We start from the raw sequence: 56,916 nt of genomic DNA on the forward strand, positions 1-56,916 counted from the left end.
GTTTCGCCTCCGACCAGCCGCCAATGGCTCAGCCTGAGAAGGGGCTGCTCCGATTTCGCCTTTTCTCGCGCGCGCCGTTCCGCAAAGACGATCAGGTCCGTCATGCCCAGGACGGCTGCCTGCTGCGCTCCCTCATAGTCGATGATGCCGATCTCCGGCGGTTCAGCAGTCATGGCGATATTACCTTGCATTTTGTCGATATCGCCAATTCTGTAGTCCAATCGGGTCGTGTAGCCAAGTTGCATCGACAATACGGCAACAAAGGAAGAAGACATGTCCAAGCGCGCGATCATCATCGTAGATCTRCAAAAGGAATATCTATCGACAGGAAAACTTCCCCTGGTGGGGATCGATCTGGCTGTGGCCAATGCTGCAAGGGTGATCGAAGCCGCCCGCAAGTCTGGTGACAGGATCATCCATGTCCGGCACGAAGGCCTCGCCGGCTCCCCGATCTTCGTGCCGGGCACCGAGGGCGTGGAAATCCTGCCCGCCGTCGCACCGGCCGATGGCGAGGACGTCATCACTAAGAACTATCCGAATGCTTTCCGGGAAACACGGCTGAAGGAGATTCTCGATAAGGAGGGTATCCGCGACGTAACCGTGATTGGCGCGATGAGCCACGTGTGCATCGATGCCACCAGCCGGGCATCCGCCGATTTCGGCTTTGAAACGACGGTGATGGAGGATGCCTGTGCCACGAGGGACGTGGAGTTCAACGGCACGACCGTGCCGTCCGCGCAGGTCCATGCTGCCTATATGTCGGCGCTCGCCTTCGCCTATGCCAAGGTGATCGGCACGAACGCCTGGCTGTCGCGCTGAGCGCACGTCGGAACCATCAGGAAAGGAAGGAAGAACGACCTCTCGCCGAGAGTTTTTCCCTCTCGAGGGCGCGGTTCTGATGTCTGCCAAAAACCGAAAAAAAAGCGCCGGCAATCAAGCCGGCGCCCCTTTTCTATTATGCGTGCAAAGCCGCTACCGCACTGTTAGCTCAAGAGCATCCGCTGGTGGCGCCGCACGTATCGCACTTCTCGCAGGTGCCGTTCCTCACCATGGTGAAGTTCTGGCACTCGGAGCACATGTTGCCCGTGTATCCTTGCGCGATCGAGCGCATGCGCCGCTCGTTCTCCACCTTCTTGGCTTCCGCCTTTGCCGATGCGGCGTCGGCGGCGGCCTTGTCGGAGAACAGGGCGGTGGCCGCCTGCTGTTCTTCGTTCGCGACCTCCTCCAGCACCTCCTCGGCGATTTCTTCAGCCAGTTCCTTGGCGCGCTCTTCGTAGTCTCGCTTGAAGGAGACGACCTCGGAAGTGGCGATGGCCACGGTCGGCTCTAGCTTGCGGGCAGCCGAGCCGGCGAAGGAGGTAACCGTGGCGGATGCGCGGGCAGGGGCCGCGGTAGAGGCACCCTTGGCTTCCGAACCGCCGGCTGTCGCGCCGCCCTGACCTCCCTGGATCAGGGTCGGCTTGTAGCCGCGGGTCCAGCCGGTGGAGACGAGATTGGTCTTGCCTTCCTGGATGCCCTTGCCGAGCGCGGTGTTGGAGAAGTCCGACGTATCGACATGGGCGAGATCGTGACGGCCGAGATAGGAAACGGCGAGTTCGCGGAACACGTAGTCGAGAATTGATGTGGCATTCTTGATCGCGTCGTTGCCGACGACGATGCCGGCCGGCTCGAACTTGGTGAAGGTAAAGGCCTCCACATATTCCTCCAGCGGCACGCCGTACTGCAGGCCGAGCGACACGGCGATCGCGAAATTGTTCATCATGGCGCGGAAGGCAGCGCCTTCCTTATGCATGTCGATGAAGATCTCTCCGAGACGGCCGTCGCCGAATTCGCCGGTGCGCAGATAGACCTTGTGGCCGCCGACATTCGCCTTCTGGGTATAGCCCTGACGGCGGTTCGGGAGCTTCTCGCGCTCGCGGGTCACGCGCTCGATCACCCGCTCGACGATCTTTTCCGTGACGCTCACGGCCTGTGCGGCGGTCGGCTGAGCCAGCAGCTCCTCGATCGCGTCGTCGGCGTCGTCCTCATCGATAAGCGAGGCATTGAGCGGCTGCGAAAGCTTCGAGCCGTCACGGTAAAGAGCGTTCGCCTTGAGCGCCAGCTTCCAGGAGAGCATGTAGGCTGCGCCGCAATCCTCGACGGTCGCCTCGTTCGGCATGTTGATCGTCTTGGAGATCGCGCCCGAGATGAACGGCTGGGCGGCCGCCATCATGCGGATATGGCTTTCGACCGAAAGATAGCGCTTGCCGATCTTGCCGCAGGGATTGGCGCAATCGAAGACCGGCAGATGCTCGTTCTTCAGGAAGGGCGCGCCTTCCAGTGTCATCGCACCGCAGACGTGAATGTTGGCGGCGTCGATATCCTTCTTCGAAAAGCCGATATGCTCGAGCAGGTTGAAGCTCATGTCGCCGAGCTGTTCGTCGGTGACCTTCAGCACGTCCTTCAGGAAGTCGGCGCCGAGCGTCCACTGGTTGAAGACGAACTTGATGTCGAAGGCGCTCTTCAGCGCGCCGTTGACGGCCTCGATCTTCTCGTCGGTGAAGCCTTTGGCCTTCAGCGTGCCGGGGTTGATGCCGGGCGCCTGGTTGAGATTGCCGTGGCCGACGGCATAAGCTTCGATCTCGGCGATCTGGCTTTCCGAATAACCGAGCGAACGCAGCGCATCCGGAACGGCGCGGTTGATGATCTTGAAGTAGCCGCCGCCGGCGAGCTTCTTGAACTTTACGAGCGCGAAGTCGGGCTCGATGCCGGTCGTGTCGCAATCCATCACGAGGCCGATCGTGCCGGTCGGCGCGATAACGGTCGTCTGGGCGTTGCGGTAACCGTGCTTCTCACCGAGTTCCAGCGCCTTGTCCCAGGCAGCCTTGGCATGGGCTGCAAGATCCTGGTCCGGGTTTTCGGCGTGGAAGAGCGGAACCGGATTGACCGAGAGCTGCTCGTAGCCGGAGGTCTCGCCGTAGGCAGCGCGGCGATGGTTGCGCATGACGCGCAGCATGCTCTCGCGGTTCGGCGCGAAATTCGGGAAGGGACCGAGCTCGCCGGCAATTTCGGCGGACGTCGCATAGGCGATACCGGTCATGATCGCGGTGAGAGAGCCGGCGATCGCGCGGCCTTCCTTGGAGTCGTAGGCGATACCGGAGGACATCAGCAGGCCGCCGATGTTCGCGTAGCCGAGGCCGAGCGTGCGGTACTGGTAGGAGAGCTCGGCGATTTCCTTCGACGGGAACTGCGCCATCATGACCGAGATTTCGAGCACGACGGTCCACAGGCGGACGGCATGTTCGTAATCGGCGATATCGATGCGCTTCGTCGCCTTGTCCTTGAACTGCAGGAGGTTCAGGGAGGCGAGATTGCAGGCCGTGTCGTCGAGGAACATGTATTCCGAGCACGGGTTGGAGCCGCGGATCGGCCCGCCGGCCGGCGAGGTGTGCCAGTCGTTCATCGTCGTGTTGAAGTGGATGCCCGGATCGGCGGACGCCCATGCGGCATAGGAGATCTGCTCCCAGAGTTCGCGGGCCTTCAGCGTCTTCATCACCTTGCCGTCCYTGCGGGCGGTGAGGTTCCACTCTCCGTCGTTCTCGACGGCCTTGAGAAAGTCGTCCTTCAGCGAGACGGAGTTGTTGGAGTTCTGGCCGGAAACGGTCAGATAGGCTTCCGAATCCCAGTCCGTGTCATAGGTCTTGAACTCGATGTCCTTGTAACCCTGCTTGGCGAACTGAATGACGCGCTTGACGTAGTTTTCCGGAACCTGGTCCTTCTTAGCGGCGCGGATTTCGCGCTTGAGCGCCGGGTTCTTGGTCGGATCGTAGCAATCGTCGGCTTCGCCTTCGCAGTTGACGCAGGCCTTCATGATCGCCTTCAGATGCTTGGCGACGATCTTCGAGCCGGTGACGAGAGCCGCGACCTTCTGCTCTTCCTTGACCTTCCAGTTGATGTATTCCTCGATATCCGGATGGTCGATATCGACCACCACCATCTTGGCGGCGCGCCGCGTGGTGCCGCCGGACTTGATGGCGCCCGCTGCGCGGTCGCCGATCTTCAGGAAGCTCATCAGGCCGGACGAACGGCCACCGCCGGAAAGCTTTTCGCCTTCGCCGCGCAAATGCGAGAAGTTCGAGCCGGTGCCGGAACCATACTTGAAGAGGCGCGCTTCGCGGACCCAAAGATCCATGATGCCGCCTTCGTTGACGAGGTCGTCGCCGACGGACTGAATGAAGCAGGCATGCGGCTGCGGATGCTCATAGGCCGACTTGGACTTGGTGAGCTTGCCGGTGAACGGGTCGACGTAGAAATGGCCCTGGCCGGGACCGTCGATGCCATAGGCCCAATGCAGGCCGGTGTTGAACCACTGCGGGGAGTTGGGGGCAACGCGCTGGGTGGCGAGCATGTAGRCAAGCTCGTCCATGAACGCGGCGGCGTCTTCTTCGGACGTGAAGTAGCCACCCTTCCAGCCCCAGTAGGTCCAGGTGCCGGCGAGACGGGTAAAGACCTGGCGGGCGTCGGTTTCGGAACCGTAGCGCTCACCCTCGGGGAGCGCCTTCAGGGCTTCGGTGTCGGCAACGGAACGCCACAGGAAGGAGGGGACGTCGTTTTCCTCGACTTTCTTCAGGATCTTCGGCACGCCCGCCTTGCGGAAATACTTCTGGGCAAGCACGTCGGTCGCGACCTGGCTGAACTGCGCCGGCACGTCGATATCGGCCAGCCGGAAGACGATGGAGCCGTCCGGGTTGCGGATCTCGCTCACCGCCTTGCGGAATTCGATCTCCGCATAGGCGCCCTGGCCCGGCTTGGTGAAACGACGTTCTATACGCATTGCCCTATCCTCGCGTTGGCGCCCGTTTTCAGGCGCAAAGATTCTGATCCCGGCGACCGTCGATCAACGACCCGCAGCCAGTGTCCGTTCCGTTCCTTCGGTCAGGTTATCCGGAGATGGTCAACCTGTATCTTGTGGCGATGCTGGCTGCAAACACTAAATATAGTATTAACAACTTCTTTTCGCCAGTGTTTTCGTGCTTTGACAGCCCACGAAAATCAAGACAACAAAGCCCACGGCGGCGCGCGCTGGATCAAGGCGAGCCCCCGATTACGGGTACAGGATTTCGTAGATGGGAACCGGCCTCGTTAGATCCGGTCCAGTCGCCGCCGCAACATGGGAACACTGTTGTCCGAGCCAACAGATTCGTCAAGGCGTAGATTGCGACGCTTTTATAACCACAAGATATTGTGCTCGTAGACTGTGGAAAACGGGGATAGAAAAATAATCGAAGAAAGTCAGGCATTTGGACTGAGCGCTTCAAGCGGGCTCGGATGCAATCACAAAATCTTTCAACCCGCGGTCGTTCCTTTGAGGGGATATTGGCAGAGGTTCTGAGCCCCGCGCCGTAGCGCTTTGAAACAGCCCATGAATCTCGCGATCACATGAGTTCCGACAGCACCATGACGAACAGGAAGCCGCAGCCGGTGGCAATTGCGGAGGACTGCTGGAAGTGGTGCGATTCCGCTTCCGGAACGAGGTCGGTGATCGTCAGATAGAACATGCCGCCTGCTCCCATGGCGAAGAGAAAGCCTTGCGCCGGTTCCGGCACGCCTTGGAGGAAGAACCAGCCGGCCATGGCGGAGATGAAGAGCGATGCCCCGATCAGCGACGTCCATAGGGTGATTCGCCGTCTTGCATGCTCCTGTCTCTCGCTCAGCACCAGTTCTCCGATGCTCATCGCCTCGCTGATATTGTCGATGAAGATGGCAAGCCCGACGATGATAGCAATGCTCGGATCGAGCGCAGCGCCTATCCCGATCGATACACCCTCGATGAGTTCCTCCGCGCTGGTGCCGCCGGCAAGCACGGCCGTGTTGCTGCCGCGCGGTTTCAGGCGGCGGTGCATGCTCTGAACCGCCTCGTTCTGCGCCGCTTCCCGGCCGGCCATTCTCCAGCGGTTGACATAGAGGTCGAGCAGGTAAACGAGCGCAAAACCGAGAGCGAAGCCGCAGGCGGCAAGCGGGACGGAGGAGAGTTCCAGCGCCTTCGGCATCATTTCGAAGGCGAAGGTGCCTAAAAGTACGCCCGCCGCCAGGCCGACGATAAGCGACAGCAGAAGGCTGGAAGGTGCGAACCAGATGGAAAGTGCCCCGCCGAGCGGCGAGGCGAGGGCGGCGGCGAGCGACACGCCGAAAACCAACGCGAACTGACTGTCCATCCCAAACCTCGGGCCCAAACCTCGAGCGGCGGTCGACCGCAAGCGGTCAACGGTGCAGGGACGGGATTGTTTCCCCGAGGTTTTCTCGGGGACGAAGGCCCCGAATCAGCCCTTGGTGCCCTTGGCGATCGGCTCCTGATAGGTGAAGCCCATGTCCCAGGGGAAATAGATCCAAGTATCCTGGCTGACCTCGGTCACGAAAGTGTCGACCGTCGGCACGCCCTTGGGCTTGGCGTAGACGCAGGCAAAATGGGCATCCGGCAGCATGGCGCGCACTTCCGATGCGGTCTTGCCGGTGTCGGTGAGATCGTCGACGACCAGCACGCCCTTGCCCCCCTCCTTGGTGAGATCCGGGCTGATGCCCTTGAGCAGGTTCATTTCGCCCTGGTTGACGTAGTCGTGGTACGAAGCGATGCAGACCGTCTCGATCAAGCGGATGTTGAGTTCGCGCGAGATGATGGCGGCGGGCACGAGGCCGCCACGGGTGATGCAGACGATGGCGTGAAATTCCTGGTCGAGGCCGGCAAGCCGCCAGGCAAGCGCCCGGGCGTCGCGGTGGAACTGATCCCAGGAAACGGGAAAGGCTTTATCGGGAAGGGACATGTCTTTTTGCCAATTAGCGGGAGCTGCGTTGGCTCTCGCTAATAGCGGCATTCCCGCCCTGATGGCAAGACGGTGATTCGCGGCTGATGGGCATACGTTAAAGCGCTGATATCTGCTAACCTGAGCCGGAAATCATCCTGGATGCCTGGGGGATCGCATGACAAAGCATCGCATCTATTCGGTCGGCATCGCGAGCGTCTATCCCCATTATATCGCCAAGGCGGAGAAGAGGGGGCGCACGAAGGCGGAGGTCGATGAAATCATCCGTTGGCTGACGGGCCACAGCCAGGAAACTCTGGACGATCAGCTTGCGAGGAACACCAGCCTCGAGGACTTCTTCGCGCAGGCGCCTGAAATGAATCCCTCGCGATCGTTGATTACGGGCGTGGTGTGCGGCATCCGGGTGGAGGAAATTGAAGAGCCCACCATGCGGGAAATCCGCTATCTGGACAAACTGATCGACGAGCTCGCGAAGGGAAAGGCGATGGAAAAGATCCTTCGAAAATAGCCGGGCACGCTTCGGAGCCCGCCCAAAGCTCGGTGCGCGGGCTGCGTGAAGGCGTCAGCGCGAAAGGAGCGAGAGCGCCGTCATCGAATCGAGCAGGCTGCGCGTGACGCCGCCGAACAGCATCTCCCACCAGCGCGAATGGCCGTAGGCGCCCATCACGAGAAGGTCGACGCATCCCTCCGAAAGCCGGTTCTCGATCGCCGCGGAGGCCGAAAGTCCGCCGGTGTCCTGCGTGGTCAGCGTCACGTTGACGCCGTGACGGGATAGCGCGGCGGCGAGTTCCACGCCCATCATGTCGCGCATCTGGTCGCCTCTTTCGGGCGGGTCCACGCAGAAGACCTCGACGCTTTCCGCCTCCTTGAGGAGCGGCAGGGCATCGAAGGCGGCGCGCGCGGCCTCGCGCGAACCGTTCCAGGCGACTAGAACCCGGCGGATCGGCGCCGGCTGTTTCATGGTATAGGGCACCAGCAGCATGGGCCGGCCGCTTTCGAACAGGAAGGTTTCGAGATCGGCGCGATTGTCGGAGGAATGGGCGGGATCGCTCTGGCTGGCGACGATCAGGTCGACCGCACGCGCCGTTTCCATCACGGTATGAGCGCCGTAGCCGGCCGAGGAGAGGAAGCTGCGCCATTCCATGGAGACGCCGTCGTGACCGGCACGTTCCTTGAAGATGCGCTCGACTTCGGCGGTTTCTCGGTGGGCCGCCTCCTGCAGCGCCTGGACCGCCGCCGGATCGGGGATTTCCATGGGTGCGATCAGCGGCACGGCGGCCAGCGTCTCGGCGTGGACGCCGATCAGATGCCCGGAAAACTGGTCGGCGAGCGCGACAGCGAAATCGGTGATCTGGCGCGCATTGCGGGGGGTGTCGAGAACAGCGAGAATGGTCTTGTAAGCCATGGCGGTATCTCCTCAGCGACAGGTTTTTCCGGAAGGACGAAACCGGTGTCTGAGAGATAACGTGGGGCCGCCCGCGGCCCCGGTCAAGCATCAGCCACGATGAAGAAGATGCTGATGTTGTCGCAGGGTGCTGCTCAGGCGTCCGCGGTTGGATTGGTGCGCGCCTTGCTGGCCTTTATGCCTGCAATCATGTCCGCCACGGCATTGGCGGCGGCATCCAGCGCCTCCTGGTCGCGGGCGCGCACGACGATCTCCGTCGAGAAGCGCTGTCCGTCATATTTGGGGTAGGAGCCGATATTCGTCAGTGGATGAGCCTTCTGTACGGCTGTAAGCGGCGTGCCGATATCGCCTTCGCCATAGGGGCAGGGAAGGGCGCGGCTCAGCATCTTGGCGCCCGATTTCAGCGTTGGCAGCACGTTGTCGATCATCGCCTGGAAGACCTGCGGCACACCGGCCATCACATGGACATTGCCGATCGCGAAACCGGGAGCGGTCGAAACTGGGTTCGGAATGTGCCGGGCGCCTTCCGGCATGCGCGCCATGCGCTGGCGTGCCTCGGTGAATTCCATTTCGCGGCGCCTGTACATCTCGGCGAGCAGGCGCATGGCCTCTGGGTCGTGAATGCAGGGAACGCCGAAAGCCTTGGAAACCGCATCCGCCGTGATGTCGTCATGGGTCGGGCCGATGCCGCCGGACGTGAAGACGTAATCGTACCGGCCGCGCAGCGCGTTCAATGCTTCGACGATCGCCTCTTCCTCGTCCGGAACGATCCGCACTTCCTTCAGGTCGATGCCGGAAAGCGTCAGCACATCGGCGAGGTGGCCGATATTCTTGTCCTTGGTGCGGCCGGAAAGAAGTTCGTCGCCGATGGCAAGCATCGCGGCGGTGACGATAGTCGTATCGGGCATGGCGTCCTCCGTGGTCGGATGATGCTCTACGCCGAAATCGCCGGGCGCAGAAGTGGTTTCCTTCACCAGACGGCAAGATTGCCCGGCTGTCATGATTTTGTGACCGCCGCTTGGGAAGCGTTGTCAAAAATCGAACGGTGCGTTGAGCGAGCCAAGGCTGTCCGCATTCAGCGAACTTGCTACATCTTTTATCGAGATACCGAATACGCATTCCACACAAAACGGAGACATGTGATGGCAAAGGTTCTGGTTCTTTATTATTCCGCCTACGGTCATATCGAGAAGATGGCCTATGCCATGGCGGAAGGCGCCAGGTCGGCGGGCGCAGAGGTGGACGTCAAGCGCGTTCCCGAACTCGTTCCGGAAGATGTCGCCAAGGCTTCCCATTACAAGCTCGACCAGCAGGCGCCGATCGCCACCGTCGACGAGCTGGCGAATTACGACGCGATCATCGTCGGCGCCGGCACCCGTTTCGGTACCGTCGCCTCGCAGATGCGCAATTTCTGGGATCAGACCGGCGGCCTCTGGGCCAAGGGCGCGCTGGTGGGCAAGGTCGGCTCCGTCTTCACCTCGTCCGCGACCCAGCATGGCGGCCAGGAATCGACCATCCTGACCTTCATCCCGACGCTGCTCCATCAGGGGCTGGTCGTTGTCGGCCTGCCTTACTCCTTTGCCGGCCAGTCGGGCCTGGATGAGATCAAGGGCGGCTCGCCTTATGGTGCGAGCACGATCACCGGCAGCGACGGTTCCCGCCAGCCCTCCGATGTGGAACTGGAAGCGGCGCGGTATCAGGGCGCGCATGTGGCGAAGATCGCCGGCAAGCTCGCCGCCTGAATCTTTCATCCCACTCGAATCAAAAAGGGCGCGGCACATGAGTTGCCGCGCCCTCTTGTCGTGATGGACTCAGCTGAAATGGGAGGCTCAGGAGAGAAATGTCCAGGCCGGAACGGTGGCGAGCGCCGTCAGCGACACGCAGAAGGCTGCGATCTTCAGCCGTTTGATCCTCGTCGTTCTGACGCCTGTCCAATCATACTGCATTCGGGATCCTCATGATGCTCGGCAAACCATCGCCCGCCTAATTTAGAGGGCGCTTATTGTTGGCGAGGCTTGCGCGAAGCTTGCGGGTGCCCGGCGGGAATTGAAGCGGGCCGGCGTCTCGGGATCAAAAATATCCCCGCGCCAGCCCATGCCGCGGCCACGCCGGAGGGGAGCAGCAGCCCGCAGCAAGAGAAGGTTGTAGCGGCGGCCCATTTGGTTCCAGAGGCGTCAACGGACGTGGTGAACGAACGGTAAATTTCCACAGCTATGTGCCATTGTGGGACAGATATGCTCTTTGCCAAAGCCGCGTGGGCGGAAGCCGATGCCAAAACGAGAGTGCGAGACGCTTGCCGAATCGCGGAAGCCTCGGGCTGCTCACAAATGGGACTGCGGTAGAAGGGGGTGTCCTGCTCGCACGGCAAGGCTGGTGCGGACGGCGGGGATCGAACCCGCATGACCGAAGTCGAGAGATTTTAAGTCTCTTGCGTCTACCAGTTTCGCCACGTCCGCGAGGCGAAATTTCAATATCTTGGCGGAATGCGAAAGGGAAGGGCTGCGGGTCAGGAAAGGTGTTCGGCAAGCCGGTCCGGCAGGAAGCGAATCTGAGAAATCGCGACCTGCCTCAATGCCGCCAGAAGATCGGGGTGAGCAGTACGAGCACGGTGAGGATTTCGAGGCGCCCGAGCAGCATCATCAACGAAAGCAGGTAGAGCGCCGGATCGCTGATGGTCGAGAAATTGCCGACCGGACCGATGATCGGACCGATGCCGGGGCCGACATTCGAAAGCGCGGTGATGACGCCCGACATCGACGTGAGGATATCGTAGCCGAGTGCCGCCATGGCGACGCTGCCCGCCACCCACAGGAAGAGATAGAGGCTGACGAAAAGGAAGACGCCGCGTTGGGTTTCCGCGTCCACCGTCAGGTTGCCGTAGCGCACGATATGAACCGCATTGGGGTAAATCAGCTTGGCAAGCCCGGCCCGCACCACGTTGAAGATGATGACGAATCGGTACGCCTTGATGCCGCCGGCAGTCGAGCCCGAGCAGCCTCCCATGAACGTTGCGAAGAAGGCGGCGAGCACCGCGAACGGTCCCCAAAGCGTATAATCGTCGCTGGAGAAGCCGCCGGTAGAGAGAATGGAAGTGATGTTGAAGAACGCATGAATGAGGGCGTCATCCAACTCCACGCCATTCTTGAGGTGGTGATAGACACCGACGGCCACCGAAATGGCGACGAGGTATCCGAGGAAGACAACGATCTGCGGATCGCGCAGCGTGTCCAGCCTGCCGCGCACCGCGAGAAGGATGATGACCGAGAACGGCAGGCTGCAGATCGCCAGGAAGATCGTGCCGATGACCAGGATCGCGCTGTTGTCCTTGAAATAGCCGAACGAAGCGTCATGCGTCGAAAATCCTGCCGTCGCCACTGTCGACATGGCATGGTTCAGCGCGTCGAAGCGGCTCATCCCGGCAAAGTCGTAGGCGACCGCGCAGGAGATCGTCAGGAGCACATAGACCGCGAGGAAGGCGCGGGTGAAGCTCGCAAGCCGCGCGAAAGGCTTCTCGTTCGAAGTTTCGGATGATTCGAGCTTGAAGATCGACATGCCGCCGACCCGCAGAAACGGCAGGATGAAAAGACCGAGGCCGACGATGCCGATGCCGCCGAGCCAGGTGAGCAGCGAACGCCACAAAAGGATGCCTGGCGGCAGGTTGTCGAGCCCCACGATCACGGTGGAGCCGGTCGTGGTGATGCCGGAGACCGATTCGAACAGCGCCTGCGCGAAGGTCGTCTTGTATTCCGCGAGATAGAGGGGAATGGCCCCGACGATGGAGAAGACCAGCCACAGCACGTTGACCAGCAGGAAGCCGAAGCGTTTGTTGAAGACCGGAGGCGGTCCGCGCGTCGCGAGCGCCGCGGCCGCCGAAAACCCGCCGACCATCAGGCCGGAAAGCGCGAAGACCTGCCAATCGTCGTGGCCGTAATAGAGATCGAACATCGCCGGCAGGAACATGGCGATGGAAAGATAGAGACCGCAAAGGGCCGCGATATAGACGGTGGGCCGGAGAAGACTGCCGTTCAAGAAGAGATTCCGCGTTTCGTGCCGATGCCGTCGCCGTGGAAAGAAACTTTGTCTCTCCCGGTTGCCTATGGCATAGCGGGAGCATCTCAGGATTTCAATGGACCGATGACCGTGAACAGATCGGATGTGGATGAAGCGAGGACGGCGCTGCGGGAGATATTCCCGGAAACGCCTCTGCAGTTGAACGAACACCTCAGCCGCCGCTACGGCGCGGAAATATGGCTGAAGCGCGAAGACCTTTCGCCGGTGCGCTCCTACAAGATACGCGGCGCCTTCAACTTCTTCCGCAAGGTGATCGCCGCCGGAGCCTCGGGCAAGACCTTCGTTTGCGCCTCGGCGGGCAACCACGCCCAGGGTTTCGCCTTCGTCTGCCGGCATTTCCAGGTGCCGGGCGTCGTCTTCATGCCGGTGACCACGCCGCAGCAGAAGATCGACAAGACGCGCATCTTCGGCGGCGAGTTCATCACCATCCGTCTCGTCGGCGATATTTTCGACCAGTGCTATGCGGCGGCGCGCGCGCATGTGGAAGAAGTTGCCGGCCTCATGGTGCCGCCCTTCGACGATCTCGACATCATCGAGGGCCAGGCGACCGTCGCCGCCGAAGTTCTCGATCAGCTCTCGGAAGGCACGGTGCCCGATCTCGTCGTCATGCCGGTCGGGGGAGGAGGGCTTTCCTCAGGCATGACTGGCTATCTGAAGGACGTCGTCGCTCCGGAAGGTTTCGTCTTCACCGAGCCGGCGGGAGCACCGAGCCTGAAGAAGAGCCTGGAGGCGAAGGAGCCGGTGACGCTTGCCAAGGTCGACAATTTCGTCGACGGCGCGGCGGTGGCGCGGATCGGTGATCTCAATTTCGAAGCGCTCAAGGAATTTTCACCGAATCAGGTTCTGCTTCTTCCGGAAAACGCCATCTGCGTGACGATCGGCGAGATGCTGAACGTGGAAGGCGTAGTGTTGGAACCGGCGGGTGCGCTCTCCATCACGGCGCTGGAGGCGCTCGGGGCGGAACGGCTCAAGGGCAAGACGGTTATCTGTGTCGTTTCGGGCGGCAATTTCGATTTCGAACGCCTGCCGGACGTCAAGGAACGCGCCATGCGTTATGCGGGCGTGAAGAAATACTTTATCCTCCGCATGCCGCAGCGCCCCGGCGCGCTGCGCGATTTCCTCAATCTGCTTGGTCCGGAGGATGATATCTCCCGCTTCGAATACCTGAAAAAGTCGGCGCGGAACTTCGGGTCCATCCTGATCGGCATCGAAACGTCGCGACCGGAGAATTTCTCCGCCCTGATTGAGCGTCTCGAGGCCGCTGGCATGGGCTATGAGGACATCACCGAGAACGACCTCCTCGCAAGCTTCATCATCTGAAGTATCAGCGCCGGCAGATCGCCGGCGCTGCGGCACGCGAGCAGAAGCCTCGGCGTTCGACCTCGGGACGCGCGGCCTCGATCCGGTTCGTCCAGACGAGGCCGGGAAAGCCGGCCGGCACCAGGTTCCAGCTTTCCGCATCGTCTATGCCGGAAGTGCCCGCATCGCCCGCCTCGTACGGCCCCATCAGTATGACGTCGGAACCGGCCGCCTGCATGCGCGCATAGAACCGCTCCGGCCATCCCCAGAGAAGGAAGGCGTAATTGGCGGGCACGGCCACAAGCGTGTTGCGGCAGTCTTCCGGCACATGGCCGCTCCAGCCGAGCGCGAGATAGTTGACGAGGCAGGATTTGGCGCTGCGGTTGGAAAAGCCCGGCATGTTTTCGACGAGCGCAACCGTCCTTTCGGTCGGCTCGCCGCCGCCATAGACGCCGAAGACCGCCTGCCGGAATGCGGGCTCGGCGGAAAGCATGGCGGCGAGCGCTTCACCCTCTTCCGTGCGGCGGCTCTTGAAGTTGACGAGGAAGCGCCCTTCGGGAAGCGCCCGGAAAACCTCCGGCAGCGTCGGCATCAGGCCGACGCCCTGGCCGCGGAAGGGGAAGGTCGCGCCACCGTCGGCCGTATAGCCGTAGCCGATGTCCAGCGCCTTCAGATCGGTCATCGGCGTTTCCTCGGTCACGCCGGTGCCGTTGGTCCGGCAGTCGAGCGTCCAGTCGTGGAAGACGGCGAATTGCTTGTCCGGCGTCAGATGCACATCCAGCTCCACCACGTCCGCCCCGGCGTCGAAAGCGGCGCGCATGGAGGGAATGGTGTTTTCAAGGAAACCGTGCGTCGGCGGCAGCATGCGATTTGCCGTGCAAGTGTCGCTCGCGAGATCGGTGCGGTCGAAGAGCTGGTGCTGGCCGCGATGGGCGATCAGTCTGAGCGGCTCGTCTTCCGGAAACCGCGAGAAGAGTGAGGTATTGCCAGCCCAGAGCGCAAGCGCGGCGACGGCAGGCACTGCAAGGATGACTTTCCACTTCATGAAAGCTCCGAATCGATTCTCAAAAAGATGAGACTTCGTCGGATACGATTGCGACTTTTCCGGGAACTGTACACTTCCGGCATGGCCCGGAATGTGGTAGGCAGCCGCCATGGCTTCATTCCTGTCCAATATCCTGTCGATGTTCTCGGGTGGCTCCAAGGATGCCGCTTCCGCAACCTCCTCCGCCGAGCCGCAGGCTTATGGCGATTGCACTATCCATGCGACGCCGATCCGCGAAGGCAACCAGTTCCGCCTGGCGGGCCGCATCGAGAAGGAAGTAAACGGCGAGGTGCTCGTCAGGAACTTCGTTCGTGCCGACGTTTTCACCTCCATGGACGACGCGGTCGAGTTCACGGTTCGCAAGGCCCAGCAGATCATCGACCAGAACGGCGTTTCGCTGTTTGCCGACGGCGAAAAATCCCGCTCCGCTTAAACAAGCTTACAGTTCTCAAATGCAATAACGGCCGGGACGAGGTCCAGGGCCGTCATTGGCTTGGGCGGGGCAGGGAAGTGGTTAGGCGGCCAGTGCGAGCTCTTCCGAGCGGGCCTGTGCGGCGGCGATCGCCTTCTCGGCCGCTTCCGGACCGAAGGCCACGCCTTCGACATAGATGACTTCGATATCGGTCATGCCCATGAAACCGAGCACCGTCTTGAGATAGGGCACGGCGTGGTTCATGCCGGCTGCAGGGCCTTCCGAATAGACGCCGCCTGCGGAGAGAACGACATAGACCTTCTTGCCGGAGGCGAGGCCGATCGGGCCGTTTTCGGTGTAGCGGAAGGTGAGGCCGGCGCGGGCCACGTTGTCGATCCAGCTTTTCAGCGTGGAGTAGATGTTGAAGTTGATGAGGCCGGTGGCGATGACGACCGTATCGGCCGCCATGAGTTCGTCCACAAGCTTGTCGGAATATTCGGCGGCTGCGGCTTCCTCCGCGTTGCGAGCTTCCGCCGGCTTGCGGATGGCCGATGTGGTCACCGTATCGAGATGCGGTATCGGGTTGGCGCCGAGGTCGCGATGGACAACGGAGGTACCATTGCCTTTGGCGCTGAGCGTGTTGGCGAGATCGATCGCCACCTTGCTGGAAAGCGATTCGTCGCCGCGCGGACTGGAGGTGACGAGCAGAATGGAGGACATGTTCTTCTTCCTTGCCTGAAGTCTTGGGAGTGGTGAACGAGGCGATGCACCGTTGCTTCGATCAGGAAGATAGGTGTGGACTGCTATCGATAAAACTGGGATAATATCGAAGTCTTTTATCGATAATTTGGATGAAGCCGATGGATGCCAATCCAACCCTCGACCAGCTGCAGGTATTCCTGGCCGTTGCCGAAACCGGCAGCTTCTCCGCCGCCTCGCGCCAGCTCAACCGCGCGCAATCGGTGGTGAGCTATACCATTTCCAATCTCGAGGCGCAGCTGGAAGTGCCGCTGTTCGAGCGCGGCGGCGCGCGCCAGCCGAAGCTGACGGAAGCCGGCAAGGCCATGTTGACGGATGCGCGCCGCATCGTCGCCGACCTTCAGGTCATGCGCGCCCGCGCCAAGAGCATCAAGCAGGGTCTGGAGGCGCAGGTCTCTCTGGCCATCAGCATCATGGTGCCGTCGGAAGCGGTGGTTGCGACGCTCCGCGGCTTCCGCGAAAAATTTCCCGCCGTTTCGCTCAATCTCAATGTCGGCGAGCTCGGCATGGTGATGGGGATGGTGATCGACGGCAAGGCCGATGTGGGTATCGGCGGCGCGCTGTTGAAGCAGGACGATTCCGTTACTGCGGAAAAGATCGGCCATTCCTTCATGTTGCCGGTGGCCGCGGCCGATCACCCTCTCGGGCGGATCGAGCGGCCATTGACGCTTGCCGACGTGCGCGAGGAAGTGCAGCTCGTCGTGACGGATGCATCCGGCTTGACGACCGGGCGCGATTTCAACGTGCTTTCCTATAAAACCTGGCGCGTTAGCGACATCGCCACCAAGCACCAGCTCATAAGGGGCGGTCTCGGTTGGGGCGGGCTGCCGGCTTCGCTTGTTCGGAAGGATATCCTGAAAGGCAAGCTTGTTGCCTTGAAGCTCGACGCCTACGAACAGGGCGAATATCCGCTCTATGCGCTTCGCAGAGCCTCCAATCCGCCCGGGCCGGCGGCAAGCTGGCTGGTTGATGCCTTCCGCAAAAAGCTTTCGGCATGTCCCAACCATGCCGATTTCACGGCGATGCTGGAGAGCAACGCCGCGAAAGATATGCCGGTTGCGGCCGAATAGGCATCGGCCGCTTGGTCTCGATTTGACCGGCCTGCTTCCCCTTGCTATAAGCGCGCCACGGTCTGCAGTTCACCGAGGCGTCGCCGTCCCGAAAGGGAAGCTAAACCTGCCATGCTCCATTGAAGATGATCAGCACTTATCCCGTGCCGAAGTCGGAAGCCGGCGACCACAGACACCTTTTCCAAGGAACGGCACGTTCGAGGATAAGACATGCCGAGATCCATCTTTTCCATGGAGATCGCCGACCTTTCGGCCTTCGCCAAATCCATTCGCAATGAGATCGACAAGCTCGAGCGCAAGCCGAGCCATGTGGAAACGCTCAATCTGCTGACACGCGCCGCGGGTTTCCGCAATTTCCAGCATTTTCGCGCGACCAGAAAGACAGCCGAAGTTCTGCAGGAGTGGAACGTGACGTCGGAGGCCCCGCCGGCGCCCGACGAGGCGCGCGTGCTGAAAACGCTTCGCGTCTTCGATCGGGAAGGCCGCATAACCCGCTGGCCGACCAAACGATCGCAGCAGGAGCTCTGCCTCTGGTTCCTCTGGTCCAAGATTCCGTCGGGGCGCATTTTCAGCGAGCGTGAAATCAGCGAATTCCTGAACACGCTGCACCTGTTCGGCGATGCCGCGCTGCTGCGCCGCGATCTCTTCGATCTCGGCCTTGTCACGCGCAAGCGCGACGGCAGCGACTATCGGCGCATCGATAAAAAGAAGCAGCCGCCGGAACTCGGATTGCTGCTTCGGCGGGTCGCGGCGAAGGCGGCGGAAGTCGTCTAGCAGGCGACGGTCAGAGATCGACCGTGCCCCGGATGCAGGTGGTGACCTCTCCGCCCACCCAAATGTCGTCGCCGATTTTGTCGACATGTACCCGGCCGGCGCGGCCAAGCACAGTGCCTTGCGCTGCGATGTAGCGGTCCGGCGCAACACCGGAGCCGATGAGCCACTGGGCAAGCCCGGCATTGAGGCTCCCCGTTACCGGGTCCTCGTAGCCGTTGCGGGTGAAGGCGCGCACCTCGAACTGTGCGCCCTCGCCATCCAGTCGCGGGTCAAACGGGCCGACGAGGCCTACACGCGTCCCCGCAAGCACCGAATAATCCGGCTTGACGGAAAGCACATCCGCCCGCGTTGGCAGGAGAACGCCGATCCAGTCCGGTCCGTTCTCGACCCAGTTGGATGCCTGGATCATCGATGTGGGCAGATTGATCCCCTTGGCGATCCGCTCGATCAGGACAGGATCGACCGGACCGCTGCGCTTGAGCGGCGGAGCCGCGAAGGCAAGCCGGCTGCCATCGCGGCGGATGCGAACAAGACCGGCGCCGCATTCCTGTACGATCTCGCCTTGAGGTGCGTTTGCTGCCTGGCTCAGCCAGACATGCGCGCTGCCCAGCGTGGGGTGGCCCGCAAAGGGCAGTTCCTGGGTCGGCGTGAAGATGCGGAGGCGGTAGTGCGCCTCTGGGCTTGTTGGCTGCAGCAGGAACGTCGTCTCGCTGAGATTGGTCCAGTTGGCGAAGGCCTGCATCTGGGCATCATCAAGCGAATCCGCACCCACGACGACCGCGAGCGGATTGCCCCGCATGGGCTCGCTGGAGAATACGTCGACTTGCTGGAAAGGGAAAATTGTCATCCGTGCATTCCGTCATCCTCGCCCTCGGGTTAAACCCGAGGGTGTGCCGAGGATCTACTACGGCTTCTTATGACTGATCCTCGGGACGAGCCCGAGGATGACGTCAGTGGAGGTCACAGCACCAGGCGGAACTTGGCGAAACCGTTTTCGCCGTCGCCGGCATCCTCGATCTTCGCGCCCTTCACCTCAGCCGCATATTGACGGCCCTTCGGTCCGGTCTCGAACACCGCAGTCGTGCCGGGCAGGGGCTTGAACGACCAGTTGGCGTCCGCCGACGGATTGATCTCGCCCTGTTCGACAATGTAGCGCACGATCACGTCGCGATTGGTGTCCGGCGCCACGAAGATCAGCTTGTCGGCCGCGATCTCAGGGAACTTGCCGCCGCCGCCGGCGCGGTAGTTGTTGGTCGCCACCACGAACTTCTGCGCCGGATCGATCGGCTTGCCATCGAATTTGAGATCGACGATGCGGTGGGCGTCAGCGTTGACGAGCTTGCCGTCCTTGTCGAAACGCACCGGCTGCGAAAGATCGATCTGGTAGGTGACACCGTCGATGACGTCGTAATTGTAGGAAGGGAAATCGCCGTTCAAGAGCGGTGCATCCTTCGATCCTGCCTTCACCTGGTTGAACATGCCTGCCGACATTTCCAGCCAGTTCTTCACCTGCTCGCCGGTGACGAGCACCGCCTGCACCGTGTTCGGGTAGAGATAGAGGTCTGCGACGTTCTTGATCGCGATGTCGCCCGTCGGAACATCCGTATAATATTCGGCGCCGCCGCGCCCGCCGGCCTTGAAGGGGGCTGCGGCCGAAAGGACCGGGTAGTCCTTGTATTGGCCGTCCTTCAACATGTCCTTGATGTACCAGGTCTGCGCGTTGGAGACGATCTGCACCGAAGGATCGTCGGCCACCAGCGCGAAATAGGAATAGAGCGGCGCGGATGTCTTGCCGACCGGCCGGCGTACATAGGCAAGCGTCGCCTCATGCTCTGCCTTTGCCGCCGCCGTGACCTCCGGCTTGTCGGCAACGTCCGCAACGATCTTGCGGTTTTCGTCGCGGTGGTAGATCGGCCGCGCCTCGGAGGTAGAATCGATGATCTTCCAGCTATTGCCGTCCTTTTCGAGCAGCAGGTCGATGAGCCCCATATGCGAGCCCCAGAAGCCCGCCATGACGGCGGGCTTGCCCATCAGCGTGCCCTTCTTGGCATCCGCCCCGGTAATGCCGTCGAAATCCTTCGGGCCGGGGAAGACGAGATGCTGGTGCCCGGTGAAGACCGCGTCGATACCTTCGACGCCGGCGAGATAGAGCGAGGCGTTTTCCATGCGCTCGCTCAGCCCGGTGCCGTCGATGCCGGAATGGGAGAGCGCGATAACGATATCGGCACCTTCTTCCTTCATCACCGGCACCCAGGCCTTGGCGGCATCCACGATATCGCGGGTCTGCGCCTTGCCTTCGAGGTTCTTGGCATCCCATGTCATGATCTGCGGCGGCACGAAGCCGATGAAGCCCACCTTGATCGGGCTTGTCGCGCCGGAGCCGTCACGGATCTGCTTCTCGATGATGACATAAGGTTTGAAGAAAAGTTCATCCTGTTTGGGATCGGAAGCCAGCATGCCTTTGGTAAGATTCGCACAAACATAGGGGAAGCCGGCGCCGGCTAGCACCTTGAACATGAAGTCCAGGCCGTAGTTGAACTCGTGGTTTCCGAGCGTTCCGACATCGTAGCCGAGCACGTTCATGGCGGTGATGACGGGGTGCTTGTCGCCCTCCTTCATGCCGCGCTCATAGGCGATGTAATCGCCCATCGGATTGCCCTGCAGGAAGTCGCCATTGTCGATCAGCATTGCGTTGCCGGCCTCGGCCCGGATCGAATCGATAATGGAAGCCGTGCGGGCAAGCCCCATCGTGTCGTTCGGCTTGTCGCCGTAATAGTCGTAGGGGAAGACGTGGACGTGGATGTCGGTCGTTTCCATGATGCGCAGATGCGCCTGGTTGCCTTGCGCGCGTGCGGCGAACGGATGCAACATCACGAGTGCCGAGGTGGCCGCGACCCCGCCGAGCAGAGAGCGGCGGGTGATCGGGTGAAGGGCGGTGAACGACGACATTGTGATCTCCCTCTGGATCGTTTTCGCCGGCAGATTAGGCGCAATCGCACACGCTTGCATCACCAAAATGACAGGGGATGATTGTCGGTCGGGGAGGGGCCGGAGATTGCCTCCGTCCGCTCGGATTTACCGCGTCAGAACAGGCTTCACTTCCTGGTGGAAGAAGCGGAAATAGGAGGAGACCTGGGCCAGCGCATTGCTATTGAGGTTGAACTGCACGCCCACCCGGCTGCCGCGGCACCATTTGACGGTGCCTTCGAGAATGCCGAGTTCCTCGCTCTCGATGCGCACGCGGCTGCCGCCTGCGGCATGGAAGGGGCCGTGGAGTTCGAGAGCCATCCCCGTCTCGGAAAGATCGATGACGCGCCCCTGCGTGGCCTGGTTGAAATAACGGATGGTGCCGAAGATGCGGGTTCTGCTGCGCTCAGCACGTCGGGTCTTCATGTCGAAATTGGCGTTTTCCATGACGAGCATCCGGGGTTGTGTTGCCTTGCAGCGATAAGTAGCAGGCATTTCTTGAACTCCCCTTTTGGGAAAGATTAAAAATCGAGCGGTCGCGCTAGCTAAATCTTCGCGTTGCCTTCTCGCTCGTTTGACAAACTTCCCGCAGCGTCCGACGCATGGAAGATGCGTTCAACTGATTCCCCTCCAGCGCGATCCTCATCGGCATCTCATAGGCCGATATTCGGTCGGTCGATCACCTCGCGTAGGGCAAAGCTAGAATTGATCTTGACCACGTGCGGCAGCGCCGAAAGCCAGTCGCGGTGAATGCGCTCGTAGTCTTCCAGGTCCTTCGCCGCCACGCGCAGAATATAGTCATACTCCCCGGACATCAGGTAGCAGACGAGCACATTGGGGCAGAGCTTCACCGCCGCCTCGAATTCGGCAAGCGTCTTTGCGAACTGTCCCGATAGCGAGATGTGCACGATCACCATCATCTTGTATTCGAGCGCCTTGTTGGAAAGGCGCGCGTGGTAGCCGCTGATCGTGCCGTTCTTCTCCAGGATATCCAGGCGCCTGGAGCAGGCGGAAGGAGACAGGCCGACGCGCTGCGCGAGCTCCGCATTGGAAATGCGGCCTTCCTGCTGAAGAATGCGCATGATCGCAAGATCGATGGCATCTATCCCGCTCATTCGATGATCCTTCGAAAAAATATTCTCTTATGCAATAGTCTGCGAAAATCCGCTTTGTGGCAATTCCTCTTCGCAAGGACATTCTTCCGATTCTCTGTTTTGCTTGATCCGTTGAAAACGAAACGGCTGAAAGCCAAGAGATAGAGAGGAACGCTGAATGCGTGTCGGGTGCCCGAAGGAAATCAAAAACCATGAATATCGTGTCGGCCTCACGCCGGGCGCGGTGCGTGAATACGTGGCGCACGGCCACGAAGTGCTGATCGAAACCAAGGCGGGCGCCGGCATCGGCGCGGATGATGCCGCCTATATCGCCGCAGGTGCCCGGATCGTCGGCACCGCGAAGGAAATCTTCGAAAAATCCGACATGGTCGTGAAGGTCAAGGAGCCCCAGCCCAACGAATGGGTGCAGCTCCGCGAAGGCCAGCTTCTCTATACCTATCTTCATCTCGCGCCGGACCCGGAACAGACCAGGGGCCTGCTCGCGTCCGGCGTTACCGCGGTCGCCTATGAAACCGTGACCGACGAGCGCGGCGGTCTTCCCTTGCTTGCTCCCATGTCGGAAGTTGCCGGGCGGCTGGCGATCCAGGCCGGTGCGACGGCGCTGCAAAAGGCGAATGGCGGCCGGGGCATCCTGCTGGGCGGCGTTCCGGGCGTCCTGCCGGCGAAGGTCGCCGTCATCGGCGGGGGTGTCGTCGGCCTGCATGCCGCCAGAATGGCCGCCGGTCTCGGTGCGGATGTCACCATCATCGATCGATCGCTGCCGCGGCTCCGCCAGCTCGACGATATCTTCAACGGCCGCGTCCATACCCGTTATTCGACCATCGACGCCGTGGAGGAGGAGGTCTTCTCCGCCGATCTGGTCGTCGGTGCCGTCCTCATTCCGGGTGCCGCCGCGCCGAAGCTCGTCAGCCGCGAAATGCTCTCCGGCATGAAACAGGGGGCCGTGCTGGTGGATGTCGCGATCGATCAGGGCGGCTGCTTCGAGACCTCGCATGCAACCACGCATTCCGAGCCGACCTACGAAGTGGATGGCATCGTCCATTATTGCGTCGCCAACATGCCGGGCGCGGTGCCGGTCACCTCGGCTCATGCGCTCAACAATGCGACCCTCCATCATGGTCTGGCGCTTGCCGWTCGCGRCCTCCGGGCAATTGCCGAAGACAAGCATCTCCGCAATGGCCTCAACGTCCACAAGGGCAGGGTGACCAACAAGCCGGTCGCCGAGGCGTTGGGCTACGAGGCCTATGCGCCCGAGAGCCTGCTGAGCGTGGCGTAATCATTTCGATATATCGGAACATCTCGATGTCCGACCACTCGAAACATTCCTTGGAAACGCCGGCGCCTCCGCGTCGGCGTTTCCGATTTTGCCGGAATGTCATCCTCGAACAAGCGAGGATAGCGGCGGACGGGTCTGGACTTGTCAGTAGCCCGACAAGATTTTTTTCCCGCGCAAATTCAATACGATATGATTTAGATATATCTAACATCTGGACATGATCCACCCGTGAACTATCTTTAGATATATCGAACGATAGTCGAAGGAGACATGCGATGTTCGGACACAGATTTGAAGGCCGTAACGGCTGCCATGGCCGCGAGCGCAGGAATTTCGAGGAAATGTTCGCGATGAATGGCGGGCCGTTCCGCCGTGGTTTCGGCGGTCGCGGCGGCACCGGAGGCGGACGTGGTTTCGGTGACGATGGCGACGGCCGTATCGGTCGTTTCCTCATGCAGGGCGATCTCCGCCTGGTCGTATTGGCCCTGATCGAAAAGGAGCCGCGCCACGGCTACGAGATCATCAAGCATATCGAGGATCTGACCTACGGCTTCTATGCGCCGAGCCCCGGCGTCATCTACCCGACGCTCACCTATCTCGAAGAAGCCGGCTATGTCGTCGCCGAGGCGGAGGGTAACAAGAAGCGCTACGCCATCACTGACGAAGGCCGCAAATATCTCGACGAGAACCGGAATTTTGCAGCGGTCATCCTCGATCGGCTGTCGCAGATCGCCGAGCGGATCAAGCAGCGGCAGGAGCGCCGTGAGCGAGGCCGCGATGGCGGACCGAACCTTCCGCGCAGCGTCGATTCCGCCCTTCTGAATCTTCGCGAGGTGATTGCCCGCCAGCTGGAGACCGACGAGAAGAAGGCCGGCGAAATCGTCAGGCTCCTCCTGCAGATCGCGGAAGATCTGGACCGTAACGGCAACCAGGGCAATGCCTGATTTGCTTGCTGGGAGGCGCCGAATAGGCGCCTCCTTCGCGCATCAAGCGGCTGCATTCTGCGTGATGATTTCGAGCAGTTCCTGCGTGTCGTAATAGAAGGGTATGCCCTCGATAAGCCGCCCGTCCCGGAACCGAAGGCGCTCGCAGAATGGCTGGGTGACGGTCCTGCCCGTCGCTCGTGACATCATCGTCAGATTGCAGGAAAGGTGGATCTCCTCCGATGATCCGGTAACCAGGAGCCCGTTCACCTTCATATCGCTCCAGACCTCGCCCATCTTGGCGAAAAGGGCGGCGATCCCGTCCAGGCCCTCCCAGTTCCCGCGATAGGGCAGGGAGGCCGGTTCACGAACGATCACGTCCTCCGCGAAGGCTTCCGCCAGCTGTCGGATGTCTTTCTTCTCGGACGCCAGGAAGGCCATTTCAACGGAAAACATCCGCTCGACGATTGCTTGCGGGCTGCGACCCGCCGCGCCGCTCTCCGCTGCCCCGGATGGCATGGCGGCATTCTCCAGGTCCGGCGTCTCGGCGCCGTCGATCCGGCACTGGTAGCAATTGTTGCGGGCCGAGCGCACATGCACATAGGCGATATCCTCTCGTGCCAGCAGCTCTTCCGCCCGCGCGGCGATTTCGCCGGTGGGCGTGACCGCCCCGCTGCCGTAGACGATCCGGTCGTCATGGCCGTAGCCTCGCACGATATAGTCCGGGCTCGACAGCATGGGAGGCAGGATCTCTTGCGCCGCGTAGCGCTCGCATGGCTGCTTGTGCAGGAAGATCGGCCCGGTCTCCGCATAGGGCTGCAGGTCCGGAAACGGGCGGTAGGCGAAGACGAGGAATTCCTCGCCGGCGTCGATATTCCGCAGGCAGTGACGGCAGGGATGGCCGGGACCGTCAGAAACCTTTGTTTCCGGGGGAAGGCCATAGGCATCGGGGCTGCCGCTCCACAGATATGCGGCATGTTCGGTCGGCATGGCGTTGAAGGTGATGGTCATGGCGGTCTCCTTGTCTGAGAACGCCTGTGATGCGCCGGGAAAAACTTCGAAACCACCCGTTTCTTGCCGGCCGTCAGCCGTCCAGTGCTTTCAGAAGCTCCGCGTCCGTCATCGGTTGGATCAGCGCCTCGCTGGTGCCGACGGGGGAAAAACCCATCATCTGGTAGAGCTGCAATGCGCGGGGATGGTCGAGCGTATTGGTTGTCACCGTCACCTTTTGCGGGTTGCTCTGCCAGGCGGCATAAAGCGCCTGCAGCAGGAACCATTTTCCGATGCCGAGCCCGATCGCCCGCTCGAACAGGCCGAAATAGGAAAGCTCGACCACATCCTCGTTCAACTGAAGGAGTTCGAAGAAGCCTGCCGGCGCACCGTCGACGTAAAGAACGGTTACGGAGACGCGCGGGTCGTGGATCGTCGCGGCAAGCTCCTCGTCGCTCATCTTCAGCCGCTTGTACCAATGCCAGCGCTTGCCGACCTGACGGTAGATATAGCGGTAGTAATGCAGCGGAATATCCGGCGCGCGGATGATCGCCGTCTGGATATTCGCCGGCACCGGCAGGCTCGCCTTGGGTGGAGCCGTCATTTCGAGGCTCGTCACATGCGCCTTCAGGGGAGCGGGCTTTCTCGCCATGTCGATCAGGCCGTTTTTGGCGTCGGCGGACCGGAAACGATCGGCGTATCCTCCCGGCTTCCCCATTCCGACCAGGAGCCGTCGTAAAGCGCGTTGTCCTGATGGCCGAGGGATTCCAGCGCAAGCGTGATGATCGCGGCGGTAATGCCGGAGCCGCAGCTCGTGACCACCGGGCGGCCGAAATCTATGCCCGCATCCTCGATTGCCTGTCTCAGTTCGGAAAGCGGCCTCAGCTTGCCGTTCTTCGAAAACGTGCCGGAAGGCAGGCTGCGGGCGCCGGGCATATGCCCGGAGCGCATGCCGGCGCGCGGCTCCGGCTCGGTGCCGGCAAAGCGGCCGGCGCTGCGGGCATCGGCGATCTGCCGCGACCCTTCTCCGACGACCGAAAGCATCGTCTGGAAGTCAATCACCTTGTCCACGCGGAAATTGGTGTTGAAAGCGGCGGGCACGGGCGAGGGGATCGCGGTCTCCAGCGGCCTGCCTTCAGCCTTCCAGCCATCGAGCCCGCCGTCGAGAACGTAGACGTTCTCCGCGCCCATAATGCGGAACAGCCACCAGGCGCGCGGGGCGGAGAAGATGCCCGGCCCGTCATAGACGACGATCCGATCCTTCTCGCTGATCCCCATCCTGCCGACCGTCTCGGCGAAGAACTCCGGGGAGGGGACCATGTGCGGCAGGCCGGTCGAGTGGTCGGCCACCTTGTCATGGTCGAAGCGAAGCGCGCCGGGAATGTGCCCGGCCGCATATTCGGCATCCGCGTCGCGGTTCTGGGCGGGGAGATAGAAGGAGGCGTCGAGAACCTTGAGATCGGGACTGCCGAGCTCCTTCTGCAGCCAATCGGCCGAAACCACGAAACGGCTTGTCTCGCTCATCATGTTCTCCTGGAATTCTCAGGCTTCCGCCGCCGCATCGGGCTCGCCGAACCGGATTCTGAACCGGCGGTTCTCCTTGCCCTTCTTCTCGATCTTGGCGATGTGGATCGCGCCTACTTCCTGCGTTTCGGAGACATGTGTGCCTCCGCAGGGCTGGCTGTCAATGCTGGAATTCTCGCCGATGCACACCAGGCTCACCCGGCCGAGACCCATCGGCGGACGCACGTTCTTCGACTTCACGATACCCGGATTGGCCGCCAGCTCCTCGTCGGTGATCCACTGGACGTAGACGGGGTGGTTCTCCTTGACGAGCGCCATCAGCTTCGCCGTCACCTCATGCCTGTCGATCGTCTCGCTCATGTCGAAATCGACTCGCGCTTCTTCCTCGCCCACGGCTGCGCCGGTGATCGGATACTGGCAGACGACCGAGAGCAGATGGCAGGCGGTGTGCATGCGCATCATGCGGTAGCGGCGCGGCCAATCCACATGCAGCGTCAGCTTTTCGCCGACCAGCGGCTGCGGCTCGCCTTCAAGCGGAACATGGATGACGATGTCCTTGGTCGCTCCGTGCCTCGTCGGCGCTAGCTGGATTTTCGCGCCGTCGCTGCGCTCCAGGAAGCCCGTATCCCCCGGCTGGCCGCCGGACGTGGCGTAGAAGCAGGTGCGGTCGAGTTCTATACCGCCATCCTCGTGAATGGCGGTCACCACCGCTTCGGCAGTCGAAAGATAGAAGTCGTCGCGGTAGAGGGCTTCCACTGGCATGTCGGTTCCTGGGATTGCGTCAGACGGTTTCGAAAGGAACGGGGATGTGCCGTTTCTCGGTCAACCAGCGCGGGATGGGCAAGCCCTTCGACTTGAGGAAATCCGGGTTGAAGAGCTTGGATTGGTAGCGGTTGCCGTAGTCGCACAGAATGGTGACGATGGTGTGCCCCGGACCAAGATCCTTGGCCAGCCTGATGGCGCCGGCAATGTTGATGCCGGTCGAGCCGCCGAGGCAGAGGCCTTCCTTCTCGACGAGGTCGAAGATGAACGGCAGGGCTTCCGCATCGGGAATCCGATAGGCGAAATCCGGCGTAAAACCTTCGAGATTGGCGGTGATACGGCCCTGGCCGATGCCTTCCGTGATCGAGGAGCCCTCCGACTTCAGCTCGCCATGGGCGTAATATTCGAAAAGTGCTGCCCCCTCCGGATCGGCTATACCGATCTTGACGTTCGGGTTCTTCGCCTTCAGGCCTTCCGCGACGCCGGCAAGCGTCCCGCCCGATCCGACCGCGCAGATGAAGCCGTCTACCTTGCCGCCGGTCTGCTCCCAGATCTCCGGTGCTGTGGTTTCCACATGCGCCTGACGGTTGGCGACATTGTCGAACTGGTTGGCCCAGATCGCCCCATTGGGATCGGTCTTGGCAAGCTCCTCGGCCAGCCGGCCCGAAACCTTCACGTAGTTGTTGGGGTTTTTGTAGGGAACCGCCGGAACCTCAACCAGCTCCGCGCCCATCAGTTTCAGAGCATCCTTCTTTTCCTGACTCTGGGTCTCGGGAATGACGATTACGGTGCGATAGCCGAGCGCCTTGGCCACCAGCGTGAGACCGAYTCCCGTATTGCCCGCCGTGCCTTCCACGATCACGCCGCCGGGTTTCAGCAGCCCCTTCCTCTCCGCGTCGCGAATGATGTAGAGCGCCGCGCGATCCTTGACCGACTGGCCCGGATTGAGGAACTCCGCCTTGCCGAGGATTTCGCAGCCGGTCGCTTCGGAAGCGCCCTTGAGCCGGATAAGCGGCGTATTGCCGATCACGCTGAGAACGGAGGGATGGATGGTCATCGGAGCCTTCTTTCGATTGCTTCATGTAAGCAGGGTCTTTTCGGCGGGCAAGTTCCAAAAGGCAAGAAATTCTGTTCCTTAGGATACCGATGCAGGCAAATTCCGTTTCGTCTTATTCCTCCGCGATCTTTGCCGCGCCCGGAGATGAAGCCGGGCATGAAAAAGGCCGGCGCGCGCTGCGCTGCCGGCGATCATGTCCGGAATAGGGGCCGTGCGGACGGTCGATATCCTATCAGTGCGTATAAAGCCGAGCCTCGCTCACGGCCTGTTCGAACTGTTGCCGCGCCTCCTCGGGGGATTTGCGTCCGTCGAGTGCTGCCCGGCAGGCGCTGCGGGCTCTCACGAATTCCGGACCTCGCATGTCCGGCCAGCGATCGGTCAAGAGTGCCAGTGCCTCGAAGGGGCTTTTCACGTATTCCGTACCGAGATGGCCGAAGGTCACGTGAACGGGCTTCTCCCAACTTGTATTGCGCATTGCTAGCTCCTCCCAAGATACCAACAGAATGAAACGTTGAACTTGCCAGATGGTTCCTCCAGATGCGGATACTTTGTAATCCGCCTGAGGACCGAAGCGCGACATGCTTCCTCGTTCCTGCTCCGGGCGCGAATGTAGCATAAAAAATCCGCCCGCGAGCCGCGATGTTAAGAAATCTCTAACAAAGATGGTTAAGATTTTAACGATTGTAAGAGCATGCGTAACCGATGCGGCGAATGTTCGTTGATGCGCGGAAATAGGAGGTGCTGGATGACCCTGAAATTCCTGAACTCGCTTCTGAACAACACCGACAATGCCGAGGCCACCGGCACCTATCCCGATGGCGTGTTTCACCTGACATTGACGGAACCGGCGTCCGCCGAAAAGCGCAACAGCCTGCGCGCCTCCTATGAGCGGGACCACAGGGCCGCTCTCAAGATGGAGAACAGCCCGGTTCATTTCGTCTGATCCGGTTCTGACCTAACCGTGCACGATCTCGCGGTGGCGCTGCAGGCGCTGGCCGTAGGCTTGGCTGATGCGGTCGAAGATGATCGCGATGCCGACGATCGCCAGTCCGTTGAAGATACCCAGCGTGAAATACTGATTGGAGATTGCCCTCAGCACCGGCTGACCGAGGCCCTGGACGCCGATCATCGAGGCAATCACGACCATGGCGAGCGCCATCATGATCGTCTGGTTGATGCCGGCCATGATGGTCGGCAGCGCAAGCGGCATCTGCACGTCCTTCAACCGCTGCCAGCTTGACGAGCCGAAGGCGTCCGACGCCTCCAGCACGTCGCGGTCCACCAGCCTGATGCCCAGATTGGTGAGCCGGATCATCGGCGGGATGGCGTAGATCACCACCGCGATGAGGCCGGGCACCTTGCCGATGCCGAGCAGCATGACGACGGGGATCAGGTAGACGAAGCTCGGCATGGTCTGCATCACGTCCAGCACCGGATTGATGATGTTTTGCAGTCGGTCGGAGCGCGACATGGCGATGCCGATCGGAATGCCGATAGCGATCGAAAGGACGGTGCAGACGAAGATCATCGAGACGGTCTTCATCGTGTCGTCCCACATGTCGAAATAGCCGATCGCCAGAAGGGTCACGATGCAGCCCGTCACGATTTTCCAGTTGCGGCTCGCGAGCCAGGCGATCAGCGCGATCGCGATCAGCACGATCGGCCAGGGCGTGCGCGTGAGCAGTCGCTCGGAATGAACGAGAAAGAGCTGCAGCGGATCGAAGAAGGATTCGATGCTGTCGCCATAGGCGCGGGTGAAGGACCGGAAGCCATCGTCGATCATCTTCTTCAGGTCGCGCAACCTGTTGTCGTCCATATGCGGGAAGCGGGTCAGCCATTCCATCTCGGGCCTCCTTCGGGTGCGGACATGCGGCTTTGAAAAGCCGGACAGCAAAGGAGGGCGGCGCGATCGATATCACGCCGCCCGCTCCAGGTGTCGTTCAGGTCAGAGGGCGGCCTTGATCTTTTCCGCAGCCTCCGGCGAAACCCACGAGGTCCACATGGCCTCGTTCTCCCGGAGGAACTGCTTGGCGCCGTCCTCGCCGGTCGCCTGGTTGTCGGTCATCCAGGCCATCAGCTTGTTGACCGTGTTGTTGGTCCAGGCGCGCTTGTTGAGATAGTCCATGATCTCCGGCCCGGCGCGATCGGCGAAGCTCTTCGTAAGCAGCGTCTGCACCTTGTCTTTCGGCCAGTCGTTCGGCTTCGGATCGGCGCAGTCGGCCACAGTGTTGCAGCGCTTCCACTCGGCGGCGTCATAGGGCACGCCGTGCTCGAGCTTCACCATCTCGTAGCGGCCGAGAAGGGCGGTGGGTGCCCAGTAATAGCCGACCCAGCCCTGCTTGGCCTCGTAGGCCTTGGCGATCGATCCGTCGAGGCCGGCCGCAGAACCGGTATCGACCAGCGTGAAATTCGCCTTCTCCGCTTCATAGGCCTTGTAGAGCTGTGCGGTCGCCACCGTGCCGCCCCAGCCGGCCGGGCCGTTGAAGATGGCCCCCTTGCTGGAATCTTCCGGATCGGGGAAGAGTTCCGGATGCTTCAGCATGTCCTGGATGGTCTTGATGTCCGGATGGGCGTCGGCCAGGTATTTCGGTATCCACCAGCCCTGCACGGCGCCGTCCGAGAGCGCGACGGCCGCGCCTACGAGCTTGCCTTCGGTAATGCCGCGGCCGACGACCTCCGGCAGCAGGTCCACCCAGCCTTCCGGCGCGAGGTCCGGCTGGCCTTTTTCCACCATGGACGTGATGGTCGGCACGGTATCGCCCACGATGATCTCGGCATTGCAGCCGTAGCCTTCGTTGAGGATGAGCTTGTCGAGCGCTGCAAGAACCTCGGCGCTCTGCCAGTTCATGCTTGCGATCGTGACGTCTCCGCATTCGGCCGCGGAAGCCGGACTGCCGATGGCGAAAAGGCCCGCGGCAAGACAGGTGGCTGCAAGGAGATGCTTCATTTTCGTTCCCTTCTGATTGTTGCAGGCCGTTTGACCGTTTGGCAGGTTTAATTCCTGCTCTTTTCCTCGGGTCGAGTTTTGCATGAAGGAGGAAGGACGCTGTTTCGTTTGCGCCCATGTTCTGCCTGTTTCCGCCAACGGAAAACTCATTCTTTTCAGGAGCATTACTCCGATGCGGCGGATGCGGGTGCTGGAAATGCCGACGCAATAGTTCGGGAAACTTGCAGATTCGATTCGACAAGCGGGCCTTGCCGCGTTAGGCAGATTAAACGATTAATCACCTTCAAGTGCGGGCGCCAGCGTGAACCGGCCGAAACCGAAATTGTCGAGGATTGCGGAAACGCTCGGCGTTTCCGTCGCGACCGTTTCGAATGCGCTTTCCGGCAAGGGCCGGGTCTCGCCGGAACTCGTCGAGCGCATCCGCGCCACCGCCGCCGAGCTCGGCTACGTGCCGAGCGTGGCGGGCCGGGCGCTTCGCACCGGGCGCAGCGGCGTCCTCGGCCTCGTCCTGCCCAATATCGCCAACCCGCTCTTCCCGCAGATCGCGCAGGCGATCGAACATGCTGCCGCCGGAGCCGGATACGGCGTCCTGATCGCCAACTCCCGCGGCGAGATCTCAACGCAGACGGAAGCGATCGGCCGGCTCATCGAGCGCGGCGTGGACGGCATCGTCATCGTGCCCCGTCGCGGCACCCGCATCGTCGAGGCCGGCTGTCCCATCGCCGTCATTGATAGTCCTTCCACTCCCGGAAACACGGTGTCCGCCGATCATTGGGAGGGGGGCAGGCGAATGGGTGCGCACCTGCGCGAACTCGGCCACCGCAATGTGCTTCTCATCGGAAACAACACGACCTCCAACGTGCAGAGCGACCGCATTGGCGGTCTGAAGGCGGGGTTGGGCCCCAATGCGGCCACGGAAACGCTCTGGATCGAAAGGCTGGAGGCGGCGGGCGGTGCCGGTTGTCCCCTCGGTCTCGTGGAAAAGGTGCGCGGCGGCGTGACCGCGATCGCCACGCTTTCCGATCTCACCGCGCTTCGCGCGCTCACCGAATTGCAGGGCGCGGGTATTTCGGTTCCAGACACGGTCAGCGTCACCGGCTTCGACGACCTCATCTGGTCCTCCGTGGTGACGCCGAGGCTCACCACCATGCGCATGGACATGGGATCGATCGCGGAGATCGCCGTGACGGCGCTGGTGGACGCGATTGAGGGCGATCGGCGGGGGAATGGCGGAGAGGAGACCTCGGGGCCTGTCTCTGCGCCGATTTCGAAGGTTCCGATGGAATTGGTGATCCGCCAATCGACGGGTGTCGCGGGCGTGGGGTCGTTGAAAGCAAAAAACCGGACAGAAGGAGAACTCGCATCATGAAGAAGGTCATTCTCGCATCGGGCGTTGCCCTGATGCTCGGCATGGGCGCGGCGCACGCGCAGGAAAAGACGCTCACCATCTCGGTCTATGCCTTCGCGCAGGACGAGTTCAAGCAGATCGTCTACGATCCCTTCGAGAAACTGTGCGGCTGCAAGCTGGTCGTGGAGACCGGCAACAGCGTCGAGCGCCTCGCCAAGATGGAGGCCAACAAGGCCAATCCGGTGGTCGACATGGCCGTCGTTTCCATGGCCGATGCGCTTGCCGCCACCCGCTCGGATCTCATCGAGAAGATCGACACCTCCAAACTTTCCAACTTCGACAAGCTCTATGACCTCGCCAAGGACCCGAATGGCGACGGCATGAGCGTCGGCTACACCTTCTATGCGACCTCGATCGCCTACCGCACCGACAAGATGAAGATCGAATCCTGGGCCGATCTCCTGAAGCCGGAATATGTCGAGCACGTCGCCTTCCCGAACGTCACAACCAACCAGGGCCCTCCGGCGCTCTACATGCTTGGCCAGGCCCTCGGCAAAGACAGCCCGGACCTCAAGGGCGCCATCGAAGCGCTCGGCGAGAAGAAGGACGAGATCGTCACCTTCTACGTGAAGTCCTCGCAGCTCGTTCAGCTCATGCAGCAGGAGGAGATCTGGGCCGCTCCGATCGGCCGCTTCTCCTGGGCGCCCTTCACCAAGCTCGACCTGCCGATCGGCTGGGCCACCCCGAAGGAAGGCCAGACGGGTGGCATGAACGTCATGGTGCTGGCCAAGGGCTCCAAAAACCAGGAGCTTGCCCTGCAGTTCATGGATTTCTGGCTCTCCACCGAGGTCCAGGCGAAGCTCGCCGAAGCCCTCGTCGATAGCCCGGCCAACAAGGAGGTGAAGGTTTCCGACCAGGTCGCCAACAACATCACCTACGGCCAGGAAACCGCCGAGAGCCTGAAGCTGATCCCTTCAGATGTGGCGCTCGACAACCGCGATGCCTGGCTTTCCGAGTGGAACGCCAAGGTAGGGCAGTAAGAGGCTACTCATCGCGCTCTAACGTCATCCTCGGGCTTGTCCCGAGGATCTACCGCGCTCCTTTCAGGGGCGGGGTCGCTCAGGAGACAACTACCTATGTTTCACAATAGAGCCGAAGCCATGGCACTTGCCCTGCCGGCGGCAGTCTTCGCGGCGGCGGTGTTTCTGCTGCCGGTGATCCTGCTGCTGGCGGAAGGTTTCAAGTCTGCGGAAGGCTGGACCGCCGCCGCCTATACCGGCTTCTTTTCCGAGTCGATCAACCAGACGGTCTTTTGGCGGACGCTGAGGCTCGGCGCCATCGTCACCGTCGTCTCGGCGGTGATCGGCTATGCGGCGGCGTTCGCGATCGTCAATCTGAAGCCCGGCACCAAGGGCCGCATGATCGGCCTTGTCATCCTGCCGCTGATGATCTCGCCAGTGGCGCGCACCTATGCCTGGATCGTCATCCTCGGGCGTACCGGCATCGTCAATCAGGCGCTGCAGGGATTGGGGCTGACGGACGGACCGCTGCGCATCCTGTTCACCGAGACGGCGGTCTTCATCGGTCTCCTCCAGCTCTTCCTGCCGCTGATGATCATCTCGCTGATCTCGGCGCTCGAAAACATGCCGCGCGATGCCGTTCCGGCCGCCCGCGTGCTCGGCGCCAACTGGTTCCAGGTCTTCTGGAAGGTCATTCTGCCGCTCACAAAGGAGGGCGTGGTGATCGGTGGAACGCTGGTCTTCACCGGCTCGCTCACCGCCTATATCACGCCCGCCATCCTCGGCGGCTCCAAGGTGCTGATGCTGGAAACGCTGCTCTACCAGCAGGTCAGCGTCGCCAATGATTTTGTCTCGGCAAGTGTCATCGCGCTGATCCTGATCGTCATGAGCTTTGCYGCCAACCTGCTCCTGAAGCGCGTCGCAACCGCGAGGAACAAGCGATGATCCAGCGCCTTTTCGCTCCCCTCGCGCTCTTCCTGGTGATCGGCTTCCTGATCGGGCCCTTCCTCATCATCGTCGCGGCGTCTTTTTCCGCCGGAGATACGCTGGCCTTCCCGCCGCAAGGCTTTTCGCTCCGCTGGATCGCTAAGGTCTTCACGGTAGAAAGCTTCCGCGACAGCTTCGCGACCTCGATGATGCTGGCGATCGGCGGCACATTCTGCGCGCTGGTGCTCGGCATTCCCGCCGCCTATGCCATGTCGCGCTACAAGCTGCCGCTCTCCGAGACGGTCCGCACGATTGTCTCGGCGCCGGTCATCGTGCCGGGCATCATCGTCGGYCTTGCGCTCCTGCGCTATTTCGTCGTGCCCTTCGGCATCGGCATCACGCCGGCACTGTTCCTCGCTCACACCGCGCTCGTGCTGCCCTATGCGGTTCGCGTGGTTTCCGCCAGCCTCGCGAACCTGCGCTCCGATATCGAGGAAGCCGCCGTCCTGCTCGGCTCGTCGCGGCTCGGCGCCTTCTTCCGCGTGGTGCTGCCGAACATTCGTGGCGGCATTCTTTCCGCCTTCATCCTGGGCTTCGTCACCAGCTTCAACCAGGTGCCGGTCTCGCTCTTCCTCTCGGGGCCCGGTGTGCGCACCCTGCCGATCGACATGATCGCCTATATGGAGATTGTCTTCGATCCGTCGGTCGCCGCGCTTTCCTCGCTGCTCGCCTTCATGTCCATCGGCATCGTCTTCCTTGCCGAACGTTTCCTTGGATTCTCCCGCTATGTCTGATCTCGATTTCCTGAGCCTCGAAAAGCTGACGCTCGCCTATGGCGACAGCGTTGCGGTGAAAGAGCTCGATCTTTCCATCCGCAAGGGCGAACTCGTTGCCTTCCTCGGCCCGTCGGGCTGCGGCAAGACGACCACCATGCGGGCGATCGCCGGGCTGCTGGCGCCGGCCTCGGGCCGCATTCGGCTCGATGGCGCGGATATCACCCGCGTCTCCGCCAATAAGCGGTCAGTAGGCCTCGTTTTTCAGTCCTACGCGCTCTTCCCACACCTGAGCGTCTTCGAGAACGTTGCTTTCGGCCTCCGCCTCAAGAAGCTGCCTGCCGCCGAAATCGAAAAGCGCGTGAATGCCGGCCTGAAGTCCGTGGGCCTGACGAGCTTTGCCTCGCGCAAGCCGGCCGAGCTATCTGGAGGGCAGCAACAGCGTGTGGCGCTCGCCCGTTCGATGGTCATGGAGCCGAAGGTTCTGCTTCTCGACGAGCCGCTCTCGAACCTCGATGCCCGCCTGCGCCTCGAAATGCGCACCGAGCTGCAGCGGGTGCAGAAGGAGACCGGCGTGACGATGATCTTCGTCACCCACGATCAGGGCGAAGCGCTGTCGCTCGCAGACCGGATCGTGGTCATGAAGGGCGGCGCGATCGAGCAGATCGGCACGCCGGAGGAAATCTATAACCGTCCGGTTTCCTCCTTCGTGGCGGATTTCGTCGGTTTCGAAAACATCTTCGAGCTTTCCGGCGGAAAGCTGAAGGCGGCGAATGGCCTCTCCGAGCTTTCCGGACCGGTCCCCTCAGCGGCGGGACTGGCCTGGCGGCCGCGCATGGTGACCCTTGGATCAGGTCCTTTCCGGGGCACCGTGCGCGGCGCATCCTTCTCCGGCGACAGCCGAGAATATCTGCTCGATACGCCGCTCGGACCGATCAAGGCCGAAATCGACGCGGCCTTGCCTGCCCATGCTCCGGACACTGAGCTCGCCTTCGATCTTCCGGTCGAAAAGGCGGCGGAACTCAAGCGGTTCGGCTGATCCGATGGGCGTCTGGATCGATACCGACATGGGCTTCGACGACATCGCCGCGGTGATGGTCGTCCTGGCGTCGGGCGAGACGGTGGACGGCGTTTCGCTGGTCTTCGGCAACGCCACGCTCACCCAGGTGGAAAAGAACGCCGCCGGTGCTTCGCAGGCCTTCGACTGGCGGTTTCCCGTCCATCGCGGCCGCGCGGCGCCGGTCCTCGGACGCATCGAAACCGCCGAGAACATCCTCGGTGCTCAAGGCATGCCGACCGTCGGCCTGCACCTTCCGCAAGTCCCGGTGCCGGAACTGGACGATGCCTTTTCCGCTCTCTGCCGCTGGCTGGAGGGCGAAGGGCCGCGCCGCATCCTGGCACTCGGGCCGCTCACCAATATCGCCGCGCTCGCGCTGGCCCGTCCCGATCTCGCGGCACGGATCGACGAGATCGTCTGGATGGGCGGTGGTGTCACCAGCGGCAATCACACGGCGTCTGCCGAGTACAACGCTTTCGCCGATCCCGAGGCGCTGGCCATCGTGCTGGCGCACGGCATTCCCTTCCGCATGGTCGATCTCGATCTTTGCCGCAAGGTTCTGGCCGGCCCCGATGACGTCCTTCCGGTACGCAGAGCGGGCGGCCGCAATGCTCCGCTGATCGCGGATCTCCTGGAAGGGTTCATCGGGATTGCGACCAGCCGGGGCAGGGCGGCGATGTCGCTCTACGATGCCGTCGCAGCGGTCGCCTTCGTCTGTCCCGAAACGGTGACATGGCAGGCAGCCCGGCTCGATGTCGAGCTTGCCGGCGCGCTCACCCGCGGCCGCACGGTGGTGGAAACGAGGCCCGGACGGGTCGAATTCAACGCGGCCTACGGCAGGGATATCGATACCGGTCGGGCACGCATGATGATTTTGGATGCCCTGAAAGTGGAGGCAGCCCGATGAAGGGAATGATCGCGACCGTTGGCGAGTTCAACGATCCGCAACTGCGCGAGCGCGCCGTCGAGGCGGCGAGGGGCGATGCACCCTTCGACGTGCTGATTGCCGGCGGCACGCTGGTCGATATGGTGACGGGTGAGTTGCGCCCGGCCGATATCGGTCTTGTCGGGCCGCTGATCGCCAGCGTTCATGAAGCCGGCAGCCGTACCGATGCGGTGGAAACCGTCGATGCGGGCGGGGCCTTTGTCTCGCCCGGCCTTATCGATACGCATATGCATGTCGAAAGCTCCATGGTCACGCCGGCAAATTATGCGGCGGCGGTTTTGCCGCGCGGCGTCACCACCATCGTCTGGGACGCGCACGAATTCGGCAACGTCTACGGCGTCGATGGCGTGCGCTGGGCGGTCGAAGCGAAGAAGAAGCTGCCGCTGCGCGCCGTCATGCTGGCGCCCTCCAGCGTGCCCTCCGCGCCCGGGCTCGAAATGGCGGGCGCCGATTTCGATGCCGATGTCGTCGAGGAAATGCTGATGTGGCCGGAGATCGGCGGCCTTGCGGAAATGATGAACATGCGCGGCGTCATCGAGCGCGATCCCCGCATAACCGACATCGTCCAGGCGGCGCTCGCTTCTGAAAAGCTGATCTGCGGACATGCGCGCAGTCTTGCCGGACCTGATCTTCAGGCTTTCATGACCGCCGGGGTGACCTCGGATCATGAACTGGTGTCGGCGGAGGACCTTCTTGCCAAGCTGCGCGCCGGCCTGACGATCGAGCTGCGCGGCTCGCACGATCACCTTCTGCCGGAATTCGTAGAAGCCTTGAACACGCTCGGCCATCTGCCGCAGACGGTGACGCTCTGCACCGACGACGTCTTCCCCGACGATCTCTACCATCAAGGCGGATTGGACGACGTCGTGCGCCGGCTGGTGCGCTACGGCATGAAGCCGGAATGGGCGCTGCAGGCCGCCACCTTCAATGCTTCCCGCCGCATCGGGCGCGCCGATCTCGGCCTCATCGCCCCCGGTCGCCGTGGAGATATTGTCCTCTTCGAGGATCTGAAGGATTTCCGGGCGCGCGAGGTTTTCGTCAGCGGCAGGCGTGTCGCCAAGGGCGGCGACATGACCATGGAACTGGCTGCGGCAGACCCGATGCCGCTTCGTGATTCCGTGAAGCTCAAGCATTTGAGCGAAGAAGATTTCAAGCTGCGCGCGGAAGGCGGCAAGGTCCGCCTCGCGACGATCGACCAGCCGAGATTCACTTGCTGGGGKCAGACGGATGCGGATGTCGTCGACGGTTATGTGGTACCCCCGGAGGATACGGCGCTGATCGCCGTGACCCACCGCCACGGCCGCGCCGACAGCCGCACCCGTCTTGGTTTCCTCAGGGGCTGGGGCGCCTGGCGGGGCGCCTTTGCCAGCACCGTTTCGCATGACAGCCACAACCTCACGGTCTTCGGCAGCGATCCCCGCGTCATGGCGGCAGCCGCCAATGCGGTGATCGAGGCGGGCGGCGGTCTGGCGGTTGCTTCGGAAGGCAAGATCGACGCTCTGTTGYCACTGCCGCTGGCGGGCCTGGTTTCCGAAGCCGGGTTGAAGGAGGTCTCCGAAGGCTTTTCGGCGATCCGCTCGGCGGTGGACCGCGTCGTGGACTGGCAGCCGCCCTATCTTGTCTTCAAGGCCTGCTTCGGCGCGACGCTTGCCTGCAATGCCGGGCCGCATCAGACCGATCGTGGCATTGCAGACGTCACGACCGGCCGCCTGCTCGAAAGCCCGATCCTGGAAACGCTCTGAGAGAGCCCGTCAAAAGCCCAGCAGGTGGCGGCAGACCATTGCCGCCGCCCAGCCGGCGCCGAGCATGATGAGGCCGGGATAGCGCAGCGCCACGAGAAGGGCTGCCGCCATGGCGATCTTCACGTCCCAGCCGCCGGTAAAGAAGGCCGGCGCCACGAGCGTCGCCAAAACCGCGGCGGGCACGGCATTCAGCGCCGCTTCCATGCGCGGCGGAATGGTCTTCATGCGCGTGATCAGCACATAGCCGCCGATGCGCGTGAGGAAGGTCGCGACCGCGGCGGCGGCGATCAGCAGCACCATGCCCATGCTGGAATGGTCTTCCATCTCAAGCCTCCGTCTCGCTTGCGGGCTCGCCCTCGGGTTCGCCCACGGCTTCGGAAGCCTGCAGCGGCAGAAGTGCGGCGACGATGATGCCGACGACCGCGCCTATGCTCACATGCCAGGGCGAGCCGACGAAGTGATAGCCGAGGACGGAGCCCAGAACGCTTGCAAGCACCACGGGATAGAAGCCGGGCTTGCTGCGGAAGCCGAGTACCAGCCCGAGGAAATAGATCGGCAGCAGCACGTCGATGCCGAGCGTCCTCGGATCGCCGATCATCCGGCCGAAATAGGCGCCGACGACGCTGAAGAACAGCCAGGGAAGATAGATCGAGACGCCGAAACCGAGATACCAGAGGAAATCGACCCCGCGCCCGTCCTCGCCGCGCCGCACGCTTTCGGCAAATTGCGGGTCGGTCAGCAGGAAGAAGGTCAAGAACTTCTGGACGGGTGAAAAATGCCGGATGAAGCGGGCGATCGCCGCCGAATAGAGCACATGCCGGAAGTTCACGGCGAAGACGGACAGAACCACCAGCCAGGGTGCGACGTTCTGGCCGAAGAGTTCGATGCCGACGAGCTGGCTTGCGCCGGCATAGACCACGGCGCTCATCAGCCCGGCCTCGAAGACCGAAAGCCCGTTGTCCACGGCCACGGCGCCGAACAGCACCGCGAATGGGGAGGCCGAGAGGGCGATGATGGCGCCGCCCTTCATGYCTTCGAAAAGCTCGTTGCGTTTCATGGGGTATACCTCTGCGGCAGGCTTTAAGCGCCAAGCTTGCCGGAGGCAATTCAATTGGGCTGATGGAACGATCGATTCCGCTGAACCATCGTTGCTACGGCATCAGGATCGACGTTTAGATCGGAGCGTTTGGAAGCTTGACTCGGCCCAAAGAGGGATATACTTTGGATCCATGGATCCAAAGTCGATTTTCAGTGAGTTGCAGGACGAGATTGAGTCGGGACAATTGGCGCCGGGCTCAGTTCTCAAGCAGGAAATGATCGCCGAGCGCTTCGGTGTCAGTCGGCAGCCCGTCAGGCAGGCCTTGAACCGGCTACTCGGCACTGGCCTGGTCGTGCGCCGTCCGGATCGCAGTCTGGCGGTGGCGATGCTGTCGGAACGGGAGGCGGCCGAACTTACCGGTCTTCGGGCTATTGTCGAAGTTGCCGCTCTGGAACAGTCGATGCCATCGCTCTCGCCTGCCATTTTACGGGCCGCCGAGAAGCTTAATGATGAGCTGTTTGCGGAGTATGATCCGTTGCGGATTCTGGAGCTTGATCAGCGATTTCATCTAACGCTGTACAGCGGCTGCGAAAACACACGATTGCTTGAAACCATTACGGCACTCCGGCGGGAATCCCGACGATCGATTATTCATCAAAAGCGCGGCGCTCAGGCACGTACCGATTTTTTCGAGGAGCATGCTGCGATCGTCGCTGCTTGTGCACGGCAGGATTTCCCCGCCGCGGCAGAGCATCTTCGCCGCCACCTCACGCAAACGACCGCAAGACTTCTTTCTATGCCCACAAAGGATGATGCATCATGAAGATGACCGTCGAGGTACATTGGGAGCGCGAAGGCGCGGTATTCACTGACAAGCGTTACAGTCGCGCCCATGTTTGGCGCTTTGACGGCGGTCACGTGGTGCCGGCTTCGGCTTCGCCGCATATCGTTCCGCTCCCTTATTCTGTGGAGGCCAACGTCGATCCGGAGGAGGCATACATCGCAGCGATTTCCAGTTGCCACATGTTGACTTTTCTTTCGCTCGCGGCTCCCAGGGGGATCGTCATCGAAAGCTATACCGACAAGGCGGTTGGCATCATGGAGAAGGTCGGCGGAAAACTTGTCGTCAGCCGTGTTGATCTCAATCCGGCCATCGTCTACGCCGGGGAGCAGCCTACCGCCGCAATGCAAGCCGAGTTGCACCACTCGGCGCATGAACAGTGTTTTATAGCCAATTCGGTCAAGACGGAAATCTGGGTGGCCGCTTGATTGCCTGCGCCCACCGGTGCCTACTCCGCTCTATCGTCAGGCCCGCAGGATATCCCGGCTCGAAATGATGCCGACGCCCTTGGCTTCCATCTCGGCGATTGCCTGCTTCACGCCCTTCGGATCGATGCCCCGGCTCGCGTCCTTGATGAATCGCACCTTCACGTCCGGCAGCATTTCCAGCGCGTCGAGCGCCGAAAACTTCACGCAGTAGTCGGTGGCGAGCCCGCAGAGATCGAGTTCTGTCACCTGCTGGGCCCTGAGATAATTGGCGAGCCCGGTCACCGCCGCCTGGTCGTTGTCGCGGAAGGCGGAATAGCTGTCGATCGCCGGGTTTTCGCCCTTCTGCTGGATGAAGTCGATGGCGTCCGTGTTGAGATCGGGATGGAATTCCGCATCCGCCGTTTCCTGCACGCAGTGGTCGGGCCACATCATCTGCGGCTGTCCGGAAAGCTCGCCCATCTCGAACGGTTTCTTGCCCGGATGGCGGGAGGCGAAGCTGCCGTGGTTCTCCGGGTGCCAGTCCTGCGAAGCGACGATCAGGTCGTAGCCGCCGTCCTCGATCAGCCGGTTCACGATCGGTATGATCTTGTCGCCTTCGGGCACGGGAAGGTTGCCGCCGGGGCAGAAACCGTTCTGAATGTCGATCAGGAGCAGGGCTTTCATCGCGCTTCCTCCAAATTCCCTTGCTGGCGCGTAAGATGACAAGCCATGCGCCGAGGATCAAGCACCAATCGAGGGTGGTTCCCGAGATGGGAGGAAGCTTTTTAGGCGTGGGCGGCGAAGACGGAAAGACGAATCCGCCTGCTTGGCGGAGGTTGAAACCTCGTTCCTCGCGAGGCCTGGGCGTGGCCGTTATACACACTCCAAAGATTGGAGTTTCATCATGTCCGTTTCGTCATCCATAGAGCCGCGCGCCGCCGGCCTGCCTCCGCTCGGCGTCCCCGGACTTGCCGCGCTCGCGGCGCTCGTTGCCGGCACCCTGTTGCTCGGGCTCTATTACGGCCCGGTTCAAGGCGTGCTGTTCCTGATCGGCGGCGCGCTCGGCATTTCGCTTTATCATGCCGCCTTCGGCTTCACCTCCGCCTGGCGCGTCTTCATCGCCGAGGGCAGGGGGCGCGGGCTCCGGGTGCAGATGATCCTGCTCGCGATCGCCGTCATCCTCTTCTTCCCGGCGCTTGCCAATGGCGTGCTCTTTGGCAATGAGGTGCGTGGCTCGGTGTCTCCCGCCGGTCTCGGCGTCATTGTCGGCGCCTTCATGTTCGGCGTCGGCATGCAGCTTGGCGGCGGCTGCGCCTCCGGCACGCTGTTTACCGCCGGCGGCGGCAATGCCCGCATGCTGGTGACGCTCTTCTTCTTCATCGTCGGCTCCGTTCTCGCCACCATCCATTTCGACTGGTGGATCAGCCTGCCGTCGCTGCCGCCGACCTCGCTCGTCACCAGCTTCGGCGCGGCGGGCGGCATCGCCGTCTCGCTCCTGATCTTCGCGGCGATCGCGGCTGTGACGGTATGGGTCGAAAAGATCCGCCACGGCACGCTCGAAAAGGAACCTGCATCGCCGCGCGAAGGCTTTGCGCGCTTCCTGCGCGGTCCCTGGCCGCTGGTCCTCGGCGCCGTCGCGCTGGCGCTCCTCAACTTTGCTACGCTCGCGCTCGCCGGCCGGCCCTGGGGCATCACCTCGGCATTCGCGCTCTGGGGCGCGAAGGGCGCGCAGGCGATCGGCATCGACCCCACCGCCTGGGCCTATTGGCAGACGCCCGCCAATGCCAAGGCGCTCGCGGGCAGCGTCTTTGCGGATATCACGTCGGTCATGGATTTCGGCATCGTTGCCGGCGCCATGCTCGCCGCCGCACTCGCGGGTCGCTTCGCGCCGAGCCTCGATATCCCGCTGCGCTCGATCCTCGCCGCCGTGGTCGGAGGACTTCTGTTGGGCTACGGCGCGCGCATCGCCTATGGCTGCAATATCGGAGCCTATTTCTCCGGCATCGCTTCAGGCAGCCTGCATGGCTATCTCTGGGCGGTCGCCGCCTTCGCCGGCAATGTGCTCGGCGTCAAGCTCCGCCCCTGGTTCTTCATGGAGCGCGCCGCCATCCGCAGGATCGACGGCTGAGCCGTCGATCCATTCGCCCCGGTTCCCGCCTCCCGAAAGCAGCGCCGACACGTCCCTGCCGCATTTTCGCTAAATTTTGGGCGACTTGCGTCTGTATTCGCGATTCCGAAAATATTGACAGGGCGGCGTATCACATCGGGGCGGTGTAAACACATTGGTTACCATACTCGTTCATTCTCATGCGTATTCGCCTGTTCCCCGCCGTTCGCGGGGCCGCTCGAAAAGCGGTGGGCATCGGTGTGAGTGACGGTACGGGTAACGGGTGATGGTGCGTTCGATCCAGGTTTCCAAGAGTGGCGGACATATGCAGGTAACGGGTCCGCGCCGAAAGAAACCCCGCCGCTCGCTTCTGGCGAACATGGCCATCGGGACCGGCCTCGTCGTCGCGACGCTGATGACGGCAAGCGTCGTGACGCTCGCCATGTCGGTCAAGGGTGCTTCCAACGTCGGCTTCGAAACCGCTCTGGTGCGGCCGCTCGCGACTCCAATCACGACCCCGGATCGGCATCTCGATGTTTCCAAGTTCTCAAGGCTGGAAAACCGCTTTGCCGCGGCACCCAAGGCAGCCCGTCTTGAAGGCGCCGAACTTGCCGCGCTGAATGCGCGCCGCCCGGAGACCGCCGTCGTCAGGCAGAACCTGGAAATGGCCTTTGCGCGCGCCGCCCATGAGGAAAAATTCGCCGAGCTTGCGGCAAGCCGGCCGGAAGCAAAGGCCATCAAGGCGGCGCTCGCTCCCGCCATGGCAAGCCTCGTCATGGTTGCGCCCCGCGGGGCATCGGCGCCCGATCTGGTTCAGGACGCAGCGCCGCCGGTAAGCGTCGCCGAACTCCAGAACATGCCGCCGGTCGAGATGGCGGCTCTGGAGGAAACGCCTGCGATTGTCGAGGAACCCGCTCCCGCGCCCGCCGACACCAGCGGTCTGCCGATGGCCGGCCCGCTGCCCGACAAGCGCCCGGCAGCCGCTCCGAAGCCTGCGACCGCCAACGCGCTGGCTGCGATCGACGAGGTCGCTCCGCAGAAGCCCCGCAAGGCGGAAAAGGACAAGGACGACGCGCCGACCGCGCTCGCCTTCGCAAAGCCGAACAATCCGATGCGCGAGGAGCCGGTAGCTCCGGCTCCCAAATGGCCGGGCATCGGCAGCAAGGTCGCCATCTACGACATCACCAACGGCGTCGTTCACATGCCGAACGGCACCAAGCTCGAGGCGCATTCGGGCATCGGCAAGATGCGCGACAATCCGAAATACACGCATGTGAAGATGAAGGGGCCGACGCCCCCCGGCACCTACAAGCTGTCGATGCGCGAAAAGCCCTTCCATGGCGTCGCCGCCATCCGTCTGACCTCAGTGGACGGCAAGCATCCGCAGGGCCGCACCGGCCTCCTGGCGCACACCTATCTCCTGCGCTCCAATCCCGGCGATTCGCACGGCTGCGTCGCGTTCAAGAACTATGACAAGTTCCTGGCGGCTTTCCGCCGCGGCGAGGTCACCCATATGGTCATCGTGCCGGAACATGACGGCCGCCGCCCCGGCAGGAGCAACAACATCCTGGTCAACCTCTTCGGCGGCCGGGATACCTGACGCCGATCAGCGGAGAATGTCCCGCGCCACGCGTATGAACACGCTCGCGCCGATCGGGATCAGCTCGTCCGGGAAGTCGTAATTGGGATTGTGCACGGCGGGCATGTCCTTGCCCGCGCCGAGAAAGAACATCGCTGATTTCGAGACGACGCCGAAGCGCCCGAAATCCTCCGAGGCGCGCAGCGCTTCGCCTTCCTCGTGGCTCACCTTCTCGGCATCCATTGCGGCGCGCAGCAATCTTGTGGCCTCCGCGTCGTTCTCGCAATGGCCGAAGATGTCGTGATACTCCATCTGGCACTGGAGCCCGCCGGCCGCGGCTGCTTGGCGGACCAGCGCTTCGGCTGCCACGACGAGCGCCTCCATCTGCCCGTCTGTCATCGTGCGCAGCGTCACCCATAGCTCGGCCCGTCCCGGCGCGATGCCGAAGGCCGGCTCGCCGATCGAGGCATGTGTCACGGTTGCGAGTACGAGATCGCCGCCGGCGACCGTGCCCGTGCTCAGGGCCGTAAGCGCTGGCATCAGGCTTGCCACCGCCGGGGCGGGAGAAATGCCGGTCTCGGGCATGGAGGCATGCGCCGTTTTGCCCTCGAGCACGATCTTCAGACCCCGCGAGGCGCAATTGGCCGTGCCCTCCTTCAGCCAGGCATGGCCGAATGGCAGGCCGGGCATGTTGTGCAGGGAGAAGGCGTAGTCGGGCCGCAGTTCGGCAAATTTTTCATCGGCGATCACCGCTGCCGCGCCCGCGCCGGTCTCCTCCGCTGGCTGGAAGAGCAGGATCGCCCGCCCGCGCTCCGGCCGTTGCCGGCCGAAAGCCCGCCCAAGCGCCGCGAGCGTCGCCATATGCCCGTCATGGCCGCACATATGACCTTTGCCGGGAATGCGCGAACGATGCTCCGGCTCGCCCAGTTCCTCGATCGGCAGCGCGTCGAGCTCGGCGCGGAACATCACGGTCGGCCCCGGTTTTCCACTGTCGTAGATAACCGCCACTCCCGTGCCGCCGAGGCCGGAGACCACGCGGTCCGGCCGCGTTTCCGTCAGAAAGGAGATGACCTCGGCAGCGGTCGCCATTTCCTCCCCGGAAACCTCCGGCATTGTGTGTAGCTTCCGGCGCCAAGCCGTCAGTTCGATCACGTCCTGATTGGTGAGCTGCATTGGCTTTTCCCCTTGATCCCTCTTTCCTGAGAGGTAGCCGGGCTGCGGTGAAGGCGCAAGAAAAAGGGAACAATGACGCGGCGCTCGCTTTTTCTCGCCAAGATCGAGGAGAAACCCAATGCACATCATTCTAGGTGGAACCGGCCATGTGGGTTCGGCAGCCGCCGAGGCGCTGCTTTCGCTTGGCGAGCCGGTGACGATCGTCGCCCGGCATCCTGAAAAGGCGGAGTGGCTGCGCCGCAAGGGCGCGGAAGTCGTGGTGGCGGATGTCCATGACGCCGAAGCGCTTCGGAAAACCTTCCGAAAGGGCAGGCGCCTCTATGCGCTCAATCCGCCCGCGCCGCCATCCAGCGACACGGATGCCGAGGAGAAGGCGACGATCGCCGCGATCCTTGCGGCGATCGAGGGCTCTGGGCTGGAGAAGGTCGTCGGCCATTCCACCTATGGCGTCCAACAAGGGGGAGGGATCGGCGATCTCGGCACGCTTTATGGGCTGGAGGAGGGGCTGAAACGGCAACCGATCCCGGCAAGCATCCTTCGCGCGGCTTATTATATGAGCAATTGGGATTTTGCGCTGGAGGCGGCGAGGGCGGAAGGCGTGCTGAACACCTTCTTCCCCGCCGACTTCCGGCTGCCGATGGTGGCGCCGCAGGATTTGGGTGAAGCGGCGGCCGATCTGTTGATGGAGCCGGCGGAGAGGACACGGCTGCTGCATGTCGAGGGCCCCGAACGTTATTCTCCGGCTGATGTCGCTGCCGCCTTCGCCGAAGTTCTGGGAAGGTCGGTCAGGCTCGTCGTAACGCCGCGCGAAGAATGGGAGCAGGCATATCGCGCGCTTGGTTTTTCCGACGCGGCCGCGAAATCCTATGCGGGCATGACCGGGCTGACGCTGGACGCACCGATGCTGCCGGCGAGCGAGGTGAGGCGGGGAAGGGTGACGCTGCGGAATTATGTGAGAGGGCTCGTCTCGCCAGGGTGATTGCGAGGTGATGAATTGTTCCAGCCGATCGTGTAGAAGGTTGCAGAAAAGTGCCTTCTCAGCTGCGGAGAACTGAATGCTCATGGGACCCGCGTCCGCCCTTTCGCGAATCGCCGCCGCGGCAATCGCGATTTCCGCCTGGCTTGGCATTCTGATCGAATTGCGCACTGTGATGGCGAATGGAACAAGCCTGGCCGGCGCGCTCTGGGCGATCTTCGGCTATTTCACCATCATCACGAATTTCCTGGTCGCCATCGTCTTCAGCCACATCGCCATCACGGGCCTTCGCCCGAAACACAGCTGGTCTGTCGGCGGTCTGGCGCTCAGCATCATGCTGGTCGGGGTCGTCTTCGCCCTTCTGCTGCAAGGGTTGCGGGAGCTTCAAGGCGCCGGCCTTCTGGCGGATTTCCTGCTGCACCGGCTCAACCCGGTCCTCGTTCCGCTGTTCTGGCTGCTCTTCGTTCCCAGGAACATGCTCACCTTCGGCGCGCCGTTTCAGTGGATGCTCTATCCGCTTCTCTATTTCGCCTACGGCATCATTCGCGGCCGCGCGCAAGGCTTCTATGCCTATCCCTTCATCGACGTCGGCGATCTCGGCTGGCCGCGAGTACTCTTCAACGCGGTGATGATCGCGGTCGGTTTTCTGGTCGTCGGAGCTGGAATGGTCTGGCTCGATCGGCGGATTGCGGCACCCGCCGCGCCCGAATGATACGGGCGCTGACGATCACACCCTCTCCACGAACCCTTCCAGCACCCGCTTCTGGCCGGCCTTGTCGAAATCGATGGTGAGCTTGTTGCCCTCAATGGCCGAGATATTGCCGTTGCCGAATTTGATGTGGAACACCCGGTCGCCGATGGAGAATTGCGAGGGCGTCTCGGCCACGGATTTCGCCACCAGTTCGCCCTCGATCGTGCGTCCGCGCGGGCCGCTCTCGCCATAGCCGATCCGCTCCACCGCATGGCCAGAGCGGGTGCCCCAATTGTCGCGGGTGGCATCCGTGCGGTTCGCTTGAGCGCGCCGCCAGCCGGGCGTGGAATAGTTGTTGGCGAAGGGGTCCGCCTTGTCGAAGCGCGACTGGCCATATCCACCGCGCCCGCCATAGCCGCCATAGCTGTTGTCGGAGGCGGCGACCTCCACATGGGAAGGCGGCAGCTCGTCCAGGAAGCGCGAGGGCATGGTGGATTGCCAGAGCCCGTGGATGCGGCGGTTGGAGACGAACCAGATATGGCAGCGCCGCTTGGCGCGGGTAATGCCCACATAGGCCAGCCGCCGTTCTTCCTCGAGCCCCGAACGCCCGCCCTCATCGAGTGCGCGCTGGTGGGGAAAGAGGCCTTCCTCCCAGCCGGGCAGGAAGACCGTGTCGAACTCCAGCCCCTTGGCCGAATGCAGCGTCATGATCGAGACCGCATCCAGGTCCTCGTTCTGCTCCGCCTCCATCACCAGCGAGACGTGTTCGAGGAAGCCGCGCATGCTCTCGAAAGCCTCCATGGAGCGGATGAGTTCCTTGAGGTTTTCGAGCCGTCCGGGCGCCTCGGCGCTCTTGTCGGCCTTCCACATGTCCGTATAGCCGGACTCTTCCAGGATCTGTTCGGCAAGCTCGAGATGAGAAACCGTTTCAAGCTTTTGGCTCCAGTTCCTGAAGCTTTGAACGAGGTCGAACAAGGCCTTGCGCGCCTTGGGTTTCAGCTCGTCCGTCTCGATGATCTCGGAGGCTGCCGCCAGCATCGGAATGTCACGGGCGCGGGCATAGTCGTGCAGGTAGCGCACCGTGGTATCGCCCAGGCCCCGCTTCGGCGTGTTGACRATCCGCTCGAAGGCGAGGTCGTCGGCCGGCTGGCAGACGAGCCGGAAATAGGCCATGGCGTCGCGGATTTCGAGCCGCTCGTAGAATCGCGGACCGCCGATGACCCGGTAGTTGAGGCCGAGCGTCACGAACCGGTCTTCGAACTCGCGCATCTGGAAAGAGGCGCGCACCAGGATCGCCATGTCGTTCAGCGCGTGCTTCCTGCCGTCGGCATCGCCGCGCTGCAGCCGCTCGATCTCCTCGCCGACGGCGCGGGCCTCTTCTTCCGAATCCCAGGCTGCATGCACGATCACCTTCTCGTCGTCGGGATCGACGCGGTCGGTGAAGAGCGTCTTGCCAAGCCGGCCCTCGTTATGGGCGATCAGATGTCCGGCCGCGCCAAGGATATGCTCGGTGGAGCGGTAGTTGCGCTCCAGCTTGATGACCTTGGCGCCCGGAAAATCCTTCTCGAAGCGCAGGATGTTGTCCACCTCCGCGCCGCGCCAGCCGTAGATCGACTGGTCGTCGTCGCCGACGCAGCAGACGTTCTGGGCAACGCCCTTCGGCCGCTGGGCCAGAAGCCGCAGCCACATGTACTGTGCGGTATTGGTGTCCTGGTACTCGTCCACCAGAATGTAGCGGAATTTGTCGTGGTAATCCTTCAGGATATCCGGGTTCTGGCGGAAGATGGCGATCGGGTGCAGAAGCAGATCGCCGAAATCGCAGGCATTGAGGCTTTTGAGCCGCGCCTGATAGGCGGCGTAGAGTTCGCGTCCCTTGCCGTTGGCAAAGGCGCGCGCATCGCCTTCCGGAATGTCCTGCGGCAGAAGTCCCTTGTTCTTCCAGCCGTCGATCATCCCGGCGAACTGGCGGGCGGGCCAGCGCTTGTCGTCCAGCCCCTCGGCCTGAATGAGCTGCTTGACGAGCCGGATCACGTCGTCCGTGTCGAGAATGGTGAAATCGGAACGCAGCCCCGCAAGCTCCGCATGGCGGCGGAGCAGCTTGACGCCGATCGAGTGGAACGTGCCGAGCCAGGGCATGCCTTCGACGGCGCCGCCGACGAGCACGCCGATGCGTTCCTTCATCTCGCGCGCCGCCTTGTTGGTGAAGGTCACGGCCAGAAGCTGGCTCGGAAAGGCCCGGCCCGTCGCGAGAATATGGGCGATGCGCGTGGTCAGCACGCGGGTCTTGCCGGTGCCGGCGCCGGCGAGCACCAGCACGGGCCCGTCCAGCGTCTCCACCGCCTCGCGCTGTTCCCGGTTGAGGCCGGAGAGATAATCCGGCGCGGCGCGGCGCTGGTCGCGGGCCGCCATGGCGCGTGCGGCGATGCCGAGACCGCCGGCTGCCGGCTCGGAATTCTTGCGCGGCGCGGGCTCCTCGTCGAAGAACGGGATGTCGTCGAAACTGTTACTCATGCGGCCAATGTAGTGATTCGAGCCCGAAAGGCTAGAAAATGTTCCTCTTTTATTCCCAATCTCTCCACAAGGAGCGGCTAAATTGTGGAGAGATCGCTTCCGGAATCTCACAGGTCGCCAGACCCTGGACTTTTCACGGGTAAATTACATTTCCGTAAGGTTGTCGATCCGCCATTGCCTGCGCGCCTGCAAAAATGGATACTTGGCCGGAAAATCAAGGCTTTTGCGCGCGCGACGACCCGGAGAACTGAATGCGGATTTGGAAACAGCTTGTACTCGGCATGGCTATACTTGCCGGAGCGCTCTGTCTCTGGGTCTTCCTGGTACCGAGCGCCGGGGAGACTTTGGCGAAGATCGGCGTGCCGGGCCAGGTGGTTGCCGCTATCCGTCCCGGAGAGGGCGGTCAGGCAGTCTCTCCCGAGGGCGCGCCTGATGGGCAGCGGCCGGGCGCGGGCCGGGGCGCAGGGCAGGGCGGTGGAAACCGCCCGACCATGGTGGCGGTCCGTCCCGTCGCGACCGGCACCGTCAACGACCGCTTCTCCGCGATCGGCAGCGGCGAGGCCATCCAGTCGGTCGTCGTCATGCCGCAGTCCACGGGAACCATCTCTGAGATCATGGTACGTTCCGGCGAGAAGGTTAAGAAGGGCCAGGTTCTCGCCCGCCTCGACGATGACGAGCAGATCATCGAGCGGGACAAGGCGCGGGTGACGCTGCAGAGCGCCACGGAAAAATCCGCCTCCTACAGGAATCTCAGATCGGTCTCCAGGCTCGATGTCCTGGATGCGCAGATCGCCGAACAATCGGCGAAGCTCGCCCTCGCCACCGCCGAGCTCAACCTGAAGCGCCGCGATATCACGGCGCCGATCGACGGCATCACCGGCATCGTCGCGGTCAATATCGGCGACAACGTCACCACCCAGACCAATGTCGTGACGATCGACGACCGTTCCGCCATACTCGTCGATTTCTGGGCTCCGGAGCGGTTTGCCACCGCCGTCACCGCCGGCCAACCGGTGGAGGCGACCTCGATCGCCCGTCCGGGCAAGGTCTTTTCCGGTGCGGTCGAGTCGATCGACAACCGTGTCGATGCCGCAAGCCGCACCATGCGCATCCGCGCTCGCGTCGACAATGCACAGGACGAGCTGCGCGCCGGCATGTCCTTCAACGTTTCCATGCGCTTTTCCGGCGAGACCTATCCCGCGGTCGATCCGCTGGCCGTCCAGTGGGATGCCGAGGGCTCCTATGTCTGGCAGGTCCAGGACGGCAAGTCGGTGAAGGCCCGCGTGCGCATCATCCAGCGCAATCCGGATTCGGTTCTCGTGGAGGCCGCGTTGAAGGAGGGCGATCCGGTGGTGGTGGAAGGCCTGCAGCGCGTGCGTGAAGGCGGCGCGGTCCGCGTTCTCGGAGCTGCGGCAGCGGCGGAGGTGGCGAGCCAATGAAGATCGAGGTCCCCCCGACCGGCCCGATCCCGGGCGAGGAGAAATCCAGCCAGACCTTTACCGCGCTTTTCGTCCGCCGCCCGATCCTGGCGGCGGTGCTCAACACGCTGCTCGTGGTCGCAGGCCTTGCCGCGCTCTTCGGCATCGAGGTTCGCGAGCTACCGGATGTCGACCAGCCCGTCATCACGGTGCGCACCAATTACGACGGCGCCTCGCCGCAGACCATGGACCAGGAGGTGACCCAGGTCATCGAAGGTGCGGTGGCGCGCGTCAGCGGCCTCAAGTCCATCTCATCGCAGTCGCAGTTCGGTTCCAGCCGCGTGACGCTGGAATTTTCCGATTCCGTCGATCTCTCGGAAGCCGCCAACGATGTGCGCGACGCGATCGGTCGCATCACCAACCAGTTGCCGGATGACGCCGACGATCCGCGCATCGTCAAGGCGGATTCCGATTCCGAAGCCATCATGCGGCTTGCGGTCACCTCCAGTAAGCTCTCGATGGACGACCTGACCCAGCTCGTCGACAACGAGATCGTCGACCGTCTGGCCGCCGTCGAGGGCGTGGCCGATGTCGAGCTTTACGGCGACCAGGAGAAGGTCTTCCGCGTCGACGTCAACCAGGCAGCGCTCGCCGGCCGCGGGCTGACCGTGGCCGATGTCTCGAACGCGCTGGAAAGTGCGGCGCTCGACGTTCCGGCCGGTTCGCTGAAAAGCACGACGCAGGATATCGTCGTGCGCGCCACCGCCAACCTCACCACGCCGCATGATTTCGAAAACGTCCTCATCAGCCCTAACGTGCGCCTGCGCGATGTTGCGACCGTGACCCTCGGTCCGGACGACGGCACGACGGTGCTTCGTTCGAACGGGGTGCAGGGCGTCGGCCTCGGCATCATCCGTCAGGCGCAGTCGAACACGCTGAACATTTCCGAAGGCGTCAAGGCCGCCGTCGCCGAGATGCAGTCGATCCTTCCGGAGGGCACGCGCATTGCGGTCACCAGCAACGACGCCGTCTTCATCGAGGGCGCGCTGCACGAGGTGGAGATCGCGCTCCTGCTCTCGGCAACCGTCGTTGTCGTCGTCATCTACCTCTTCCTGCGGGACTGGCGCGCGACGCTCATTCCGGCGCTCACCATGCCGGTGGCGCTGATCGGCACGCTGATCGCGATGTATCTGGTCGGCTTCTCGATCAACATTCTCACCCTGCTGGCCATCGTGCTGGCAACCGGCCTCGTGGTGGACGATGCGATCGTCGTCTTGGAAAACATCGTCCGGCGAAGATCGGAAGGCATGGGGCCGCGCGCCGCGGCCGTCCTCGGCACCCAGGAAGTCTTCTTCGCCGTCATCGCCACCACGGCGACGCTTGCCGCGGTCTTCATTCCGCTGTCCTTCCTGCCTGGTCAGATCGGCGGCCTGTTCCGCGAATTCGGCTTCGTGCTCGCCTTCGCCGTCGCGCTGTCTTCAATCACCGCGCTCACCCTTTGCCCCATGCTTGCCTCGCGCATGCTGGTGACGCCGATCAAGGAAAAGCAAGGGCCGCTGCACTGGTTCGGCCAGAAGTTCGCCGGCCTCTATGCCTCGGCGCTGCATTCCTGCCTGAACGCCCCGCTCGTCGTCATCGTCGTCGCGGTGCTCTTCTCGGTCGCCGCCTATAACGCCTTCGGCCTGGTCAAGAGCGAGATCACGCCGCGTGAGGATCGCTCCATGGTGATGATGCGGGCCACGGCCCCGCAGGGCGTCAGCCTGGATTACACGCGCGACCAGCTCCAGCGCGTGGAGGAGAACCTGAAGCCGCTGGTGGATTCGGGCGAGATCCAGAATATTTTCTCGATTTCCGGTTTCGGCAGCAACAAGAACAGCGGCTTCATGGTGCTGACGCTCGCGCCCTGGGACGAGCGCGACCGCACCCAGGACCAGATCGTTCAGGATATCAACGCCGCCGTCCAGCGGGTGCCGGCGCTGCGCGGCTTTGCCATGCAGTCGAACAGCCTGCGCATCCGCGGCGCCGGCAACGGCCTGCAGATGGCGCTGGTCGGCCACGATTATGAAAAGCTGACGGCCGCGGCCCAGCAGCTCGTGCGTGAGATGGAGGATACCCAGCTCTTCGATACGCCGCGCCTCACCAACGAGCCGACCCAGGCACAGCTTTCCGTCACGATCGACCGCGAGCGCGCCTCCGATCTCGGCATCGACATCACGGGGCTCTCGACCGCGCTTCAATCTCTTCTGGAGGGCCGTTCGGTCGTGGATGTCTTCGTCGGCGGCGACGCGCTGCCGGTGAAGCTCACCTCCAACACGCGGCCGATCGACGATCCGACGGACCTCGAAAACATCTTCCTGAAGACGGGCGACGGCAAGATCGTGCCGATGTCGACCATCGCGACCTTGAAGGAAAACGCGGTCGCTCCGCAGCTCAACCGTGAACAGCAGCTCGCTTCGGTTTCCATCTCCGCCGGCCTGCGGGACGGCGTCTCTCTAGGTCAGGCGGTCGAAGAGGTGAATGCGCTTGCCGAACCGCTCCTGCCGGCGGGCTCGCGGTTGATGCCGCTTGCCGAAGCCAAGACGCTCGGCGAGAATTCGAATGCCATGCTGATGACCTTCGGCTTCGCGATCGCCATCATCTTCCTCGTGCTCGCGGCCCAGTTCGAAAGCGTGCTGTCCTCCATCATCATCATGTCCACCGTGCCGCTCGGGCTCGCCTGCGCCGCGATCGCGCTGGTGGTCACGGGGTCGAGCCTCAACGTCTACAGCCAGATCGGGCTCGTGCTCCTGGTGGGCGTCATGGCCAAGAACGGCATCCTGATCGTGGAATTCGCCAATCAGCTTCGCGATCACGGGGCAAGCGTGCGCGAGGCGATCGAGAAGGCCTGCTCCATCCGTCTTCGCCCGGTCATGATGACGATGATCGCGACCGTCATCGGCGGCGTGCCGCTGGTGCTGGCCCAGGGGGCGGGCGCGGAAGCGCGCATCGCGCTCGGCTGGGTCATCGTCGGCGGGCTCGGCTTCGCCACGCTGGTAACCCTCTTCATCACCCCGGTCGCCTATCTCCTGATCGCCCGCTTCGCCACGCCGCATGCGCATGACGAGCATCGGCTTCATCAGGAACTCGCCAACGCCGCCCGCGCCCGGAAGCTGGACGAGGACGAGCGTCCGCTGCTCGCGGCGGAGTAGCTGTTTCCGATCTACAGGATCTGCCTCTAATCAGGGTCGAAATTGCCCCTCACCCTAACCTCTCCCCGTCAGAACGGGGAGAGGGGACGTGTCATATGTGCGCGTAAGGAAGCCGGCCCGGCAATCGATCTTCCCGCGAGCGCGACGAGGGGAAACTGCGATGGCGCGGCATACCCCTTCTCCCCGTCAGAACGGGGAGAAGGTCGCGGCAGCGGGATGAGGGGCAATCGCAACGCAGAGCGGGGATGATCCGGCACCTCGTTCCCGATATTTCAATAACTTGATCCCTCCTTCATCCCCGCTCTCCAATTCTCCCCCATAATCTCTCTCGTCCCGTTTCGGCTGCACCGGAAAAGCATCGCCGGCGAGATGGGGCCGGTRCCCTTTCGGTCTGCTGGTGATGCAGGCGGATCGTCGGGGGCTGCGCGGAAAATGGTCCCCCTCTCGCCTGAAAGATGGCGGGGCGTGCGTGTGTCGCACACAACCCGGTATGGCAATCCGCGAGGACATAAGCCCATATCGCCGCAGAGGGACCGGAGTTGCGCGGAAAAACACACCGAACGGGACACGTCGCGTGTCACCATAAAATACAAATACGAGGCACTCGACGTGTCCCGGCCGATTGAAGGAAAAACGCAACACGCACCAAGGGCGGAGTCTGTCTGCTCGTTACCCTCGGGCTTGACCCGAGGACGAGGGTGGACAAACCCAAAACCGTCGCCTAACCAGTCCTCGTCAATTGAGGGAGTCTGGTCGATGGCGGTCAAGGATGTAAAACCGGGAGTTCGCAACGATGAGGGGATTGCCGCAGTCCTCGGCATTCTCAAACAGGCCTTCGGCGAGCGCTTCCAGACCGGTCAGTCCTTCCGCGAACAGCATGCCCACACCGCCACCTATCTGCCGTCGCAATTGCCGGACGGTGTCGTCTTCGTGGAAAGCTCCGACGATGTAAAAACGGTGGTAAAGGCCTGTGCGGAGTATCGGGTGCCGGTCATTCCCTTCGGTACCGGCTCCTCGCTGGAAGGCCAGGTCAATGCGCCCTCCGGCGGCATCTCCATCGATTTCAGCCGCATGAACCGGGTGCTCAGCGTCAGCCCCGCCGATCTCGACGTCACCGTCGAACCGGGCATCACCCGTGAGGAGCTGAACCGGGAGCTGCGCGATACCGGCCTCTTCTTCCCGATCGATCCGGGCGCCAACGCCTCGATCGGCGGCATGGTGGCGACCCGCGCCTCCGGCACCAATGCGGTTCGCTACGGCACAATGAAGGACAATGTTCTGTCGCTCACGGTGGTGACCGCCGATGGCGAGGAGATCCGTACCGCAAGGCGTGCCAAGAAGTCCTCCGCCGGCTACGATCTCACCCGCCTTTTCGTCGGCTCGGAAGGCACGCTCGGCGTCATCACTTCGGTGACGCTGCGCCTCCAGGGCATTCCGGAAAAGATCGGCGGCGGCGTCTGCGCCTTTCCGACCCTCCAGGCCGCCTGCGATGCGGTCATCATGACGATTCAGATGGGCATTCCCGTTGCCCGCATCGAACTGCTGGATGACGTGCAGATACGCGCCTGCAACGCTTATTCAGGTCTCAGCTACCCGGAAAAGCCGACGCTTTTTCTCGAATTCCACGGCACCGAGGAAACCGTGGCGCTGCAATCCGCCCAGTTTTCCGAGATCGCGGCCGAATGCGGTGGCGACGAATTCCGCTGGACCGCCAATGCCGAGGAGCGCACCAAGCTCTGGAAGGCCCGCCACGATGCTTATTGGGCGAGCCGGGCGCTGGCACCGAATCTCGACGGGCTCTCCACCGACGTCTGCGTGCCGATCTCGCGGCTTGCCGAATGCGTTGCCGAAACCCAGGCGGATATCGCTCGCGAAGGGCTGCTCGCACCTATCGTCGGCCATGCGGGTGACGGCAATTTCCACGTGCTCGTGCTTTTCGATGGAAAGGACGCCGCTTCGGTCGCAAAGGTGGAGGCCTTCA

Annotated in this window: 52 protein-coding genes, 1 tRNA gene and 1 pseudogene (2 of these 54 cut by a window edge); 26 read left to right on the top strand and 28 right to left on the bottom strand. The window is 62.5% G+C overall.

Going from position 1 to position 56,916, the window contains the following annotated elements; all coding sequences use genetic code 11:
- A protein-coding gene (locus LCM4573_RS23625; protein ID WP_071009218.1) for a GlxA family transcriptional regulator crosses the window boundary here: on the bottom strand, positions 1-173 show its start. Its footprint begins 799 nt before the window's first position; 173 of the gene's 972 nt are visible here — the first part of the coding sequence; the start codon lies at positions 171-173; its stop codon lies beyond the left edge, outside the window.
- 100 nt (positions 174-273) lie between these two features.
- Here LCM4573_RS23625 and LCM4573_RS23630 point away from each other — a divergent pair, with 100 nt between their 5' ends.
- Positions 274-819, top strand: coding sequence for a cysteine hydrolase family protein (locus LCM4573_RS23630; RefSeq protein WP_071008914.1), 546 nt, complete (start codon positions 274-276; stop codon positions 817-819).
- Positions 820-988: 169 nt separating this feature from the next.
- On the opposite strand, the gene LCM4573_RS23635 is transcribed toward LCM4573_RS23630, so the two are convergent.
- The 3 genes from LCM4573_RS23635 to gpt form a co-directional block, all read right to left on the bottom strand.
- Positions 989-4,813, bottom strand: a complete 3,825-nt coding sequence (locus LCM4573_RS23635) for a vitamin B12-dependent ribonucleotide reductase (protein WP_071008916.1) — start codon at positions 4,811-4,813, stop codon at positions 989-991.
- Positions 4,814-5,414: 601 nt separating this feature from the next.
- Positions 5,415-6,194, bottom strand: coding sequence for a ZIP family metal transporter (locus LCM4573_RS23640; protein WP_071008918.1), 780 nt, complete (start codon positions 6,192-6,194; stop codon positions 5,415-5,417).
- Between the two features lie 105 nt (positions 6,195-6,299).
- The gene (gpt, locus tag LCM4573_RS23645) at positions 6,300-6,797 is read right to left on the bottom strand and encodes a xanthine phosphoribosyltransferase (protein ID WP_071008920.1); all 498 of its coding nucleotides are present in this window, start codon (positions 6,795-6,797) and stop codon (positions 6,300-6,302) included.
- Between the two features lie 157 nt (positions 6,798-6,954).
- Here gpt and LCM4573_RS23650 point away from each other — a divergent pair, with 157 nt between their 5' ends.
- Positions 6,955-7,305, top strand: a complete 351-nt coding sequence (locus tag LCM4573_RS23650; RefSeq protein ID WP_071008921.1) for a DUF2200 domain-containing protein — start codon at positions 6,955-6,957, stop codon at positions 7,303-7,305.
- A gap of 54 nt (positions 7,306-7,359) precedes the next feature.
- Here LCM4573_RS23650 and LCM4573_RS23655 read toward each other — a convergent pair whose 3' ends face one another.
- Together LCM4573_RS23655 and LCM4573_RS23660 are read right to left on the bottom strand one after the other, a co-directional pair.
- On the bottom strand, positions 7,360-8,202 hold the full coding sequence (locus LCM4573_RS23655; RefSeq protein WP_071008923.1) for a universal stress protein: 843 nt from the start codon (positions 8,200-8,202) through the stop codon (positions 7,360-7,362).
- Between the two features lie 134 nt (positions 8,203-8,336).
- Positions 8,337-9,110, bottom strand: a complete 774-nt coding sequence (locus LCM4573_RS23660) for a competence/damage-inducible protein A (RefSeq protein WP_071009219.1) — start codon at positions 9,108-9,110, stop codon at positions 8,337-8,339.
- Positions 9,111-9,344: 234 nt separating this feature from the next.
- Here LCM4573_RS23660 and wrbA point away from each other — a divergent pair, with 234 nt between their 5' ends.
- Entirely contained in the window at positions 9,345-9,944 is a 600-nt protein-coding gene (wrbA, locus tag LCM4573_RS23665) for an NAD(P)H:quinone oxidoreductase (RefSeq protein ID WP_071008924.1), read from the top strand.
- 629 nt (positions 9,945-10,573) lie between these two features.
- Here the strand turns inward: wrbA and LCM4573_RS23670 are convergent.
- Both LCM4573_RS23670 and LCM4573_RS23675 read right to left on the bottom strand, forming a co-directional pair.
- Positions 10,574-10,658 (bottom strand) — tRNA-Leu (locus LCM4573_RS23670).
- A 112-nt stretch (positions 10,659-10,770) separates the two neighbouring features.
- Positions 10,771-12,231 (bottom strand): TrkH family potassium uptake protein, encoded by a 1,461-nt coding sequence (locus tag LCM4573_RS23675; RefSeq protein ID WP_071008926.1) that lies wholly within the window; start codon positions 12,229-12,231, stop codon positions 10,771-10,773.
- Positions 12,232-12,342: 111 nt separating this feature from the next.
- Between LCM4573_RS23675 and ilvA the strand changes: the two genes are divergently transcribed.
- Complete coding sequence (gene ilvA, locus LCM4573_RS23680) at positions 12,343-13,593, top strand: threonine ammonia-lyase (RefSeq protein ID WP_071009220.1); 1,251 nt, start codon at positions 12,343-12,345, stop codon at positions 13,591-13,593.
- Positions 13,594-13,597: 4 nt separating this feature from the next.
- Here the strand turns inward: ilvA and LCM4573_RS23685 are convergent, their stop codons facing one another.
- Entirely contained in the window at positions 13,598-14,617 is a 1,020-nt protein-coding gene (locus LCM4573_RS23685; protein WP_071009221.1) for a glycerophosphodiester phosphodiesterase family protein, read from the bottom strand.
- Positions 14,618-14,726: 109 nt separating this feature from the next.
- On the opposite strand from LCM4573_RS23685, the gene LCM4573_RS23690 reads away from it, so the two are divergent.
- On the top strand, positions 14,727-15,050 hold the full coding sequence (locus tag LCM4573_RS23690; RefSeq protein WP_071008928.1) for an HlyU family transcriptional regulator: 324 nt from the start codon (positions 14,727-14,729) through the stop codon (positions 15,048-15,050).
- An 81-nt stretch (positions 15,051-15,131) separates the two neighbouring features.
- Here the strand turns inward: LCM4573_RS23690 and LCM4573_RS23695 are convergent, their stop codons facing one another.
- Positions 15,132-15,749 (bottom strand): FMN-dependent NADH-azoreductase, encoded by a 618-nt coding sequence (locus LCM4573_RS23695; protein ID WP_071008930.1) that lies wholly within the window; start codon positions 15,747-15,749, stop codon positions 15,132-15,134.
- Between the two features lie 140 nt (positions 15,750-15,889).
- Between LCM4573_RS23695 and LCM4573_RS23700 the strand changes: the two genes are divergently transcribed.
- Complete coding sequence (locus LCM4573_RS23700; RefSeq protein ID WP_071009222.1) at positions 15,890-16,858, top strand: LysR family transcriptional regulator; 969 nt, start codon at positions 15,890-15,892, stop codon at positions 16,856-16,858.
- A 210-nt stretch (positions 16,859-17,068) separates the two neighbouring features.
- Positions 17,069-17,632 carry a DUF2087 domain-containing protein gene (locus LCM4573_RS23705; RefSeq protein WP_071008932.1) on the top strand — a complete coding sequence of 188 codons (564 nt, stop codon included), beginning with the start codon at positions 17,069-17,071 and terminating at the stop codon, positions 17,630-17,632.
- Between the two features lie 10 nt (positions 17,633-17,642).
- Here the strand turns inward: LCM4573_RS23705 and LCM4573_RS23710 are convergent, their stop codons facing one another.
- The 4 genes from LCM4573_RS23710 to LCM4573_RS23725 all read right to left on the bottom strand — a co-directional run bounded on the left by LCM4573_RS23710 (position 17,643) and on the right by LCM4573_RS23725 (position 21,714).
- On the bottom strand, positions 17,643-18,479 hold the full coding sequence (locus tag LCM4573_RS23710) for a PhzF family phenazine biosynthesis protein (protein WP_071008934.1): 837 nt from the start codon (positions 18,477-18,479) through the stop codon (positions 17,643-17,645).
- 113 nt (positions 18,480-18,592) lie between these two features.
- On the bottom strand, positions 18,593-20,581 hold the full coding sequence (locus LCM4573_RS23715; protein ID WP_071008936.1) for a bifunctional 2',3'-cyclic-nucleotide 2'-phosphodiesterase/3'-nucleotidase: 1,989 nt from the start codon (positions 20,579-20,581) through the stop codon (positions 18,593-18,595).
- A gap of 126 nt (positions 20,582-20,707) precedes the next feature.
- Entirely contained in the window at positions 20,708-21,094 is a 387-nt protein-coding gene (locus LCM4573_RS23720) for a PilZ domain-containing protein (protein WP_407071764.1), read from the bottom strand.
- A 158-nt stretch (positions 21,095-21,252) separates the two neighbouring features.
- Positions 21,253-21,714: an Lrp/AsnC family transcriptional regulator gene (locus LCM4573_RS23725; RefSeq protein WP_071008938.1), complete on the bottom strand. Its 462-nt coding sequence runs from the start codon at positions 21,712-21,714 to the stop codon at positions 21,253-21,255.
- Between the two features lie 157 nt (positions 21,715-21,871).
- Between LCM4573_RS23725 and ald the strand changes: the two genes are divergently transcribed.
- Both ald and LCM4573_RS23735 read left to right on the top strand, forming a co-directional pair.
- Positions 21,872-22,990, top strand: a complete 1,119-nt coding sequence (gene ald / locus LCM4573_RS23730) for an alanine dehydrogenase (protein WP_071008939.1) — start codon at positions 21,872-21,874, stop codon at positions 22,988-22,990.
- 275 nt (positions 22,991-23,265) lie between these two features.
- Complete coding sequence (locus LCM4573_RS23735; RefSeq protein ID WP_083347607.1) at positions 23,266-23,934, top strand: PadR family transcriptional regulator; 669 nt, start codon at positions 23,266-23,268, stop codon at positions 23,932-23,934.
- A 42-nt stretch (positions 23,935-23,976) separates the two neighbouring features.
- On the opposite strand, the gene LCM4573_RS28375 is transcribed toward LCM4573_RS23735, so the two are convergent.
- The 7 genes and pseudogenes from LCM4573_RS28375 to LCM4573_RS23765 all read right to left on the bottom strand — a co-directional run bounded on the left by LCM4573_RS28375 (position 23,977) and on the right by LCM4573_RS23765 (position 28,721).
- Positions 23,977-24,432, bottom strand: coding sequence for a nuclear transport factor 2 family protein (locus LCM4573_RS28375; RefSeq protein WP_198539782.1), 456 nt, complete (start codon positions 24,430-24,432; stop codon positions 23,977-23,979).
- Between the two features lie 12 nt (positions 24,433-24,444).
- A pseudogene (locus tag LCM4573_RS28380) lies at positions 24,445-24,924 on the bottom strand (DUF1203 domain-containing protein); the annotation flags it as partial.
- A gap of 73 nt (positions 24,925-24,997) precedes the next feature.
- On the bottom strand, positions 24,998-25,555 hold the full coding sequence (locus tag LCM4573_RS23745) for a GNAT family N-acetyltransferase (protein WP_071009225.1): 558 nt from the start codon (positions 25,553-25,555) through the stop codon (positions 24,998-25,000).
- A 5-nt stretch (positions 25,556-25,560) separates the two neighbouring features.
- Entirely contained in the window at positions 25,561-26,427 is an 867-nt protein-coding gene (gene sseA, locus LCM4573_RS23750; protein WP_198539776.1) for a 3-mercaptopyruvate sulfurtransferase, read from the bottom strand.
- Positions 26,428-26,445: 18 nt separating this feature from the next.
- On the bottom strand, positions 26,446-27,189 hold the full coding sequence (locus LCM4573_RS23755) for an alanyl-tRNA editing protein (protein ID WP_071008943.1): 744 nt from the start codon (positions 27,187-27,189) through the stop codon (positions 26,446-26,448).
- A 19-nt stretch (positions 27,190-27,208) separates the two neighbouring features.
- Positions 27,209-28,246 (bottom strand): cysteine synthase A, encoded by a 1,038-nt coding sequence (locus tag LCM4573_RS23760; protein WP_071008945.1) that lies wholly within the window; start codon positions 28,244-28,246, stop codon positions 27,209-27,211.
- 232 nt (positions 28,247-28,478) lie between these two features.
- Positions 28,479-28,721: a DUF982 domain-containing protein gene (locus tag LCM4573_RS23765; RefSeq protein ID WP_046792635.1), complete on the bottom strand. Its 243-nt coding sequence runs from the start codon at positions 28,719-28,721 to the stop codon at positions 28,479-28,481.
- Between the two features lie 270 nt (positions 28,722-28,991).
- Between LCM4573_RS23765 and LCM4573_RS23770 the strand changes: the two genes are divergently transcribed.
- Positions 28,992-29,189 (top strand): hypothetical protein, encoded by a 198-nt coding sequence (locus LCM4573_RS23770; RefSeq protein ID WP_046792634.1) that lies wholly within the window; start codon positions 28,992-28,994, stop codon positions 29,187-29,189.
- Between the two features lie 12 nt (positions 29,190-29,201).
- On the opposite strand, the gene LCM4573_RS23775 is transcribed toward LCM4573_RS23770, so the two are convergent.
- Together LCM4573_RS23775 and LCM4573_RS23780 are read right to left on the bottom strand one after the other, a co-directional pair.
- The gene (locus tag LCM4573_RS23775; protein WP_071008947.1) at positions 29,202-30,089 is read right to left on the bottom strand and encodes a proline/glycine betaine ABC transporter permease; all 888 of its coding nucleotides are present in this window, start codon (positions 30,087-30,089) and stop codon (positions 29,202-29,204) included.
- 102 nt (positions 30,090-30,191) lie between these two features.
- Entirely contained in the window at positions 30,192-31,193 is a 1,002-nt protein-coding gene (locus LCM4573_RS23780; RefSeq protein WP_071008949.1) for an ABC transporter substrate-binding protein, read from the bottom strand.
- 301 nt (positions 31,194-31,494) lie between these two features.
- On the opposite strand from LCM4573_RS23780, the gene LCM4573_RS23785 reads away from it, so the two are divergent.
- The 7 genes from LCM4573_RS23785 (at position 31,495) to LCM4573_RS23815 (ending at position 39,005) form a co-directional block, all read left to right on the top strand.
- The gene (locus LCM4573_RS23785) at positions 31,495-32,562 is read left to right on the top strand and encodes a LacI family DNA-binding transcriptional regulator (RefSeq protein ID WP_071008951.1); all 1,068 of its coding nucleotides are present in this window, start codon (positions 31,495-31,497) and stop codon (positions 32,560-32,562) included.
- On the top strand, positions 32,559-33,581 hold the full coding sequence (locus tag LCM4573_RS23790; protein ID WP_071008953.1) for an ABC transporter substrate-binding protein: 1,023 nt from the start codon (positions 32,559-32,561) through the stop codon (positions 33,579-33,581). Before LCM4573_RS23785 ends, LCM4573_RS23790 begins: the two co-directional genes overlap by 4 nt.
- Before the next feature lie 96 nt (positions 33,582-33,677).
- A complete protein-coding gene (locus LCM4573_RS23795; protein ID WP_071008955.1) occupies positions 33,678-34,505 on the top strand; it encodes an ABC transporter permease in 828 nt (275 codons plus the stop codon).
- On the top strand, positions 34,502-35,281 hold the full coding sequence (locus LCM4573_RS23800) for an ABC transporter permease (RefSeq protein ID WP_071008957.1): 780 nt from the start codon (positions 34,502-34,504) through the stop codon (positions 35,279-35,281). Before LCM4573_RS23795 ends, LCM4573_RS23800 begins: the two co-directional genes overlap by 4 nt.
- Positions 35,274-36,299, top strand: a complete 1,026-nt coding sequence (locus tag LCM4573_RS23805) for an ABC transporter ATP-binding protein (protein ID WP_071008959.1) — start codon at positions 35,274-35,276, stop codon at positions 36,297-36,299. Before LCM4573_RS23800 ends, LCM4573_RS23805 begins: the two co-directional genes overlap by 8 nt.
- A 4-nt stretch (positions 36,300-36,303) precedes the next feature.
- Complete coding sequence (locus tag LCM4573_RS23810) at positions 36,304-37,224, top strand: nucleoside hydrolase (protein WP_071008961.1); 921 nt, start codon at positions 36,304-36,306, stop codon at positions 37,222-37,224.
- Positions 37,221-39,005 carry an adenine deaminase gene (locus LCM4573_RS23815; protein ID WP_071008963.1) on the top strand — a complete coding sequence of 595 codons (1,785 nt, stop codon included), beginning with the start codon at positions 37,221-37,223 and terminating at the stop codon, positions 39,003-39,005. Before LCM4573_RS23810 ends, LCM4573_RS23815 begins: the two co-directional genes overlap by 4 nt.
- A gap of 9 nt (positions 39,006-39,014) precedes the next feature.
- On the opposite strand, the gene LCM4573_RS23820 is transcribed toward LCM4573_RS23815, so the two are convergent.
- Positions 39,015-39,329: an AzlD family protein gene (locus tag LCM4573_RS23820; RefSeq protein ID WP_071008964.1), complete on the bottom strand. Its 315-nt coding sequence runs from the start codon at positions 39,327-39,329 to the stop codon at positions 39,015-39,017.
- A gap of 1 nt (position 39,330) precedes the next feature.
- Positions 39,331-40,062 (bottom strand): AzlC family ABC transporter permease, encoded by a 732-nt coding sequence (locus tag LCM4573_RS23825; RefSeq protein ID WP_071008966.1) that lies wholly within the window; start codon positions 40,060-40,062, stop codon positions 39,331-39,333.
- A 172-nt stretch (positions 40,063-40,234) separates the two neighbouring features.
- Here LCM4573_RS23825 and LCM4573_RS23830 point away from each other — a divergent pair, with 172 nt between their 5' ends.
- A complete protein-coding gene (locus tag LCM4573_RS23830) occupies positions 40,235-40,867 on the top strand; it encodes a GntR family transcriptional regulator (RefSeq protein WP_071009226.1) in 633 nt (210 codons plus the stop codon).
- Complete coding sequence (locus tag LCM4573_RS23835; protein ID WP_071008968.1) at positions 40,864-41,313, top strand: OsmC family protein; 450 nt, start codon at positions 40,864-40,866, stop codon at positions 41,311-41,313. Before LCM4573_RS23830 ends, LCM4573_RS23835 begins: the two co-directional genes overlap by 4 nt.
- A gap of 36 nt (positions 41,314-41,349) precedes the next feature.
- Here the strand turns inward: LCM4573_RS23835 and pncA are convergent, their stop codons facing one another.
- Positions 41,350-41,976, bottom strand: coding sequence for a bifunctional nicotinamidase/pyrazinamidase (pncA, locus tag LCM4573_RS23840; protein WP_071008970.1), 627 nt, complete (start codon positions 41,974-41,976; stop codon positions 41,350-41,352).
- 220 nt (positions 41,977-42,196) lie between these two features.
- Between pncA and LCM4573_RS23845 the strand changes: the two genes are divergently transcribed.
- Both LCM4573_RS23845 and LCM4573_RS23850 read left to right on the top strand, forming a co-directional pair.
- Entirely contained in the window at positions 42,197-43,420 is a 1,224-nt protein-coding gene (locus tag LCM4573_RS23845; RefSeq protein WP_071008972.1) for a YeeE/YedE family protein, read from the top strand.
- Between the two features lie 265 nt (positions 43,421-43,685).
- Positions 43,686-44,999: a DUF2778 domain-containing protein gene (locus LCM4573_RS23850; RefSeq protein WP_071008974.1), complete on the top strand. Its 1,314-nt coding sequence runs from the start codon at positions 43,686-43,688 to the stop codon at positions 44,997-44,999.
- A 6-nt stretch (positions 45,000-45,005) separates the two neighbouring features.
- Here the strand turns inward: LCM4573_RS23850 and LCM4573_RS23855 are convergent, their stop codons facing one another.
- Complete coding sequence (locus tag LCM4573_RS23855) at positions 45,006-46,151, bottom strand: amidohydrolase (RefSeq protein WP_071008976.1); 1,146 nt, start codon at positions 46,149-46,151, stop codon at positions 45,006-45,008.
- A gap of 118 nt (positions 46,152-46,269) precedes the next feature.
- On the opposite strand from LCM4573_RS23855, the gene LCM4573_RS23860 reads away from it, so the two are divergent.
- Together LCM4573_RS23860 and LCM4573_RS23865 are read left to right on the top strand one after the other, a co-directional pair.
- Positions 46,270-47,130, top strand: coding sequence for an NmrA family NAD(P)-binding protein (locus LCM4573_RS23860; RefSeq protein ID WP_071008978.1), 861 nt, complete (start codon positions 46,270-46,272; stop codon positions 47,128-47,130).
- Between the two features lie 76 nt (positions 47,131-47,206).
- On the top strand, positions 47,207-47,839 hold the full coding sequence (locus LCM4573_RS23865; RefSeq protein WP_083347609.1) for a Pr6Pr family membrane protein: 633 nt from the start codon (positions 47,207-47,209) through the stop codon (positions 47,837-47,839).
- Between the two features lie 15 nt (positions 47,840-47,854).
- Here LCM4573_RS23865 and LCM4573_RS23870 read toward each other — a convergent pair whose 3' ends face one another.
- Positions 47,855-50,329 carry an ATP-dependent helicase gene (locus LCM4573_RS23870; RefSeq protein WP_071008979.1) on the bottom strand — a complete coding sequence of 825 codons (2,475 nt, stop codon included), beginning with the start codon at positions 50,327-50,329 and terminating at the stop codon, positions 47,855-47,857.
- Between the two features lie 251 nt (positions 50,330-50,580).
- Here LCM4573_RS23870 and LCM4573_RS23875 point away from each other — a divergent pair, with 251 nt between their 5' ends.
- From LCM4573_RS23875 to LCM4573_RS23885, 3 genes are all read left to right on the top strand, one after another.
- Positions 50,581-51,768 carry an efflux RND transporter periplasmic adaptor subunit gene (locus LCM4573_RS23875; protein ID WP_071008981.1) on the top strand — a complete coding sequence of 396 codons (1,188 nt, stop codon included), beginning with the start codon at positions 50,581-50,583 and terminating at the stop codon, positions 51,766-51,768.
- Positions 51,765-54,935, top strand: a complete 3,171-nt coding sequence (locus tag LCM4573_RS23880) for an efflux RND transporter permease subunit (protein ID WP_071008983.1) — start codon at positions 51,765-51,767, stop codon at positions 54,933-54,935. Before LCM4573_RS23875 ends, LCM4573_RS23880 begins: the two co-directional genes overlap by 4 nt.
- Before the next feature lie 756 nt (positions 54,936-55,691).
- Positions 55,692-56,916, top strand: partial view of an FAD-binding oxidoreductase gene (locus tag LCM4573_RS23885; protein WP_071008985.1) — the 5' portion only. 209 nt of this gene lie beyond the right edge of the window; 1,225 of the gene's 1,434 nt are visible here — the first part of the coding sequence; its start codon is at positions 55,692-55,694; its stop codon lies off the right edge, out of view.

The sequence above is a fragment of the Rhizobium sp. LCM 4573 genome (assembly GCF_001854865.1).
Lineage (GTDB): Bacteria > Pseudomonadota > Alphaproteobacteria > Rhizobiales > Rhizobiaceae > Neorhizobium.

Coding starts and splice junctions, on each gene's coding strand:
- LCM4573_RS23640 (WP_071008918.1), bottom strand. CDS start 6,194: ATGGACAGTCAGTTCGCGTTGGTTTTCGGCGTGTCGCTCGCCGCCGCC.
- gpt (WP_071008920.1), bottom strand. CDS start 6,797: ATGTCCCTTCCCGATAAAGCCTTTCCCGTTTCCTGGGATCAGTTCCAC.
- LCM4573_RS23650 (WP_071008921.1), top strand. CDS start 6,955: ATGACAAAGCATCGCATCTATTCGGTCGGCATCGCGAGCGTCTATCCC.
- LCM4573_RS23655 (WP_071008923.1), bottom strand. CDS start 8,202: ATGGCTTACAAGACCATTCTCGCTGTTCTCGACACCCCCCGCAATGCG.
- LCM4573_RS23660 (WP_071009219.1), bottom strand. CDS start 9,110: ATGCCCGATACGACTATCGTCACCGCCGCGATGCTTGCCATCGGCGAC.
- wrbA (WP_071008924.1), top strand. CDS start 9,345: ATGGCAAAGGTTCTGGTTCTTTATTATTCCGCCTACGGTCATATCGAG.
- LCM4573_RS23685 (WP_071009221.1), bottom strand. CDS start 14,617: ATGAAGTGGAAAGTCATCCTTGCAGTGCCTGCCGTCGCCGCGCTTGCG.
- LCM4573_RS23690 (WP_071008928.1), top strand. CDS start 14,727: ATGGCTTCATTCCTGTCCAATATCCTGTCGATGTTCTCGGGTGGCTCC.
- LCM4573_RS23695 (WP_071008930.1), bottom strand. CDS start 15,749: ATGTCCTCCATTCTGCTCGTCACCTCCAGTCCGCGCGGCGACGAATCG.
- LCM4573_RS23700 (WP_071009222.1), top strand. CDS start 15,890: ATGGATGCCAATCCAACCCTCGACCAGCTGCAGGTATTCCTGGCCGTT.
- LCM4573_RS23705 (WP_071008932.1), top strand. CDS start 17,069: ATGCCGAGATCCATCTTTTCCATGGAGATCGCCGACCTTTCGGCCTTC.
- LCM4573_RS23710 (WP_071008934.1), bottom strand. CDS start 18,479: ATGACAATTTTCCCTTTCCAGCAAGTCGACGTATTCTCCAGCGAGCCC.
- LCM4573_RS23715 (WP_071008936.1), bottom strand. CDS start 20,581: ATGTCGTCGTTCACCGCCCTTCACCCGATCACCCGCCGCTCTCTGCTC.
- LCM4573_RS23720 (WP_407071764.1), bottom strand. CDS start 21,094: ATGCCTGCTACTTATCGCTGCAAGGCAACACAACCCCGGATGCTCGTC.
- LCM4573_RS23725 (WP_071008938.1), bottom strand. CDS start 21,714: ATGAGCGGGATAGATGCCATCGATCTTGCGATCATGCGCATTCTTCAG.
- LCM4573_RS23735 (WP_083347607.1), top strand. CDS start 23,266: ATGTTCGGACACAGATTTGAAGGCCGTAACGGCTGCCATGGCCGCGAG.
- LCM4573_RS28375 (WP_198539782.1), bottom strand. CDS start 24,432: ATGCCATCCGGGGCAGCGGAGAGCGGCGCGGCGGGTCGCAGCCCGCAA.
- LCM4573_RS23745 (WP_071009225.1), bottom strand. CDS start 25,555: ATGGCGAGAAAGCCCGCTCCCCTGAAGGCGCATGTGACGAGCCTCGAA.
- sseA (WP_198539776.1), bottom strand. CDS start 26,427: ATGAGCGAGACAAGCCGTTTCGTGGTTTCGGCCGATTGGCTGCAGAAG.
- LCM4573_RS23755 (WP_071008943.1), bottom strand. CDS start 27,189: ATGCCAGTGGAAGCCCTCTACCGCGACGACTTCTATCTTTCGACTGCC.
- LCM4573_RS23765 (WP_046792635.1), bottom strand. CDS start 28,721: ATGCGCAATACAAGTTGGGAGAAGCCCGTTCACGTGACCTTCGGCCAT.
- LCM4573_RS23770 (WP_046792634.1), top strand. CDS start 28,992: ATGACCCTGAAATTCCTGAACTCGCTTCTGAACAACACCGACAATGCC.
- LCM4573_RS23775 (WP_071008947.1), bottom strand. CDS start 30,089: ATGGAATGGCTGACCCGCTTCCCGCATATGGACGACAACAGGTTGCGC.
- LCM4573_RS23780 (WP_071008949.1), bottom strand. CDS start 31,193: ATGAAGCATCTCCTTGCAGCCACCTGTCTTGCCGCGGGCCTTTTCGCC.
- LCM4573_RS23790 (WP_071008953.1), top strand. CDS start 32,559: ATGAAGAAGGTCATTCTCGCATCGGGCGTTGCCCTGATGCTCGGCATG.
- LCM4573_RS23805 (WP_071008959.1), top strand. CDS start 35,274: ATGTCTGATCTCGATTTCCTGAGCCTCGAAAAGCTGACGCTCGCCTAT.
- LCM4573_RS23810 (WP_071008961.1), top strand. CDS start 36,304: ATGGGCGTCTGGATCGATACCGACATGGGCTTCGACGACATCGCCGCG.
- LCM4573_RS23820 (WP_071008964.1), bottom strand. CDS start 39,329: ATGGAAGACCATTCCAGCATGGGCATGGTGCTGCTGATCGCCGCCGCC.
- LCM4573_RS23830 (WP_071009226.1), top strand. CDS start 40,235: ATGGATCCAAAGTCGATTTTCAGTGAGTTGCAGGACGAGATTGAGTCG.
- LCM4573_RS23835 (WP_071008968.1), top strand. CDS start 40,864: ATGAAGATGACCGTCGAGGTACATTGGGAGCGCGAAGGCGCGGTATTC.
- pncA (WP_071008970.1), bottom strand. CDS start 41,976: ATGAAAGCCCTGCTCCTGATCGACATTCAGAACGGTTTCTGCCCCGGC.
- LCM4573_RS23845 (WP_071008972.1), top strand. CDS start 42,197: ATGTCCGTTTCGTCATCCATAGAGCCGCGCGCCGCCGGCCTGCCTCCG.
- LCM4573_RS23850 (WP_071008974.1), top strand. CDS start 43,686: ATGGTGCGTTCGATCCAGGTTTCCAAGAGTGGCGGACATATGCAGGTA.
- LCM4573_RS23855 (WP_071008976.1), bottom strand. CDS start 46,151: ATGCAGCTCACCAATCAGGACGTGATCGAACTGACGGCTTGGCGCCGG.
- LCM4573_RS23860 (WP_071008978.1), top strand. CDS start 46,270: ATGCACATCATTCTAGGTGGAACCGGCCATGTGGGTTCGGCAGCCGCC.
- LCM4573_RS23865 (WP_083347609.1), top strand. CDS start 47,207: ATGCTCATGGGACCCGCGTCCGCCCTTTCGCGAATCGCCGCCGCGGCA.
- LCM4573_RS23875 (WP_071008981.1), top strand. CDS start 50,581: ATGCGGATTTGGAAACAGCTTGTACTCGGCATGGCTATACTTGCCGGA.
- LCM4573_RS23880 (WP_071008983.1), top strand. CDS start 51,765: ATGAAGATCGAGGTCCCCCCGACCGGCCCGATCCCGGGCGAGGAGAAA.